Origin of the sequence: Corynebacterium tuberculostearicum (assembly GCF_030229345.1) — a bacterium.
In the GTDB taxonomy this organism is placed as follows: domain Bacteria; phylum Actinomycetota; class Actinomycetes; order Mycobacteriales; family Mycobacteriaceae; genus Corynebacterium; species Corynebacterium tuberculostearicum_G.
Genome location: NZ_JASPGP010000002.1, coordinates 1 through 57,671, shown reverse-complemented (window position 1 = coordinate 57,671; position 57,671 = coordinate 1). Strand labels below are relative to the sequence as shown.

The window sequence follows — 57,671 nt, the reverse complement described above, 5'->3', positions numbered from 1 at the left end:
GCACGAGCGCGGTGGCGCGGATATCTTCGTGCACCTTGATGGACGCGGCGCGGTAGTCCGGCAAAGAATGGCCGTCGACGGGGACATTGGTCCACGACACCACGGCGTCACCCAACACGGAGGCGGCCGCATTATCGGGGTGGCCCTCAAAGGCGGAAGAAAGCTGCACCACTTGCTCTTGGGTCAGCGGGCTTCCCGCCAGCGCATTGCCTGCGGCCACGCCCGCCACTGCGGCGGAGGCGGAAGAGCCCAGGCCGCGCGACTGCGGGATATTATTGTGCGAGACCACGCGCAGGCCGGACACCGTGGCGTCGGCCGCCGAGAGTGCGGAGCGAATCGCCTTGACCACCAAGTGGGAGCCATCGCGCGGCAGGTCTTCTGCGCCCTCGCCGAAGATTTCCACCGTCAGGCCCGAGGTGGTGACCTCTACCTCGACGGTGTCATACAGGCTCAACGCCATGCCCAAGGTGTCATAACCCGGGCCAAGGTTCGCCGTGGAGGCAGGAACGGTCACGATGGCTTTAGTGCCGACTTCAACTTCGATGCTCATAGCTATCCAGTCTATGGGGCCGGGCTAGCTGCCGAGGCGGATTACGGAATGAACGGCCTTGACCTCTTCAAGCTCGCCCAAGGCAGCCACAATGGTGTCCAAGGTGGCCTCCTTCGCGGCGTGGGTGACCACGATGAGGCGGGCGGTGTCCGCACCGTCTTCCTGGCGCACGGTGCGCAGGGAAACGTCATTATCGGCGAAGACGGCGGAGATGGCGGCCAGCACACCGGTGCGGTCTTGGACTTCCATATCGATGTGGTAGCGGGTTTCTACCTCACCGAAGTCTGCGATAGGCAGGTTGGCATAGGTATTCTCGCCCGGTGCGCGGCCGCCGTGGACGATATTGCGGGCTGCCCCGACGACGTCGCCAAGCACGGCAGACGCCGTAGGATTGCCGCCCGCACCATTGCCGTAGAACATCAGGGAACCTGCGGCCTCGGCCTCGACGAAGATGGCATTATAGGACTCGCTCACGGAAGCCAACGGGTGCTCCTTGGGCACCAACGTGGGGTGCACGCGGGCGTTGACCGCCTCGGAGCCGTCCTCGCGCTGAAGGCGCTCGCAAATGGCCAGCAGCTTGATGGAATAGCCGGCATCATTGGCCGCGGCGATATCCGCGGCGGTGACCTTGGTAATGCCCTCGCAGTGGACGTCCTCAAACTTCACGCGAGTGTGGAAGCCCAAAGACGCCATGATGGCGGCCTTGGAGGCGGCGTCATGGCCCTCAACATCCGCGGTGGGATCGGCCTCGGCATAGCCCAGGCGGGTAGCCTCCGCCAGCGCTTCATCATAGGAAGCGCCCGTGGACTCCATCGCGTCCAAGATGAAGTTGGTGGTGCCATTGACAATGCCGGAGATGCGCTCTATCTGATCGCCGGCCAGAGAACGACGCAGCATGCCTACCACCGGAATCGCGGCGGCTACGGCAGCCTCAAAGTAGAGATCTACACCGGCGCGGTCGGCGGCGTCCGCCAGCTCGTCTGCGTGCGCAGCAACCAGGGCCTTATTGGCGGTCACCACGGACTTTCCGGAATTGAGTGCGGCGAGCACCAGCTCGCGTGGGAAGTCGATACCGCCGATAACCTCAACCACGAGGTCGATATCGTCGCGGGCGACGAGCGCCTTGGCGTCATCGGTCAACAGATCCTGGGGCACGCCCGGGCGCAGCTTATTTTTGTTGTGGATGGCGATGCCGCGAATCTCGGCTGGGCCACCGATGCGGTGAGCAAAGGCATGAGCATTCTCCCCTAGCAGGCGAAAGACCTCAGCACCAACGGTGCCAAAGCCCAGCAGCGCGATACCGACGGTCTCGCCCTCGCCCTTGCCGGAATGCTCGTGTACCTGAAGCTCGCTAGTCGATGCAGCCATAATCCGTCTCCATTGTGCGGTTGGGGTAAAGGTGTCGTGCCCGCTGATTGCGGATACAGGACACTATACAGAACAAGCTGTCTACTTTCGCAGCAAATGGGTCAACAGATAGAAAAGTCCCCGTCACAGGCCCTGAATAAAATTAGGCGCTGTGACGGGGACCGAGTGCGTGGGCTAGTCCACTTCGAGGGAAAGAAGATCCTCGATGGTCTCGCGGCGCAGCATCGGCTTGGTCTGGCCTACGCGCGTGGCGACGACCGCCGGGCGCACCGCACCGTTGTAGCGCGAGGACATCATGTACTGGTAGCCACCGGTAGCAGCAAAGGCGATCAAGTCTCCCGGCTGGATATCATTGGGCAGCTCGCCGTCTTCAAGGAGAATATCGCCGGACTCGCAATGGAAGCCCACCACGCGGGAGGGCACCTCTTCCCCATCGCTAAAGCGGTTGACCACGCGCACGTCATAGGCCGAACCGTAAAGTGCCGGGCGGATATTGTCTGACATTCCACCGTCGACGGAGATATAGCGGCGCAGCGGCAGATCCGACTTGCCAGTTTCTACATCCTTGACGGTACCCACGCGGTAGACGGTCACCGCCGAGCCGGCAACCAACGAGCGACCGGGCTCAACCAAGAGGAAGGGCGCCTCAATGCCCAACTCCTCTGCGGTGTGCTTGACTGCGCCGAGCATATCGCCGGCCACGCGCTCGATATCCAGCGCTTCCTCATAGGGCATATAGGGAATACCAAAGCCACCGCCCAAATCGAGCTCTTCCAGAGTCACCCCCAGCTCGGTATAAATCTGGCGGTACAGGCCCATGACGCGCTCGGCGGCAAGTTTGAAGCCTTCCGCATTAAAGACCTGGGATCCCACGTGGCAATGCAGGCCGCTTAGGTGCAGGTTGTCCGCCTCCAAGCAACGCTTGGCCGCAGCAAAGGCCGCGCCCGTGGCGAGCGAAATGCCGAACTTTTGGTCCTCATGCGCCGTGGCGATGAATTCGTGCGTATGCGCATCAACACCCGGCTTGACGCGGATCATCACCGGCTGGACCTTGCCGGCCTCGCCCGCAATGCGATTGAGCTCTTCCAGCTCGAGCTCGTTGTCAATGACCACGTGGCCCACGCCGGCGTCTACACACAAACGCAGGTATTCATCGTCCTTATTGTTGCCGTGCGTGGTGATGCGCTCGGCCGGAAAGTCCGCGGCCAAGGCAATCTTGAGCTCATTGAGCGAGGCAGCATCCAAGCACAGGCCTTCCTCATTCACCCAGTTCACGATCTTCTTTGAGATAAATGCCTTGGAGGCATAGTGCACGTGCTCTGGGCCTCCGAAGGCGCGGGCCATATCCTGGCAGCGGGACCGGAAGTCATCTTCATCGAAGACATAGAGCGGGGTCTGGAATTCCTCCGCTAAATCCGGCAGCGGAACACCAGCAATGGTTACTACGCCGTCTTCCTCGCGCTTTGCATTGCGCGGCCAGACGTGGGCCGGCAGCTCATTGAAATCCGCCACTTACATCTTCTCCGGGGTGCTCACACCCACCATGGTCAAGGCATTAGCCAAGACCACGCGGGAGGCTTGTGCCAGCGCGAGGCGGGCACCATGGATAGGAGCTTCATCCTCGCCAGCCTTGGGCAGGACCTGGCAGGAGTCATAGAAACGGTGGAAGACCGCAGCGAGGTCCTCGGCATAGCGGGCGATGCGATGCGGCTCACGCAGCTGCGCGGCCTCTTCCACCACGGCCGGGAACTCACCCAGGGTGCGGATGAGGTCGCCCTCCCGATCATGGGTGAGCAAGGAGAGATCCGCGCCTTCCGAATCGACGCCCAGCTCGGCTGCCTTTCGGCCGATGGAGCACAGGCGGGCGTGGCCGTACTGCACGTAGTAGACGGGGTTATCGGAAGACTGGGATTCCCACAGGCCCAAATCAATATCGATGCTCTGGTCCACAGAGGAACGCACCAGGGAATAACGGGAGGCGTCCACACCGATGGCGGCCACGAGATCTTCCATGGTGATGACCGTGCCCGCACGCTTGGACATGCGCACTGGCTTGCCATCGCGCAGGAGGTTAACCAGCTGGCCAATGAGCACCTCGACGGCGTCGGCGTTGTAGCCCAGGGCGGCTGCGGCGGCCTTCAAGCGTGGTACATAGCCGTGGTGGTCAGCGCCCAGCATGTAGATATTCAAATCGTGTCCGCGGTCGAACTTATCGGCCACGTAGGCAATGTCACCTGCAATATAAGCTGCATTGCCATCGGACTTAACCACCACGCGATCCTTGGAATCGCCGTAATCGGTGGACTTGAGCCACCACGCATTCTCGGCCTCGTACATATGGCCTTCGGCCTTGAGCTTTTCCAGCGCGGCATCGACCGCACCGGATTCGAAGAGGGAGTTCTCGTGGAAGTAGACATCAAAGTCCACGCCAAACTCGTGCAGAGACTGCTTGATCTGCGCAAACATCATCTCCACGCCGTCTGCGCGGAAAGCTTCCTGGACCTCTTCGTCGCTGCCCTCTAGCGCGGATGGGTTCTTCTCCACAACAGCCTGGGCGATGTCCTGGATATAGGCTCCACCGTAGCCATCCTCCGGAGTAGGCTCGCCCTTCGCGGCAGCCACCAGGGAACGGGAGAAACGGTCAATCTGGCCGCCATGGTCATTGAAGTAATACTCGCGGGTGACCTCCGCGCCAGAGGCCTCCAGTACGCGGCCCAGGGAGTCACCCACGGCCGCCCAACGGGTGCCACCGAGGTGAATCGGGCCAGTCGGATTAGCGGAGACAAACTCCAGGTTAACCTTCTTACCCGCAAAGGAATCATTAGAACCGTACTCCTTGCCGGCGCGAAGGATCTGCGCGACGATCTCTCCCTGGGCGTCGGCAGCAAGGCGAATATTAATGAAACCAGGGCCAGCGATATCGGCCTCTGCAACGGCATCATTGTCCGCCAAGGCCTCTGCCAACCAGCCGCCCAGCTCGCGCGGGTTTGCACCGGCCTTCTTAGCCACCTGCAATGCCACGTTGGTGGCGTAATCGCCGTGCTCAGGATTGCGTGGGCGCTCTACGGTTACCGTTTCCGGCAAAACGGAGGAATCAAGCTCATGGCTTTCCATGACCTTAACGGCAGTTTCTTTAATCAATGTGGCCAAATCAGCTGGTGTCATGTCGCACGATTCTAGTGGACTGAAAAGTCAAGTGTGAAAAGGGCCGCGCCAGAAAACTCCCTTTTGCAGCGCAAACGGTTGATAGCCACTTTCTGCAACATTAATATTGCGAAATAATCGCTGGTCAACGAGGGGACGCATTACGCACGTACTGCTTAAAAGGAGTAGGGTTGTGCCTACCCCCCATGTCAAGAATCAACGAGGAGCACCGTATGCGCATTGCGCTATTTTCCACTTGCATTGGTGACGCCCTTTTCCCGGACGTACAAAAGGCAACGGCACTCGTTCTCTCCCGCTTGGGCCACGAGGTGGTCTTCCCGGAGGAACAGACCTGCTGCGGCCAGATGCACATCAATACCGGCTACCAGAAGGAAACTCTGGGCATGATCCGCTCCTATGCGGACGCCTTTGCCGATCCCTCCATTGATTATGTCGTCGCGGCCTCCGGCTCCTGCGTCGGCGCCGTTCGCGAGCAGCACGAGCGCATCGCTGACCGATTTGGCAACTCCGCCGATGTCGACGGCGCGCGCAAGACCACTCAGAAGACCTTGGATCTCCCGGAATTCCTAGTGGATGTCGCCGGTGTGACCAACGTCGGCGCATTCTTCCCGCACCGCGTGACGTACCACCCTTCCTGCCACGGCCTGCGCTTTTTGAAGCTGGGAGACCGCCCACTGCAGCTTCTCCAGGAAGTAGAAGGAATTGACCTAGTTACGCTTCCCAATAAGGAAGAATGCTGCGGCTTCGGCGGCACCTTCGCCATCAAGAACGCAGAGGTATCCCGCGCGATGGTCACCGATAAGACTCGCCACATCAAGGAGACCGAAGCAGAATTCGTCACCGGCGGTGACTCTTCCTGCCTGATGAACATCGGTGGCTCCCTGAGCCGCCAGCGTTCCGGCGTCCGCGCCGTTCACATGGCTGAGATCTTGGCTTCCACCAAGGAGCACCCATGGACTCCGACCTCCGCCGCTTACTCCAAGGAGACGATGCTCTAATGACCTCTTTCCTCGATACCACCCCACCGCGCGCGCCGGAAGGCTACGGCAACCTGCGCGGCAGCAAGGCCTTTGTTCCCCTGGCACATGTTGGCCTGAATAACGCCACCCAGCGCCACAACCTGCAGCACGCCACCACCTCTATTCGCGAGAAGCGCTCCAACGCTGTGGAGGAGCTGGATGATTGGCAGGAGCTGCGCGCTGCAGGTTCCGCCATCAAGGAAGACGTTGCCGCCCGCATGCCAGAGCTGCTCGAGCAGTTCGAGGAGGCAGTCAAGGCTCGCGGCGGCGTCGTCCACTGGGCACGCGACGCCAAGGAAGCTAACCAGATCATTGAGGGTCTGATTCGCGCCACTGGCGAGACCGACGTGGTCAAGGTTAAGTCCATGGCCACCCAGGAGATCGGCATGAACGAGCACCTGGAGGCAGCGGGCATCAACGCACGCGAGACCGACCTCGCAGAGCTCATCGTGCAGCTAGGTGAAGATAAGCCGTCCCACATTCTGGTTCCGGCTATCCACCGCAACCGCGCGGAGATTCGCGATATCTTCCTCAACAAGATGCCGAATACCGATGACACCCTGCAGGCTGAGCCGGCAGAGTTGGCCGAGGCATCCCGCCAGTTCCTGCGCGAGCAGTTCATGCAGGCCAAGGTGGCCATCTCCGGCGCCAACTTCGGCGTAGCAGAAACCGGCACCATCAACATCGTGGAGTCCGAGGGCAATGGCCGTATGTGCCTGACCCTGCCGGAGACCCTCATTACCGTGATGGGCATCGAAAAGCTGGTTCCTACCTTCCAGGACTTGGAGGTCTTCCTTCAGCTGCTGCCGCGTTCTTCCACCGCGGAGCGTATGAACCCATACACCTCCATGTGGTCCGGCGTTACTGAGGGCGATGGCCCGCAGAACTTCCACTTGGTGCTGCTGGATAACGGCCGTACTGCGGCCCTGTCCTCCCCGATTGGCCACCAGGCCCTCAAGTGCATCCGTTGCTCGGCTTGCCTGAATGTTTGCCCGGTCTACGAGCGCGCCGGCGGCCACGCCTACGGCTCTGTCTACCCTGGCCCGATCGGTATTTCCCTGACGCCGCAGCTGACCGGTATGAAGGACCACAACGATCCTTCCGCCAGCCTGCCTTATGCGTGCTCGCTGTGCGGCCGTTGCGACGAGGTGTGCCCGGTGAAGATTCCGCTTTCCGACGTCATTTTGGAAAACCGTCACCAGAAGGTCACCCACGCCACCCCACCAATCGAGCCGAAGCTCTTCAAGACCATTCAGCTGCTGTGGAGCAACCCGAAGCTGTGGAACAAGGCAACCCACATGGTCGCCCTGGGCCGCATCTTGGGTGGCACCAACAAGACCATCGAATCCCTGCCACTGTTTATGTCCGGTTGGTCCGAGGGCCGCGACACCGCGGTTCCGCCAAAGAAGTCCTTCCGCCAGTGGTTCGAGTCCGAAGAAGGCAAGGAACTTCTTGCCGAGGCCCGTGAGGAGTCCAAAAAGTGAACGCAAAGCAGGAAATCCTAAGCCGCATCCGCTCCGCCCAGAAGCAGGCTGGTCTCCCCGACCACGTTGATGCCCCGCGCGATTACCACCACGAGGGCACCCTGAACGCGGACGAGCTGCGCGATATGCTCATTGACCGACTCGAGGATTACAAGGCCGAGGTGCACGTCACCGAGGAAGGCGAGCTCAAGCAGACCATCGCCACGATCCTCAAGGACCGCGAGTGCAACGACATTCGTTACGCCGAAGGCATGGACGCCACCCTCTTCGAGGGCTTCGACGCCAAGCCGGACGATAAGTCCGTCGATCCGCGTACCCTGAACGAGACCGACGCTGTGGTCACTTATTCCCACGTCACCTCCGCGCAGACCGGCACCATCGTGCTCGAGTCTGACGAGCGTTGCGGTCGCCGCGCACTGACCCTGGTTCCGGACCGCCACCTGTGCATCGTCCACCAAAATGAGATCGTCTACGGCATCCCCGAGGTCATCTCCCGCATGAACCCGGAGAAGCCAGCGACCTGGATCTCTGGCCCATCCGCTACCTCCGATATCGAGCTCACTCGTGTCGAGGGCGTACACGGCCCGCGTGACCTCATCGTTGTCATCGTCAAGTAGTTCTGTGTAGCCCCTCTCCTGCCTCGGCCGGTGAGGGCACCCACCTACTGTGAATATGATGCTAAAAGCATCAAAAAAGCATAGGCTAGGTCTACCAATTACTTTTATTCTGGAGACCTAACCTATGCTTTCTTTTTCTTCTAAGCTTGCGGCCACGCTCGGTGCCGCTGCGGTCACCATTGGTGTCACTGCGCCGATTGCCACGGCTGCACCGGCCCCCGCGCCGCAGGACACCAAGCCCGCCATTTCCTGGGAAGACTGCCCCGAGCAGGTAGACGTCGCCAATGCCGAGTGCGGTCGCATCGACGTGCCTACGTATTACGACAACCCTAAAGCCGACACCATTAGCGTCGGCTTCGTGCGCGTTCCCGCCGCAAAGCCAAGCGCACGCCGTGGCGCATTGTTTACCAACCCTGGTGACCCAAGTGGCGATGCCTATGGATGGGCCGGCAATACCGCTGTTCCATGGCCACAGGCCGTGCGCGATGAGTGGGACACCATCGGCGTACAACCGCGTGGCTTGCCCGGCTCCACGCCAGTAAAGTGCGATGCCACTGCAACCACCGATCCGCTCCAAGAAAGCCTCCAGGTAGGAAAGATCACCCGCGATGCCTGCGAAAAGCACACCCCGGGCTATACCAACTCGCTGACCACCGCGAATACCCTGCAGGACTGGGAAATGGTGCGCCGCGCCTTGGGCGAAGAAAAGATTGACATCGCTGGCACCTCCTATGGCACCTACCTCGGCTCCGCTTACGCCACCAAGTATCCGGAGCACACCGGCAAGGTCCTGCTGGATTCGGGCATGAGCCCCAAGCTGGCGTGGAATGGCATCTTTGCTTCGCAGCAGCGCGGCTATGAAAAGGGACTGCACGACCTCTTCGGGTTCATTGCTAAAAATGACGCCAAGTACCACCTCGGCACCACCCCATTGCAGGTCTATGAAAAGTGGTCACAGAAGGTAGCCCGCGAGGCCGGCGTTCGCCCCACGGTCTTACCTCCGAATGCCAAGATTGGTGACCTGCCTCCAGGGCTCGAGTTTGCCGGTCAGCCTGGCGCGGACATCATGACCGCCACCGGCCCGCTGCGGGTGCAGGCGGAGTTCCTCAGCCAGAAGATTCAGCAACCCAATGCCGTGCAGGCATTCTCCCCGCTTCTGATGATGACGCGCGACCTCGTCCCGATTCCTGCACAGTGGGATGCCTTTGCTAAGCACTTAAATGGCAGCGAGCCCATGGATGCTGAGCAACCCGACCCGGAGACAGTGCGCAAACACCAAGAATCCGTGGCTCAGGCGATGAATATGCAAAACCTCATTGTCTGCAATGAAAACACCGTGCCCGGCAATCCGCTGCTGTACCCAAGCTACCTGTGGACCAACTTCGTCAGCGTGGATCCCTTCACCCACTTCAATTCCCTCTACGGCTCCGGCGCGGGTTGTGGCGGCCGCACGCCAGTGACAGGCCAGGCGCCTCTCGATGGCTCTAAGCTGGCCACCAAGCCCCTCCAGATTCAGGCTACGGGCGACCCACAAACGCCGTATCAGTACCACACCAGCCTCTCGAAGCCGATGCAGTCGCGAGTGGTCACCGTCCATGGTCCTGGCCATGCCCACTTCGCATCCAAGAATAAGGTCGTCGATGACATCGGCGTGCACTACCTGCGCACCGGTGAGGTCACTACCACCGACGCCCCCGGGTTGATTTAGTCCCCCACTAACCCATGCGCTAAAATCACATCGTTGGGAATTCTCCCAGCGATGTCTCCGTAGCTCAGCGGATTAGAGCATCGGTTTCCGGTACCGAAGGTCGCAGGTTCGATCCCTGTCGGGGACACATTCACCGCTGACCACCAAGATTTTCTGGTGGTCAGCGGTTTATTTTTCCTCCGGCCAGCTAGGTCTTTCCAGGCTGGACACGAGCCTTCTATTGCCACTCCGGCTTGTCGGTATCCACCCCTTGCGCCTTAGCTGCATGCTCAATCGCGTCTGCCAGCCACTGCGCCAACCCCTCCTGCTGCGCCTCATAGTGAGCACGGAAGCGTTCATCAGCCACATAGCCGCGCGAGATTAAGAAGTGTTTCGCTGGCGTGACGGGAAAGAAGGCACTGAGGGCTGCACGGTGCTTGTCGACGAGCCCCTGGGCCTCCTCCGACCCAGCAGCCACACCGCCTGCTACGGCCTCGGCCAGTTCTTTTTCCACCTCAGCGACGCCGGCTTGCGCATCGCTCCAGTTCTTCTCCGACCAACCGGCCGTGCGCTGCTGATAGATAGACCAGTCCTCGCTCGATCCATAGGCTTCTTCGGCTTCTTGTTGATGCGCGGCGAAGTTGGCATCGCCGACAATCTGTCCGATTTCTTCGGTGGTGAGCTTTCGGTTATTCATTGCATCCTCCATCAAGGTGTCAATTGCTGCCAGCATGTCGCTAAGACTGTCTCGCTGCGCGAGCAGGATTTCTCTTTGCCTCCGTAGATGCTCCACATCGGAGGAACCGCCATCTAGCAGCTGTTTAATATCGGTCAATTTCATACCGGTAGCGCGGTAGATCAGAATCTTCTGCACGCGGGCGCAGTCTTCCTCGGTATACAGCCGGTAATTGGACCAGCTGCGCCACGTAGGACACAGCAAGCCTTGTGCCTCCCAGTGGTGCAAGGTGCGCACCGTAATGCGGAAGAGCGCTGCTACCTCGCCAACGGTATAAAGAACTTCATCGATGTCGTCCATGGTGACATTGTCGCGCCTAACGTCGCGTCAGGGTCAACCCCAAAGAAAATCTGCAGAAACTGTTGCCAGAGTGTTGGGTTTATGCAACACTTGAATGCATGACAGCAAACGACGCCCCTGTTTCAACAACGATCCGCGCCGAACGGTTCCGCCGTCCCGGCCCCGCCCGTGGATTAATCGCGGCAATGTATGGCTGCGTAGCTGTATCCGCGATTTTCCTCATCCTCGCATTGGCGATTTCTTCTTACTGGGCACTGTTAGGAATGTCTATCGCAATGGTGCTTTCTTGCATTCCCTGGACCATTCTGCGGGTGTCCATTGATTCCAAAGACCGCAAGCCGCTGTCCTCTCTTGATGAGTACGAGGCCCGGGTTCTCGACCAGTGGCGCCGGAAGGCTTTCCAGCTGTCTAACGCGTTTCTTTTTGCCGGCGGTCTTGTCACCCTTCTCGTAGGCAATTGGTTCCTAGGCGGAGGAATTACCGGCACTATTGGCACCAAATATTTGCTTGGAGCTGGCTACTTCTTGCTCTTTAGCTACTTCATCTCTGCCACGTTGCCCGCTGTCGGATACGCACTGACCTTCAACCAGAACTCGGAGGACTAAACATGCCCACCTTGACCATTGACCACCTCAATAAGTCCTTCGGGGAGACTCAAGCCCTGCGGGATATGACCTTTAGCGTTGGTGACGGCGAAATCTTCGGTTTCGTCGGATCCAACGGCGCCGGAAAGTCCACCACCATGCGCATTGCTCTTGGTGTGCTGGCCAAAGACTCTGGCGAGGTCTACTTCGATGACGCCCCGATTAATGACGATAACCGCCGCCGCATTGGTTATATGCCAGAAGAGCGCGGGCTCTACGGCAAGGAGCCGCTGCTGAGCCAGCTGGTCTTCTTAGGCACCCTGCACGGCATGGATAAGCCCGCCGCCAAGCGCGCCGGCACTGAGCTCCTAGAACAGTTAGGTCTGGGCGAGCGCATGGACGATAAGCTCGATGACCTCTCCTTGGGCAATCAGCAACGAGTACAGCTCGCAGCCTCCCTTATCCATGATCCTGACATGCTGATTCTGGACGAGCCCTTCTCCGGGCTGGACCCGGTTGCGGTTAATGTCATGTCAGACATGCTGCGCGAGCGCGCCAGCCGTGGTGTGCCCGTTATTTTCTCCTCGCACCAGTTGGACTTGGTGCAGCGCTTGTGTGACCGCGTGGGCATTGTGACGAAGGGGCATATGGTGGCTGAAGGGGGCGTCGATAAGCTGCGTAGCCAAGGCCCTCCCCGCTTTGAGGTCGCTACCCCAGCGCGTGGCTGGTACCCGGAAGGCACGGAGTTGGTGGCAGAAACTGCCGACGCCGTCGTGCTCGAGGCCGATGAAACCATCGATGACCAGGCAATCCTGCAGGCAGCCCTCGCCGCAGGCCCGGTTCATTCCTTCGGCCGCAAGATCCCAGACCTGACCGAGCTTTTCCAGGACGTCGTCACCAGCAACCAGAACGAGGAGGCCTAGGCCATGCAGTATTCCGCAATGAAGACCATCGGAGTTGTAGCCAAGCGTGAGATGGCGGTCGCGCTGAAGTCGAAGATGGTGGTGGGCACCATGCTGCTACTCATCCTCGGTGCCATTATCGGCCCTATCGCTATCAATTTCTTCAGCGGCGATGACGAACCAGATTCCGTAGCCGTCGTGGGGATGGAAGCGTCTGCCTTTGATGATTCCGGCATCGATGCCACTGCGGCAAATGACCGCGCGGAAGCCCAGCAACTGGTGGAAAATGACGAGGCCGATGCCGCCCTGGTGCCGGCAGAGAGCGACGGCTGGGATCTCCTCAGCAAGGGCGACACGCCTGCCGCGGTAACTACCACGGTCAACCAAATCGTTGCTTCTCAAGCACAAGCAACGGCACTGGATACGCTCAATATTGACCCGCAGGAGCTGGAAGACGCAACGCCATCCACCACGGTCAATCAGGTGAACTTAGAAGAAGAGGACGGCACGGAACAAAAGATGGCCGGCGTAGCCACGGTCCTCATTGGCGCAATGGTGGTCGTCTTTTCCGTCATGACCTTCGCCGGCCTCATTGGCGGCCGCGTCACGGAGGAAAAGTCGTCCCGAGTGGTGGAAATTATCTTGTCTTCTGTGCGTCCGGTGGACTTTTTGGCCGGCAAGATTCTGGGCAATACCATCGTTGGATTCCTAGCCACGCTGCTCATTTTGGGCGGCGGTGCAATCTCGCTTGCTGCGACCGGCCTGGCTAGTGACATCGAGCTGGACTATGGCTTGGTAGCCGTGCTCCTTGTTGGCGAGATTCTAGGCCTGCTCTTCTTTGGCAGCCTCTACGCTGCAGCCGGCTCGATGGTGCAGCGCACCGAGGATCTCCAGTCCACGCAGGCCCCTATCCTGTTCCTCGTATTTGCCACCATGTATGTACCGATGTTCGGCTGGATGCACCTGGATGCCACGTGGATGCAGGTCATGACTTGGTTGCCGCCGGTGTCCATGCTGGTCGCTCCGCTGCAGGTGGCCGGAGGCAACCTCAGCTGGCTAGGCCTTGCCGCAAGCTACCTACTGATGGCCTTGACCACTGCACTTATTATCGTCATGGTTGGCCGCATTTACCGCCGCGCCATTTTGAACAATGGCCGCAAGATGACCTGGCGCCAAGCACTGAGCAAGTAAAAATAATCCGGCTCCCCGCCGATTGTGTGGGAGCCGGATTCTTTTATGTGCCGAAGCTACTGAGTAATGAACTCGTTGGTGATCGGCTGGGTGATGTCCAAGGTGCCGTGCTCGATGTAGTACATACCGAAGAACATGGCTGCCAGCATCACTACGGATAGCAGCATGGAAGGGATCCACTGAAGGAATACGGGAACCCAGCCATTGCCCTTATCGCGAGCTGCCGCTTCGCGCTGTTCCTGAGCCTCACGCTCGTTCATAATGATAAAACCTTTCGATCCACCGAGGATTAACTACGGATATCTTAACAGTTAAGTGCTTACAAGGCCGCATTCCTCGCACTTTTGATTGACACCGAAATTCGGCAATTAAATTCCTGGGTCCTCATCATTGAGCAGCGCCTCTACGAAGGACTCGCGGTCACCAAGCATGCGCTCAATGTCCTCTTCTGCGCCGACGATCCACAGCTCGGTGTCTTGGTCATAGGTGAGTGCGGAATCTGGGTATGCCTCTAGTGCCTCCTCCATGGCGGCAACCTGGTCCTCACTGGCGGCGTCGTCCAAGTGCGCCTCTGGATCGCCGATGCGCGGGCTAAGCTCCTCCAACGCGGTGATCCCGTAGGTCTTATATTGCTTCTTCGGGTGCTCAAAGAGCTCTTGTCCCATCATGGAGCTTAATCCTTTCCGTGTAGTAGCGAATCGGGCACGTACCCCTCATAGCCCGGGATGTTCTTGACCTGAAGAACTCCGGTGAAAAAGCGCCGCAGCGCCGGTACGTCCTCGGGTTGCAGATGGTCAAAAACCATACGGCGCACGGATTCCACGTGCTCAGGAGCGGCACGCCGCAGGTGTTCTAGGCCAACATGGGTCACGCACACGTTGATGCCGCGAGCATCCTCCTCGTCTGGTTCCTTGGTGAGCAGGCCGCGCTTTTCCATGCGAGTTACTTGGTGGGAGGCGCGGGAGCGGTCCCACTCCAGCTGCGTGCACAGTTCGTGCAGGCGCAGGCGTTGTTCCGGTGCCTCGGACAGGGCAACGAGGACGGCGAACTCGGAAGCAGATACCTCGCCGCCAGCCTTAAGCGTCTCATCCATTCCCCTATCGATCTTGCGCACGGCGCCAAGGAGCAGGCGCCATAGCTCCTGCTCTTCGTCGTCTAACCAGCGAGTTTGATAAGGCATGGCACTAGGTTACCCCTTTGAGCGCGGCAATGTCGCGCTCACTGCGCCCCGGCACGCGGGAGTAGCGCTCCGGCATGCAGGTAAAGACCAATACCTGATTATCCCGGCCGACATGGGAAAAGAGCGTGGCCATAAGTTGCAGGCGGTGTGCATCAGTAGAGCCCAACGCGTCATCCACAATGACGGGAACCGACTCCGCCCCCACTAATTGCGCAATGGCAAAGCGGGTGAGTATGGCCAATTGCTCGCGGGCACCACCGGAGAGGCTGGCTAGGCTCACCGTCTCATTGTCCTGGGTACGGGTGGTCACGCGGAGGTCGTCATCGAGATCGAAGGTGATGTCACCGCCGTACACAGTGCGGGCCAGCCGCGACAGTGCAGCCACGAAGGGCGCGGCGTAGCGCTGCCGGGCGGCATCGCGATGCTTGAGCAAAAGTTCGCGCAGATAGCGGGCGGCTTGCGCACGCTTGTCCACGCTTTCATATACCGCCCGCGCCATCTCCACCGCCGCGGTGGCCTGTTGGGCGCGCTCGGCGGCACCGGAATGGAAATTCACCTCGCTAGAAAGCCGGCCAAGATCCACCTCGCAGCGTTGGATGCGGTCGGTGAGGTAATCCAGGTGGGACTGCGCGCCTTCTACCAGGGACTGCGCGGTAGCGAGGTCTACGGCTTCCATTTGTTCGAGCTGCCCGCGCAGGTCTCCCACGACGGCTTCTAGGCGGCTGACCTCGGCACGCAGGTCCTCGTCGGCGGCGCGTTCGCGCGCGGACGCGAGCTCTCGGGCCACTCGCTGCGCATTTTCGCGGGCCGCAGCAAGTTCGGCATCGAGGCGCACAGCCTCGTGAGCCAGGCGGCTTTCGCGGTACGGCACGAGTTCGCGGTCGAGCGCATCGACCTTTTCGCTCGCGGCTTCCTCCGCGGCTTCGGCGGCGGCGAGGTCTACCTCTTCCACGTCCGCAAGGTCCGCAATCTTCTCAGCTAGCGCAGCATGCTGGGCGCGTAACTCGCTCAAATCATCCGGTCCCAGTTCCGCGGCAAGGGCACGGGTGGCGGCATCGAGGGCATCGTTCTGTGCACGGTGCGCCTCATGGGCTTCCTCGGCCGCGGCCACTGATTCTACGCCGAGGGTATCGAGCAGATCCCGCAGCCGCGTGCGCGCCTGTTTCACATCACGCTGGGTGTCCTCCGCGGAATAGGAACCGGCCGAGAAGCGGGCAGTGATATCGCCGATGGTGATTACACGGGAATCGACAAGCTCGACGGCGGTGTCCTCCCCCACCTCGATGTCCTCGCCATCGACTCGGATGCTGGAGCCAGCAGGTCCGGAAAAATGCACCTTGGCGGCGGCAGCCTCGTGCAGGCGCTCGGCCACCGACAACGCAGAATCCGCCTTATGCAGGCCGGTGATATCGGCCGCGGTGACCTCGCGGCCACGCTGAGCGATGGCCGCACGGGCTTGGTCTACTTTGGCGGCTAGGCCGTCAAGCGATTCCAGCCGGGCGTTGAGCTGCTCAAACTTCTGCTTATCCTGCAGGCGGCGTGCCTGCTTCAAAGTGCTGCGGGCCGCGGCATAGTCCTCTTTGGCCTCTGCCAGTTGCTTCTCCAGCGATTTTTTGGACGCGGCTTCTTCTTTCGCTTTGTCCTGGGCGGCGGTGAGCTTATTCTGGGCGGCCTCGGTGACCGCGGCAGCTTCCCCGGCCGCGGTGACGAGCCCGGCGCGCTCGGAAACGGCGGCTTGCGCACGGGCAAGGTCATCCGTAGCACGGGCAAGGGTGGCCTTATGGGAGTCCAAGGTGGCCTGCGCGGTGGCGGCTTCCTCGGCCTGCGCCTGTTTGTCGGTGAGATCGGCGCGGGCGGCGGGGAGCTCTGCTTCAGCGGCGACTTGGTCACGCTCGAGTTGCTCGTAACGCTCGACCACGGAATCGAGCTCGCGCAGTACGCGGGTGGCTTCTGTGTATTCCTCTTCGGCGCGAGCTAGGGCTGCAGCGGATTCCTTGTACTCGCCGGCCGGATTACCCTTCGCTGCAGTGAAGTAGCGCTGATATTCCTTATCCACTCGGGCCAACAACGCGGAGTCATCGCCGGAGACTTCTTCCTCAGCCAGGCCGGATTCGCGCTCAAGTGCGCGGGTTAGGCTGGGAATGCCGACGGCAGAAATGGCCTCGCCGGTGTCGTCTTGGCGCATAAAGAGGGCGTCGACAAGCGAGCGATCCAAATGCTCAGAGAGGATGCGCTCCAGCTCATCATCGGCTTGGCTGCCGGTAAATTGCGCCGGCCGGGGTGCGGTGATATTCAGCTCGCAGGACTTCTTGGATAGCCAGCGTTTGGCAATGCGGAAGCGGTACTCCCCTACGCTTAGCTCGGCCGTAACTTCCGGGGCAACGTCCTTGCCCACCGGCTGCAGGGAGCGAATGCGCTTGGAGCGGCCACTGTGCTTTTCGGTGAGCACCACGTCGAGCGCCTCCACGATAGTGGACTTGCCAGCCTCGTTCTCGCCGTGAATTACCACGACGCCGGTCTCAGGCAGCTCATCGAGGACCAGGTGCTCAATGCCGCGGACGTTGGTGAGTTCTAGGCGGTGTATGCGCATTAGGACTGTCCCTCCAGGCGGAATAGCAGGTTGGCGGCGTCGCGGGCGACGGGATCCTCGCGGTTATCTAGCAGTTCATGCAGGGCTTCGGCCGCATAGCCGGAGATATCGAGGCTGGCTAATTCCTCCTCGCTGGGTTCCAGGTAAAGGTCCATGGTGCGCTCGCGCGGGCGCAGGGAGGCAAACACGGCCTCATACTCGTCCAGGCCGCGCTGCAGACGGGCGTGGGCCTCGACGCCGAGCGTGCCGCGCAGGCTATACTTCACGGCCGTGCGTACCTTATCCGTGTACTCGCCCAGGCGCGCGAGGAAGCGTTCGACGTCCTCGGCAGAATCCACGGCGGCATCGAGGGCTTCAAAGGTCCAGCGGCCGATGCGGCGCTTGTCGACGTCCACCTCATCCCCCACGCGCACCACCAACGCATTGCCGGAATCGGCCTCGCCGCCACCGGTGCTGGTTTCCTTATAGTCCGTGGTCTCCGGGCTGCCGGAGAACCACACCCGGCCGGTGGTGCCGAGGCTCGCGGTGGAGTGGGTATCGCCCAGCGCCAGGTAGTCGATCACCCCGCGCTCCAAGCAGTCCTCGACGAAGGCAAGGTCGATGGTATCGGCGTCATCCTCGCCGGAGCGGGAATCCACCTGGCCGTGGCCGATGGCGATGCGGATGCCCTCAGCCGGCTCCAACGGTTCGAGCGCTTGGCGGACCAAGTCGTGGTTTGCTCGCTTGGACAGGTACGGCGCGCCGACCAGCTCCACGCCGGGTGCGACCTCGATGGGCTCTGAGTCTGCGATGACGTGGACATTCTCCGCGCTGGTCTTATAAAAGACCGAATCCGCCACCAGCGGATCGTGGTTTCCCGGCAGGACATAAACCGGCACCGGCAGGCGCTTAAACATCTCCGTGGCGCGGGCAAGGATGTCGCGCGAGAGGGCATTGTGCTCAAAGACGTCGCCGGCCACGACGATGAACTCCGCACCGGTTTCCTCCGCCAGCTCGCCTAGCCGCACGATGGCGGCCTCGCGGTCATCGTTAAACCGGCCTTGGGCCTCGCCCTTCAAGAACCACCGGGTCATGCCCAGCTGAAAATCGGAGGTATGGATAAACGTGGTAGCAGTCATTAGTGCGAGAGGTGGTAGTAGAGATCTTCAATATCGGATACCGCGCGCAAGAGATCCAGGTTGGTATGCGAAACCGAGCGCATGGCCTTGCGCAGCAGGTCCGGATCGGAGTCATCAATGGCCGGGGCAACCTTGGGCTGCGGCAGCTTCGGCAGCTCGCGCCCGTTCCAGAAGATGTCATTCTTTTCTTCCTCGGACAGGTCGCTCGGGGTGAAGCTTTCGCGGCTAACCGCCTTGGCCTGTTCTAAGACCATGCGCTCGAGCCGGGCAAAGTCCAGCCCGCGCATATTAAAGATGACGGCTGGGTCCGCATCGGCGCGTGTGGCGAGCTTATCGCCTACCGCCACGATGTGCTTGCACACGTACTCGCCATCGGGGCAGTCACAGGTCAGGCGCAGGTCTTCGGCCTCGGGGGCGAAGAGGGTGTCTAGGGCGGCGTCGGAAAGCAGGCCCTTGCGCGCATTGGCCACGGAATTGGGGGTGCGGGCGAACTCGGTGGCCAGCTGAGCAATATCGTCGTTATTGCGGTACGGCAGCTGGATGAGCACCGCAAAGGGCTCGTTCTGGGAGCCGGCCACGCGCCCGTGGATGGCTCCATTGCGCACCTCGAGGCCCACGACGTGTCCGCCCTCGGCATACTGGCGGCCGCGGGTAATCCGGCCGCGATCCGCGCCATGCGAGGTAAAGGCCGCAATCCGCGAGGCCGTAGTGGACAGGATGCGCCCGCTGCGGTCTACGTGATTGACCTCGGCCGGGGTGCTTACTCGTTTGCGGGTGCCAAAATTGGCATAGATGACGTTGTCGTCGCCTTTAACGGCCATGGATTACTCCCTCCCCCGGTAGCTCATGAGTGCGGCCAGCTGATCTGGGTCCAGCTCGGTGAGCCATCCCTCGCCTTCGCCCACCACGGCGCCGGCCAGCTGCGTCTTACCGTCCAAAATGTCCTGGATGGATTCCTCCAGCGTGCCTGCGGTGATCATCTTATACACCTGCACATTGCGGCGCTGGCCAATGCGGAAGGCACGGTCCGTCGCCTGGTTTTCCACCGCCGGGTTCCACCAGCGGTCCATGTGCACGACGATAGATGCGGCCGTGAGGTTCAGGCCGGTGCCGCCCGCCTTGAGCGACAGGATCATCGCCGGCGAGCCATCCTCGGACTGGAAGTCCTCCACCATCTGGTCGCGCTTGTTCTTGCTTACCCCGCCGTGCAGGAAGGGGATCTCGCGGCCGAGCTGGTCGCTTAGGTAAGGCTGCAAGATATCACCAAAGGCCTTGTACTGGGTAAACACCAGGAGACGCTCGCCGGATTCGGTGGCCTCATCCACGATGCGCATGAGCTCTTTGACCTTGCCGGAGCGGTGCTTTCCCTTGAGCACCACCGGTGAGTTATCGCCTAGGTAGTGCGCGGGGTGATTACAAATCTGCTTAATGCGGGTGAGTGAGGCCAGCACCAAACCGCGCTTATTGATGCCCGTCGCTTCCTGCAGGTCCTTTTTCACCTGGTTGACCAGCGCCTTATACAGGGCAGCCTGTTCGGTGGTCATGGATACGGTGAGGATCTGCTCGGACTTTTCCGGCAGGTCATCGATGATATTCGGATCCGTCTTGACGCGGCGGAGGATAAACGGCGCGGTGAGCTGGCGCAGGCGCTCGGACATTTCCTCGTCATTATTGCGCTCGATGGCCTTGGCAAAGTGATTGCGGAAAAACGAGGCGGTGCCCAGCACGCCGGGATTGCAGAAATCCAGGATGGAGCGCATCTCAGAGAGGCGATTTTCCACCGGGGTGCCGGTTAGCGCCACGCGGTGTTCCGAGGGCAGCGAGCGCACGGCCTTGGACGAGCGCGTCGCGGAGTTCTTGATGGCCTGGGCCTCATCGAGGACAACGCGCTGCCAGCCGACTTCGCCCATGTCATTAAAGTCGCGGCCCACGGTGCCGTAGGTGGTGATGACGAGGTCACACTCGCTGGCCTCCTTTAAAAAGTCCTCCCCGCGCGGGCGGCTGGGACCGTGCTGCACCATGACTTTGAAGTCTGGGACGAAGCGCTGGGCCTCGCGGGCCCAGTTGCCCACCACGGACGTTGGTGCCACCACGAGTGTGGGGCCGGTCTGCTCGCCGCGGTCCTTCTCCACCGCGAGGAGGGACAGTAGTTGGAGGGTTTTGCCGAGTCCCATGTCGTCGGCAAGCACTGCCCCAATGCCACTGCGCGACATCCAATACAGCCAGTCGACGCCGCGGCGCTGGTACTCGCGCAGCTCCGCATGGACGGATGCGGGAATCTCCACGCGCTCCGGGGCAACCTTGTCCACCCCGCCGAGCAGCGCCGTGTGCCAGGTGCTGCCGGTGAACTCGATGGGCTCTTGGGTCATGGACTCTAGCGCCAGCTCGCGCAGTTCGGCCACGGTGACCTGCTCGTGCTCCTCGCCGCCCTCGTTGAATTCTTGGCGGCGGCGCTCCACGTCCGCCATCAGGGCTTCCCACCCTGGTTGGTCGAGCTGCTTGGCCATCTCCGCGGAGGCGGCTAGCTGCTCGAGCTCCTTCTTTTTGCGCGCTATGGCCTTCTCCCGCAGCGCGTCCATGTAGCCGGAGACTTGGGAGACGACCTGCTTATCGGCCATGACCCACTTGCCGCGCAGCTGAATGAGGCCGGACTTGGAATTGACCAGGTCCTCCATCTCTTCCTCGGTCAGCTCCACATCGCCCACGGACATGCGCCAGTTATAGTCCACCAGCTTATTCATGCCGATGTGCTTCTTCGTGGCGGCCTCGGCCGGATCGCGGGCTTCGTGGGTTTCCAGCTTGGCCTTAGTCTCCATCTGCGCCCATGCTTTGGGCAGCATGACGGTCACGCCGCTGGCCTTGAGCTTATCCACCTCGTGGGTAATAAAATGGGTGAGCTGGTGGGTTTCAAGGTAGACGTCCCAGTCGCCGTCGCCAGGCTGCGGCAGCTGCGCGGTCTCCCCCAGCGTGGGTGCGATGCGCACGGCTTTGCGGTGAGCCTCGCGCAACTTTTCCACACTCGCCCTATCCAAACTCTGCGCCGACACCGGCCGCGGAGAATCCGTACCCGAACGCACCCGCACGCGCACTGGCCACTTGGCCGCATCCGGGTCGTCGTCAAGCGGCTCCTCCACGATATAGACCAGCTGGAGCTCAACCTCGTAGATGGAGTTCTTCCACTCATTGAGCCCGCGCAGCAGCTGCGAGCGCCCCCGTCGGATCGGCCGCGTATCGAGTAGGGCGCGGGCAAACTCGTGCCATGGCATCGGGCGCGGCGCCTCCGCCACGGGCCGCAGCTCGCGGAAGGCAATCCAGTGGGTGAGCTCATCGGCCATGTCATCTGAGAGTGCCCGGTTATTCACGTGCAAGATGCCCGGCGCGGCCGTCATCATCTCCGCGAGCCAGCCGCGCTCGCCCAAGCCCGAGGCCAGCTGCCACATGGGGAACCACTCATTGGCCTGGTAAGCCAGCCGGAAGGTCACGCGGCCAGCGCGCACGAACTTGCATAGGCCGCTGTAGGCATGGATCAGCCACTGGAGGTCCGGCGCGATGGTGGCGGGCGGCTTGTGGTTCAGGTGCTCCATTTGGGCAAGCGCCGCCACGGCCTCTTCGGGTCCGAACATCGCCATGGGCACCATCAAGGAGACATCCTTACCCTTGGGCGTGCGCAGCGATACCCGCGCTCGGTTGCGGAAGGATTTCTTCGCCAAGATGGACTCCACCGCTGGCGGGAAGGTGCCCTCAGGAACGGCATTGGGCATGACGATCTTGTGTCCTTCTACCTGTTCGATCCATAGACCTAGTCCCGTAACGGGGAGCCACAGTCCATGCACGAGGTAAGAAGCCATAGCCGCCAGCATAGCAGCCCATTTGATTTTGTTACACGCTCGTTATGTTCCACCCTTTTCCCAGTTGAACGACAGAAAATCGAGCCGGAGATCTATGCCACACCTGTATTTTCACTTGGGTTAACCTTGTGACCTCGTTAACGTGAGAATGTCATCACTCATCTACAAGGAGTACAACGTGCAAGATTCAACTTGGTACGTCATTGCGATGATCGTCTATCTTCTCGCAATGGCAGCCATTGGCTACTGGAGCTACAAGCAAACCGATCAATATGACGATTATGTTTTGGGCGGCCGTGGCCTGCACCCATTCGTAGCGGCCCTCTCCGCAGGCGCTTCCGATATGTCCGGCTGGCTACTCATGGGCCTGCCTGGCGCGCTCTTCCTCTCCGGCATGTCCGAGCTATGGATGGCCATCGGCCTGCTCGTCGGCTGCTGGGCAAACTGGAAGTGGGTCGCACCGCGCCTGCGCTCCTACTCGGAGATCGCGGCCAACTCCATTACCGTGCCGTCCTTCTTTGAAAACCGCCTGCACGATAAGTCCCGCCTGCTGCGCATCATCTCCGCAGCCATCATCATCTTCTTCTTTACCTTCTACGTCTCCTCCGGCATGGTTTCCGGCGGCCGCTACTTCGAGTCCACCTTCGGTGGCGACTACCTCACCGGCATGCTTGTTATCGCCGCGGTGACCATCTTCTACACCTTCGTCGGTGGCTTCTTGGCGGTGTCCTACACGGACGTCGTCCAGGGCGTGCTTATGTTCGTCGCCCTGATGATCGTGCCGATTATGGCAATCGTCTCTCTCAGCGATCCTGCTTCCATCTTCTCTTTCGCCAGCAATAATACCTACGGCACCGATGGCGTAGTGGAAAATGACAACTACTTCTCCATGTTCGCGGGCGTTTCCGCTGGCGTCATCATCGGCAACCTGGCCTGGGGCCTGGGCTACTTTGGCCAGCCACACATCGTGGTCCGCTTCATGGCGCTGCGTAAGCCTTCCGACGCCCGCCAGGGCCGCTTCTACGGCGTTACCTGGATGGGTCTGTCCGTTATCGGCGCTATCTTCGTCGCTCTCTCTGGCACCGTCTACTTCACCCAGACCGGCCACAGCATCACCGACCAGGAGAACTTCGAAACCATCTTCCTGGATATGGCGCAGGCCATGATGCACCCACTGCCCGCAGGCTTCGTCTTGACCGCGGTTCTGGCCGCCATTATGTCCACCATGTCGTCCCAGATGCTCGTCGTCTCTACTTCCCTCATCGAGGACCTCTTCCTCATCTTTGCTAAGAAGAAGCCCAGCGAGCAGGTCCTCATCAATCTCTCCCGCACCGCCATCGTCGCCATCGCGGTCATCGCCGCCCTGCTGGCTATCAACCCGTCCGATTCCATCCTCGGCCTGGTTGGATTCGCCTGGGCAGGCTTCGGTTCCGCCTTCGGCCCCATCGTTTTGCTGTCCCTGTACTGGAAGCGCTTCAATTCCACCGGCGCGATTGCCGGCATGGTAACCGGCGCCGTCGTGGCCATTGGCTGGGGCATGTCCCCGCTTTCTGACGTCCTCTATGAGATGGTCCCAGGCTTCTTCCTGGCCCTCCTCGTGGCCGTCGTAGTCACCAAGCTCACCAAGGAACCAAAGCCGGAGGTTGTTGCCGAGTTCGAAGAGGCCACCAAGCTGGCCAAGCTCGTGGAAAATAACTCCAACCTCGACTTTGAGGAAGCCGCAGAAAAGGTCACCGATAAGTAATCGGAACCAACGCGGACTCCTCGCAGTCCAATAGGACATGAAGTCCTATTACCTGGCCGCGCTATCATGCATCACCGTTCTCATCGGCGCATGGTATGCGTGGCCTTTTCCGCGTTTTGACGTCACCACGCTCCCCTCCCGCCCCGAAGCCGCCGGCTACAACCGCGAAGACTTCGGCATCTGGCAGCCCCATGGTGCCTGCACCACCCGCGAGGTCATTCTAGAAAGCCAATCCAGCGAACCCCTCCACGCCTGCCACGCCCGCAGCGGGACTCTTTACGACCCCTATAGTGGCACCACCATTCCCGCTACCTCGCCCATTGAGATCGACCACATCTTTCCCCTCTCCGCGGCCTATGACATGGGCGCTTCCGAGTGGGACCGCGAGACCAAGGTCCGCTTTGGCAACGATCCGCTCAACCTCGTAGCCACCAGCCGTGAGCTCAACCAAGAAAAGTCAGACGCCCTCCCTGCGGAATGGCTACCTCCCGCCAACCGCTGCGATTATTCCCGCCGCCTTGCTGACATCGCCCGAAAGTACTCCCTTCCCCTCCCTTCCAAGGACGTGCGGGCGATGCAAAGGCAATGTCGGTTAGCCGTACTCACCGGAAATTGATTAGGGTTGACGTGGCAACTTTCCGCGATTGAAGGGTTCTTTCAATGACTTCTTTCCTTGTATTCCTCCACGTGGCCGCAGCCATTCTATTGATCGGCCCAGTATGCGTATCCACCTCCAGCTTCCAGACCCAAATGGCCAAGGCAGCACAAGGCGACCACGCAGCGCTCGGCTCTGCTCGCGTCCTGCATAACATCACCAATACCTACGGCTACATCTCTGCCATCGTGCCTATCCTCGGCCTCGGCGTATTCCTTTCCGATATCAGCGCTTACAAGTCCGAAGTGAACTTCCACATCGCCATCTTGGTTGCCATCGTCGCATGGTGCCTGCTCTTCTTCGTCATTCTGCCAAAGCAGAAGAAGGCAATGGCCGCCCTCGAATCGACTCAATCCTTCGACTACGCGGCAGCTAAGAAGCCACTGTCCGCATTCGGCGGCGTATTCAACCTCCTGTGGATCATCTGCCTCATCCTGATGTACGTCAACTTCTAAGTGGCCTTCTAAAAAGCCATTTACTCCTCTGGGACAGTGTCTTCACTGTCCCTCTTTTCGTTTTCCAGCTCTTCCTTCAACTTTTGTGCATCTTCGTGCGCATTTTCTCGACGCCGCCGCGTCGCCTGCGCCACAGTCTGCGCCCACCTCCGATTCTTCGGCGCGAGCGGTCCGCTGGCTTCGTCATAGACCCAAGTCGAATCTTCAAAGAGCCAGACGACGTCCCCGCTAATCGGGTCCTTGATATAAAACGCCCGCCCATCAGTCTTGATGTTGTGGTGATGTTGACACAGGCAGGTCAAGTTTGCCGCCGAAGTAGGTCCTCCGTCAGCGAAATCATGCCGATGATCCATCTGGGAAGCCATCGCCGGCCGCGTACATCCGGGCCACCGGCAGGTCCCGTCCAGCCCTTCCACAAAGGCGCGAATATGCGGCGGCGTGACGTAGTTTCCGCTTTCATCTTGTGCCGCCTTCTCCATGTCGCGCACGGTCGTGGCCCGCGATTGCATGTCATCGGCCACCTCCGGCGAAACCCAACCCAAGCTTTGGACGAAGGCGGGAGCATCCGGCAGATCGCAGCGGTACATATTGAGCACCACCTTCGCCTTGGCTTCGGCCTCTCCGGTGAGCAACTCGACCGCAGCCTGAGCCAAGGAGATGTCCTTCTCCGTCGCCACACCGCGAATATTTCGGTCGATGATTTCGGCAGTCTCTAAGCCCACGTCGAGGCACACGGCGGCCCACTCCCCGCCCGTAGGCTCGAGGTGATAGGACTCCTTGCGCCGCGGATCGCGTGCGGCGATGGTGGGATCAAGGCGGACAATGAGCTCCCGCAGCTTTCGCCGCAGGTTGCGATGGGACGGTAATTTTTGGTTGGGGCGTTTGGGGGTGAGGTAGGTGGTTAATTCGGCGTCGATAAGCAGGCGTTTTTCGGTGTCAATCTCGCCTAACTTGGACAGCGTCTGGTCAATAGTAATTAAGCGGTCTAAATCTAAGTGGTAGTGCTCTTCCTGCCGGGCTTTAAGGCGCGGCAGCTCCTGCAATCGTTCAAAGGCGAAAATAATATTTCTAATTCGGGACTGCCGTGTTCCGGTGAGATCCGACAGTGATTGGCTAATTATTTCGATATCGTCATCCGGGTCTGGATGCAGGCGTTTCCAAAGGAGGTATTCGGCCTTGCGAATGTCTGTTGCTGCTTGTGATGTGGAATTTGCTGGATTGGTATTGGCAAAGTAGGGCGCATTCATGGACTTCCCCCGCAGAAGTTTCTCTAGAACATGTTTGCGCTTTCAGTATACAAAACGCCTCCGACACACTACCCCCGTTTATAGTAAAACCGCAGGTCAAAAGGCACGAAAAAATGGGCCTCCGAAGAGGCCCATTCAGTCGAAAATGCTAGTCTCGCCAGCGTCCTCCGCGCTTGCGTCCGCCGCCGTGGTCACGGCGTGGCGGGCGGCCGGTGTCCTTTTGAATCTTGATCAACTGGCCGGAAATGCGGGTATCCTTCAGGCGATCCAGCACTGCCGGGTCGAGGTTCTTTGGCAGGTCAACCAGGGTATGGCCGACCGCGATGGTGATGCGGCCGAAGTCCTTGGCAGACAGGCCACCCTCGTTGGCAATAGCGCCCACGATGGCTCCCGGTCGCACATTTTGCCGCTTGCCGACGTCCAGTCGGTACGTCTCAAAGTCTCCGTCCGGCCGCTTTGGGCCGCGACCCTTACCGCCGCCCTTGAAATCGCGCTTGCGATCGTCGCGGCGGTCGCGGTCGCGCTTCGGCTTGGGAAGCGGCTTATCTTCCATCAGGAAGTTCTTGCCGCCCTGCAGCATGACGGCGAGGGCTGCGGCAATGTCATCCATGGCCGCGTTATTGTCCTCGGAGTACTTGCGCACCAAGGTGCGGAAGAAATCCGCCTGCTTATTGTCCATGGAGTTGGTAATGGACTGCGCGAACTTTTCCTTGCGCTTTTCGTTGACCTCATCGACGGACGGCAGGTCCATCTCTTCCAGGCGGGCGTTGGTCACGCGCTCGATGGAGCGCAGCATGCGGCGCTCGCGCGGGGTGACGAACAGGATGGCTTCGCCGGAGCGGCCCGCGCGGCCGGTGCGGCCGATGCGGTGGACGTAGGACTCGGTATCGTTCGGGATATCGAAGTTGACCACGTGCGTGATGCGCTCGACGTCGAGGCCACGGGCGGCGACGTCGGTAGCCACGAGGATGTCTAGGCGGCCATCCTTGAGCTGGTCGACGGTGCGCTCGCGCTGCGCCTGCGCAATATCGCCGTTGATGGCGGCGGCGCTGAAGCCGCGGTCACGCAGGGTCTCGGCCACCTCTTCGGTCTCGTGCTTGGTGCGGCAGAAGACGATGATGGCGTCGTAATTGATGACCTCGAGGATGCGGGTGAAGGCATCCATCTTTGCGCGGTGCGGAATGAGGAGGAAGCGCTGCGTGATGTTGTCATTGGTGCGGCGCTCCGACTTCACCGTGACCTCGGCGGGGTTGTCGAGGTACTGCTTAGACAGGCGCCGGATAGCGTTCGGCATGGTGGCCGAGAAAAGCGCCACCTGCTTGCGATCCGGGGTGTCCTCCAGGATGCGCTCGACGTCTTCCTGGAAGCCCATGTTCAGCATCTCATCGGCCTCATCGAGGACGAGGAACTGCAGCTGGGACAGGTCCAGCGAGCCCTTCTCCAGGTGGTCGATGACGCGACCCGGGGTGCCCACGATGACCTGCGCACCGCGGCGCAGACCGGATAGCTGAATGCCATAGGCTTGGCCACCGTAGATAGGCAGCACCTCGACACCCTTGAGGGACTCGGCGAAGGACTGGAAGGAGTCCGCCACCTGCAGGGCCAGCTCGCGGGTGGGAGCGAGCACTAGGGCCTGCGGATGGCGGGCCTTGGTGTCAATCTGTGACAGAACCGGCAGCGCGAAGGCTGCGGTCTTGCCGGTACCGGTCTGGGCGAGGCCGACGACGTCGCGGCCTTCCATCAAGATCGGGATGGTTTCTTCCTGAATGGGGGACGGCTTGGTGAAGCCTACTTTCGCAACGGCCTCCAGAATTTTCTCTGGCAGGCCAAGATGCGCGAACCCCTGGGAGTTGTCGTTGGCTGAGTCTTGGGACTCAGCGCCGGTGTCCTCAGAAGTATTCGCAGCCCTGGTGTCCTTGGTGACACCTTGCGAGTTGTCCTGAGATTCCGACTTATTAAAATCTTCCGGCTCGTTGACGCCGCCGGTGGCGTTATCGGTAATGCTCATTGCTTCACCAACCCTACGCGATTGCCGCCCCAAACTCCATATCCTAAGCGCCCGCGACGAAGGTGCGGTAGCTCAGTGGCATGCCTGGCCGGTAGGCCAAGTGCACGGCGCTGGGGGCGTCGAGCACGTGCAGGTCCGCGGCGGCGCCCTCCACGATGGTGCCCTTAGCGGGGCGGCCCTGCGGGTCGAGGCCATTGCCAACGTTGTGGCGGCGCAGGGCGGTCGCTCCGCCGGTGGTGGCGGCGTGGATGGCCTCATCGACGGAGAGGTGTTGCTGCAGGACCGCGGTGGTCACGCAGTAGTTCATCGAGGAGGTATAGGACGTGCCGGGGTTGAGGTTGGAGGCGATGGCGAGGGTGGCGCCGGCGTCGAGAAGCGTGCGGCCCGGGGCGAGCGGCTCGCGAGTCGACAGGTCACAAGCCGGCAGCATGGTGGCCACGGTATCGGAATTGGCCAAGAGCTCTACGTCCTCGTCGCTCAAGTGGTTGACGTGGTCTACCGAGGCGGCGCCCAGTTCGACGGCGAGGGCAACGCCCGGGCCCTCGCCCAGCTGGTTGCCGTGCACGCGCAGGCCCAGGCCCAACTTCTTACCGGCCTCCAACACGCGGCGGGATTGCTCCTCGTTGAAGGCGCCGCGCTCACAGAAGACGTCGATCCACTGCACGTAGGGGGCAACGCCTTCGAGCATGGGGCCAACGACCTCGTTGAGGTACTCCTCCGCGTCCGCCCCCGGCGGGACCAGGTGCGCACCCAAGAAGGTCACATCATCGACGTGGCGGGAGGCTACCTTGGCGGCCTCCACCTCGGACTCGGTGTTAAGGCCGTAGCCGGTCTTGGTCTCGAAGGTGGTGGTGCCACCGCGGCGGCCAGCGGCCACGCGGTCCGCCACCAGCTTGTCCAGGCGGTCGGTGCCGGCCTGGCGGGTAGCGTCCATCGTCACGGCGATGCCGCCTGCCTCATAGGAACCGCCGGAAATGCGGGCCTCGAATTCGGCGGAACGGTCACCGTCGAAGACCATGTGGGTGTGCGAATCTACCCAGCCGGGCAGGACGGCGCGGCCGCCCAAGTCCACCTTCTCGTCGGCCGCCGGCGCCTCGGAGGCTGGGCCGACCCAGGCGATGGTGCCGGATTGGGCGATAATGGCGGCGTCGTTAAGCGTGCCACGCTCGCTGACCGTACGGAGTTCTGAAATGCCGGTAAAAAGTGTGCTCATCTAGTCCCTTGCCTTGAATTCCATCGGAATGCGGACGCCGCGATCGTCGGCGACCTCCTTCGCGCGAGTGTAGCCGGAATCGACGTGGCGGATAACGCCCATACCCGGGTCATTGGTGAGCACCGCGCGCAGCTTGGCCGCGGCGAGCTCGGTGCCGTCTGCAACGGTAACCTGGCCGGCGTGGATGGAGCGGCCCATGCCCACGCCACCGCCGTGGTGGAGGGAAACCCAGGTAGCGCCGGAAGATACGGCGGTCATGGCATTGAGCAGCGGCCAGTCGGCCACAGCATCGGTGCCATCGAGCATGGCCTCGGTCTCGCGGTACGGAGAAGCCACGGAGCCAGAATCCAGGTGGTCGCGGCCGATGACGATCGGCGCCTTGATCTTGCCCTCGCGGACCAGGTCATTAAAGAGCAGACCAGCCTTGTGGCGCTCGTTGTAGCCCAGCCAGCAAATGCGTGCCGGCAGACCCTCGAATTCGACGTATTCTTCGGCGGCGTCGAGCCAGTTGTGCAGGTGCTCGTTGTCCGGGAAGAGCTCCTTGAGCGCCTGGTCGGTGACCTTAATATCCTCCGGGTCGCCGGAAAGCGCGGCCCAGCGGAAGGGGCCCAAGCCCTCGCAGAAGAGCGGGCGGATATAGGCCGGAACGAAACCCGGGAACTCGAAGGCGCGCTGGTAGCCGGCCTTGCGGGCCTCATCGCGGATGGAGTTGCCGTAGTCAAAGACCTCGGCGCCCTCATCCTGGAACTCGACCATGGCCTGCACCTGGGCTGCCATGGACTCGCGAGCCTTCTTGGTAAAGGTGGTCGGATCTGCCTTGGCCTCGTTGTGCCAGTCTTCCATGGTGATTTCAGAAGGCAGGTAGGACAGCGGGTCGTGCGCGGAGGTCTGGTCCGTGACGATGTCTACGGTAAATTCCCCGGCGCGCTGGCGGCGCAGGATCTCCGGGAAGACCTCGGCGGCGTTGCCCACGAGGCCGACGGACAGGGCCTTCTTGTTTTCCTTGGCGTCCAAGACCAGCTTGAGGGCCTCGTCGAGGTCGGTGACAACCTCATCCAGGTAGCGCTTGTGCTGACGACGCTTCAGGCGGGTCTCGTCCACGTCCACGATGAGGCAGGCGCCGCCGTTGAGGGTGACGGACAGCGGCTGTGCGCCGCCCATACCACCGCAACCGCCGGTCAGAGTGAAGGTGCCGGCCAGGCTGCCACCAAAGCGCTTCTTAGCCACGGCCGCGAAGGTCTCGAAGGTGCCCTGCAGGATGCCCTGGGTGGCGATGTAGATCCAAGAGCCGGCCGTCATCTGGCCGTACATCATCAGGCCCTCGTCCTCGAGCTTGCGGAAGTGCTCCCAGTTAGCCCAGTCTCCCACGAGGTTGGAGTTAGCGATGAGCACGCGCGGTGCCCACTCATTGGTCTTCCAGATGCCCACCGGCTTGCCGGACTGCACCAGCAAGGTTTCATCGGATTCGAGGTCCTTCAAGGATTCTACGATGGCGTCAAAGGCTTCCCAGCTGCGTGCTGCGCGACCGGTGCCGCCATAGACCACGAGGTCCTCGGGGCGCTCGGCAACCTCGGGATCGAGGTTATTCATGAGCATGCGCAGGGGCGCTTCGGTCTGCCAGGACTTGGCGGACAGTTCGGTTCCGCGCGGCGCGCGTACTTCGCGTGGTTGAGACATGGGCTTCCTTTCGTCGTGCTTTTCTGACGCCCTCCCAAGCCCCCTAGGCCGGTGTCCCGGGGCTGTCCCCGAGGGCTCGTTTGGCGTCACACGTCACAACTTACTGTGAGTCACATCTATGTAACAGGCCACACAAACCCGAACTGTCTCGCATATGAGACACCCGCGGGATGATCTACGATGGCCTGCATGCGCCGGTTCATCCCCCTCCTTTCCGTGGCCCTCCTCGCCGCTTGTTCCACCCCCGCCGAGGAACCGCAGCCACCCCACTATGTAGCGTTGGGAGATTCCTATGCGGCCATGGGCTCGACCACACTGCCGCTGGATCCGCCCAATACCTGCGTACGCGCACAGGATTCCTACCCCGAGCTCGCAGCCAAGGAGATGGACGCGGAGCTCAGCAATGTCACCTGCCAGGGCGCTAGCACCCTCGACGTGCTTTCCTCGGCCGGCGAGCACCCCGCCCAGGTGGACGCCCTGCGGGAAGACACCGACCTGGTGAGCCTATCCATCGGCGGCAATGACGCCAGCTTCGTGCGCCTTACCCAGTGCGCCACGGACGATATCTGCCAGGCGGAATCCGGCGCGCAGATTGACTTAGAAATCCGCGATCTGCCCCGCCGGCTCGACAAGGTCTACGAGGAGATTCACCGCCGCTCCCCCGATGCGAAGGTCCTTGCCACCGGCTATCTGCCATTGATTAAGCCTGAAGAGACCTGCCCCTACATAGAAAAAATCCCGGCCAGTGACCGGGAATGGTTGGCCGCCTCCATCGAGCGCATCAACCAGGCGGTGCGCGAGGCCGCCGAGCGCAACGGGGCTACTTACGTGCTTGCCGACGCCGCCCTCGACCACACCGCCTGCTCCCCCTCGCCGTGGGTGGACTTTACGGGAAAGGACACCAATTCCTTTCCCATGCACCCCACCCACGCGGGCCAGCAGGCCATGGCCCAGGCGCTACGCGCTGCCCTCTAACCCGGCGCGCGCGGTGTCATCGGAACCGGGAACACGCATCTCAAACCGCTCTGTGACCACGGTGTAGTCAAAGTAACCCATGCGCGCGATGGGCTTAATCTTGAGGATGTCCAGCTTGCCGTCCTCGTCGATGACGGATTCATCGATGTGAATGGTCTTGACATCCGCCACCACGAGATCGATGGTGCCCACCTTGGAATTGCCTGGCACGCGCAAGGTGGTCTTGTACTGACACTCGAACTTCACTGGCGATTCCTTCACCATGGGAATGCGGTGGTTGTCTGCATATTCCTTGGTGACGGAAAGGCGGTCCCATTCGCTTTCGCCATAATCGAGTACCTGGGCCGACTTATTAACTTCCTCGCGCAAGTCATAGGTAGCCATATTCCATACGAACCAGCCGGTTTCCTCGGCATTGAGGACCGTGTCCTTGCGGCGACCATCCGGGTACTGGTTAGCCGAGAACATCACCATGGGTGGATCGAAGGTGAGGTTTTGCCACTGGCTATAGGGGGCGATATTTTCACGACCTTGGCCGTCGACGCTAGAGAGCCAACCAATAGGTCGTGGCACCGTGCTCGCCTTAAAGGGCGAAAATGGCAAGGGGTTAGGTTCGGTCTGTGGATGCCAGGAAATGGTCGACATATTAACCACGCAGCTTTCCAGTAGCGTCCTCGACGGCGTCGATAAGAGCGCCCTCCTTGACTAGGCGTACAGTCTCCTCGATTTCCGGCGACAGGTAGCGGTCGACGCCGGGGCCGTCCACAGTCTGGCGCAGCTTCTCAATCACCGCGCCGGTTCCCTTGGCCGGGGTGCCCTCGCGCATGTCGATGGCGCGGGCAGCGGTGAGGATTTCCACGGCCAGCACGCGCTGCAGGCCATCCACAGCCTTGCGCAGCTTGCGGGCGGCAGACCATCCCATAGACACATGGTCTTCCTGCATGGCCGAAGACGGAATGGAATCAGCCGAAGATGGGGTAGCCAGGCGCTTCATTTCGCTCACGATGCCGGCCTGGGCATACTGGGCGATCATGTGGCCGGAGTCGACACCGGGGTCGTCGGCAAGAAAGGCATTCAGCCCGCGGTTGCGCGCCGGGTCCAGAAAGCGGTCGGTGCGGCGCTCAGAAATGGAGGCCAAGTCCGCGGTGACAATAGCCAGGAAGTCGAGCGCATAGGCTACCGGTGCGCCGTGGAAATTGCCATTGGAGACCACGCGGCCGTCCTTGGTTACCACCGGGTTATCCACCGCTGCGGCGAGCTCGCGCTCGGCCACCTGGGTGGTGTGGGCCAGGGTATCGCGGAACCCGCCGGCAACCTGCGGGGCGCAGCGCACGGAGTACGCATCCTGCACCTGGTTCTTCTTGAACTCCTCGAGCGCAGCTTCCAAGATCTGTGATCCCTCGGCTACCTGGAGGATATTCGCCGCGGCATCGGCCTGGCCTGGGTGCGGGCGCAACTGCTGCAGGTCATCGGCAAAGACCACGAGAGTGCCGAGCAATCCTTCCACGGTCATGGCGGTGGCAATATCGGCGGTCTTGGCGGCCGCGCGCAGGTCAGTAATGGCCAGGCAGAGCTGGCCGAGCATGCCATCGGTGCCGTTGATAAGCGCGAGGCCTTCCTTCTCGCGCAGCTGCAGCGGCTCGATGCCGGCCGCGGTCAGGGCGTCGCCTGCGTCCTTGAGTTCGCCGTTGACGCGCACCTCGCCTTCTCCCAGCAGGGCGAGCGCGCAGTGAGCAAGCGGCGCCAAATCGCCGGAGCAGCCCAGCGAGCCGTACTCGCGTACCACTGGAACGATGCCAGCGTTCAGCGCCTTGGCGTAGGTTTCTACCACCACGGGGCGCACGCCGGTACGACCGGTACACAAGGTGGACAGGCGCAGCAGCATGAGCGCGCGGATGACCTCTTCTTCCACCTCTGGGCCGGTGCCCGCGGCATGCGAGCGCACTAAGGAAAGCTGCAGCTGGGCGCGCATCTCCTCCGGAATGTGGCGGCGGGCAAGCGCACCAAAGCCGGTAGAAATGCCATAGACCGGAGTGGGATCCTGTGCCAGTTCTTCCACGCGCTCGCGGGTCGCGGCTACCTCTTCGAGAGCCTCGGGCGCAATCTCCACCTTCGCCCCATAGCGGGCAACGGCAACGACGTCCTCGATGCGTAGCGCACCGACAGTGACGGTCACGGTGGATGGGTAGGCGTTAGGCATGGCAAAAACTCCTTGAAGTAGGGATTAATAATCAAAAATGTGTCGCGCGACAACCCAACGCGATAGATGTATGCTACATCATATTTTTGCCATGCGAGGGCTCGGTCGTTAATCTGCCGCCTTCTTGCCATAAATGCGACGCGAAAGTTCTGCAGCCAAGAGCGCCAGCCGGTCAACCACCACGGCTTCCCTGGCAAGGTTCTCCTCGTTGATGGAAAACGTGACCGCCAACGCCGCCGACGGCCGGGCGAGGTGATCCTTGACCGCCACCGCAACCGTGGCCTGCCCCTTAGATACCTCTTCCCTCTCCTCCGCCCAACCGCGCGCACGCAAGGTGCCCACCTGCTTTTTATACGGAGCGAAATAGGCAGATGCCCCCTTATCCGAAAATGCAGCGCGCACTTCACTCTCCGATTGAAAAGCCATCATGATCTTTCCGGAAGCAGTTTTATAGGCCGGCAATCGAACCCCCTTATCCGTCACCAGAGACACAGCGCCCGGCGCGCGAACCTCTTGCAGGTAGACAATTTCAGCACCAGACATGCGGGCGATGTGCCCGGAGCCAGCCACGAAAGTGGCAATGTCGCGCAGCTGGTTTGTCGCCAAGCGCACGAGGGGCTGCTGGGTCGAATAGGCCGAAGCCATGGAATATGCCGCGAGACCAAGTCCGTAGGTTTGATTTTCCTCAATATGCACTACGAATCCGGATTCCACCATTTCATTAAGCAAGTGATAGGTGGACGAGCGGGGAAGGTCCAGTTCAGAACGGATGCGACTGGCAGAGATTGGGACATCAATAGTGGAAAGCAGCCGCAAGATAGCGAGCACGTTTCTCGCCGCTGGAACATGAGATTTAGCCACGGTCACCCGCCTCCACTATGGAAATAACTATTACTGTACAGAAATAAATTACTCCTTAACGGTCTCATATACAAGACTTTCCGCCCGATTCGACTAGTGCTTTCCCATTCCGCTCACCGTAGTCTATCTCACACAGAGTGTTACAGATTACATTCTGGCACCGAATGTGTGTTGCCTAACTTATTGGATTGGAGAACCCTATGCCCGGCCGCTACCCAGACGGAGACTTTTACGGATTCGAGCAGGACCTACCCGCGGAAGAACTTGAGATTCTCCACAAGGTCCGCGATTGGACCCACGACAAGGTTCGCCCCATCGCCACCGACTATTGGAATCGCTGCGAATTCCCCCACGAGCTACTTCCCTCTATCCAAGAACTCGACATCATCAGCTTGGTTCGCCACCAGGGCCGCTCCCATCTGCTGGCTGGCCTAGTCACGGCGGAAATTCACCGTGCCGATGCCTCCGTCGGAACGTTTTTCAGTGGCCAGGATGGTCTGTTCACGGGATCCATTGAGCTGCTCGCCTCCGAGGAGCAAAAGGAGCGGTGGCTCCCAGACATCTACGCGGTAAAGAAGACCGGCGTCTTCGCAATCACCGAGCCGGATGCCGGTTCCGACGTCGCGCAAGATATGTCCACCACCGCTACGAAGGTTGACGGCGGGTGGATCCTCAACGGTGCGAAACGCTGGATTGGTAACGCCACTTGGTCCGATTACGTCGTCGTTTGGGCTCGTGACCCTGAAGACAACCACGTCAAGGGGTTCCTCGTCGATACCTCCTGGGAAGGCTACAAAGCCACCCTCATGCAAAACCGCATTGCGCTTCGCGCCGTGCAAAATGCCGATATCACGCTTAACGACGTCTTTGTTCCAGATGATTACAAGCTGGCCCACGCCAATACTTTTAAAGACACCAACAAGGTGTTGAAGTCCGCTCGCTCCACAGTGGGCTGGCAAGCAGTAGGACTGCAAATGGGCGTACTGGATACTGCTTTGGACTACACCGGCAAGCGCAATCAATTTGGAAAGCCGCTGGCTAGCTTCCAGATTAACCAGTCCAAACTTTCCACCATTTTGGGCAACCTCATCGCTTCCGAATCCATGATGGCGGCCCTTACTCGCTTGGAAGCCCGGGGAGAGACCCGCGGCGAGCACTCTGCACTAGCTAAGGCACACGTATCCAAGTTGATGCGCGAGTCCGCCGCACTTGGCCGCGAACTCCTCGGCGGAAACGGCATCATTTCTGACTACACCGCCGCCAAGCACTTCTGCGATGCCGAAGCAATCTACTCCTACGAAGGCACCTTCGATATCAACCAACTCGTTGCTGCCCGTTCCATCACCGGCATTTCCGCCTTTGTCTAAACCACTTCCCTGGAAAGGAGCTCCCCCATGGTCGATACCGGACACCCACACTCCCTCGAAGGCCTGCGCGTGCTGGATATGTCACGCGTGCTGGCAGGTCCCTTTTGCTCGATGATTCTGGCTGACTTAGGGGCCGAGGTCATCAAAATCGAAACCCCCTGGGGTGATGACTCCCGCAATTTTGGCCCAGATTTCAAAGGTGACTCCGCCTACTACCGGCTATTTAACCGGTCTAAGAAAGGCATCACCTTGAACCTCAAAGAAGAGGCAGACTTGAACACGTTGCGCGAGTTGGTGCAGCGTGCCGACGTACTGGTAGAAAACTTCCGGCCCGGCGTAATGGAAAAACTGGGCATTTCTCCAGAATCCCTTATGGAACTCAACCCGCAGCTCATCGTCACCAGCATCAGTGGCTTTGGTCAAACCGGATCGATGAGCAAGGCACCAGCCTACGATCTCGTCGCCCAGGCTATGAGCGGCATCATGTCCATTACCGGCTGGCCAGGCGGGCGCCCCACCCGTGTAGGCATCAGTCTGGGAGATCTGATCCCCGGACTCTATGGTGCTATCGGCACGCTCGGCGCCTTGCAGGAGCGCCATCGCACCGGCCATGGACAGCATGTTGACGTCGCCATGTTTGATTCCTTGGTGTCCATCCTGGAATCGGTGGCCATGCGAGACCTGTACGAAGAAGAGGTACCCACGGCCGTTGGCAGTGACCACGCCATGACTGTTCCCTTCAGTACTTACCGTGTGGATGACGGTGAGGTGGTCATCGCCATCTTGAATGAGAAGCTCTTCGGCTGCCTCACGCGTGCCTTGGGCTTGGAGTACATGGTTGACGATCCGCGGTACAACTCCAACGCTGCCCGCAAGGAGCGCCGCGAGGAAGTCCGCTCCATTATCGAGGACGCCCTGCGGGGCAAGACCGTCGAGCAAGCGCTCGCCCTCTTCCAAGAACACGGGGTTCCCACCGCGCCGGTCCATTCCGTTGACGAAGCCCTGCACGGAGACGTAGGCACTGAACGCGAAGTTCTCTTTACCGAATCCGATGGATTTACTACCTTAAGCTCTCCCCTGCGTCTGACTGGCTCCCGCCAGCCGGAGCCAGCACCGCGCCTAGGAGAGCACAACGCGCATATCCCCGAATGGCTCGCTGAGCCGGTGCGCGGATGATTCTGAAATGGAAACACCATGACTGACACCACAAATCCTCGCACTAAAACCTCCACCCCTCCAGTGAAAAACACCTGGCGATTCTTTGTATATAGCGGACTCGGCATCTTTGCCTTCTTCGTCCCCTTTCCCTTCGGCGGAGAAAACACCATCCTGTTAGATCACCTGGTGGGTTGGATTTCTGACACCCTAGGTAGCGGCTCCAAGTACGTAGTGCTGCTGCTCATCGTTGCCGGTGCCATCGCCCCATTTGCCACGGGCACATGGAAGTCCTCTGCCGCACGCATGGTCTTCGCGTTCTTGAATATCTTGGCGGTGGTCATCACGGCCATGCTGGTGTTTAATTTCGGCCCCGCCTTCGTCTTTGAAGAAGACCTCGGTCCATTTCTCCTCAATAAACTAGTCATCCCCGTAGGCCTCTTAATCCCTGTGGGTGCCATTTTCCTCGCACTACTGGTTGGATTCGGCCTCATGGAGTACATGGGCGTGTGGGTCCAGCCCATCATGCGGCCGCTGTACAAAACGCCCGGGCGCTCAGCTATTGATGCAGTGGCCTCCTTCGTCGGCAGCTACTCGCTAGGCCTGCTGGTAACCAACCGCGTGTATAAGGCCGGTGGATATACCGGGAAAGAAGCGGCCATCATCGCTGCTGGATTTTCTACCGCCTCCGCCACATTCATGGTGGTCATCGCCCGCGCCCTTGACCTTATGAGTGTGTGGGGAATGTATTTCGGAGCCACCCTTATCGTCACCTTCCTGGTGACGGTAATAATGGTGCGCATTCCACCCATCGCTACCATCCCGGAGGATTACTACCCCGGCGCGGAACCCAACCCGGAATCCGAGGTCAATGACAGCCGTGCGCACACTGCCTGGGAAGAAGCAAAGGCAGTTCTCCGTGATTCGCCACCGCTCTGGAAGGTACTGTGGCACAACTTCCGCGATGGTCTGTTCATGACCATGCAGGTTCTACCAGGCATCATGTCCGTGGGCTTCCTTGGTTTGGTAGTGGCCTTCTACACCCCGTTCTTTACGTATTTTGGCTACCTTTTCTACCCAGTGCTGTGGATCTTGGGAGTACCGGATCCAGGCCTTGGCTCCGAAGCCCTCGCCATTGGCCTATCTGAGCTCTTCCTACCAGCCACCTTGGTTGCCGGCGCGGAATCCGATGTCCTGAGGCTTATTATCGCCATGGTGTCAGTCTCCCAGATATTCTTCTTCTCCTCTATGGTGCCTTCCGTGCTGGCCACGGACATTCCACTGAGCATTAAGAACATCATCATAATCTGGTTCGAACGCGTCATTTTGTCCACCATCATCGCCGCACCGTTTGCCTACGGCATCGCTGCGCTGATGTAACTCGCCGCCTAACATCGATAACCATGAACACCGAAAAAGCTGAACTTTTCACCCCCGCCCCCGAATGGTCCGGTCGCTCCGATGGCCCAGGCCCAGAGCATGCCCGCTGGCATAGCGTTATCAATCAGTCCACCGACTCCCCCGCCCCGGTAACCCTCCTGGGCTTTGCCTCCGATGAGGGCGTGCTGCGCAATGGCGGCCGCCAGGGTGCAGCCGCAGGCCCGGCCGCGCTGCGAGCTGCCCTAGGTTCCTTGGCAGTCCACCATAAGCATGCGCTTGCCGACGCCGGCACGATCACCACCCAGGCCGACGACCTCGACGGCGCCCACGATGCTCTTTCCGATAAAGTGCAGGAACTCGTCGAGGCCGGCACCCTCCCCATCATCCTCGGCGGCGGGCACGAGACCGCTTTCGGCTCGCACCGCGGCCTCTACCGTGCGGTAGGCGCCACCAAAATCATCAACCTAGACGCCCACTTCGATCTGCGCCGCGCTGATCAAGCCACCTCCGGCACCCCGTTCAAGCAGATTTCGGAGCTCACCGATGACTTCGACTACACCGTGCTGGGCATATCCCGCCCCAATAACACCGCAGTGCTTTTCGACGAAGCCGAATCCCTCGGCGTGGCCATCACCCTAGACGAAGAGCTGGTCAACCTCTCCCCGGCCGAATGCGGCGAGCTTGCCGCCCGCGCTACCAAGGGCAAGGACAAGGTCCACCTGTCCATCGACCTCGACGTTTTGCCAGCGTCCACCGCGCCGGGCGTATCCGCCCCGGCGTCGCTGGGCGTCAGCTACGAGCGCATCCGCGCCATGGCCGTAGCTATTGCGCGAACGGGCAAGCTGGCCCTGGTGGACGTCGTCGAGCTCAACCCCACCTTTGACATAGATAACCGCACCGCCAAAGCAGCGGCGCGGTTAATCGATGACATCGTCACGGCCCACCTCGGGGCCTAGCTCCTACCTCAAAACAGCAGGTGGGCAATCGGCGTGGCGATGAGGATGGTCAGCGCCACGCGCTCAAACCAGATGATGACCAGGTGGGTGAGCTTCACCGGAATCTTGGTAGCCAGGATGCACGGCACCAGCGCGGAGAAAAAGATGATGGCGGAGACTGCCACCACGCCGATGACGAACTTGAGCACCATGTTGTCGCTGTCTGCCACCGCGGTGGCGGGCAGGAACATCTCCGCAATACCCATGGCAGCGCCCTTGCCGGCTTGGACCGGTTCCGGCAGCTGCACTACCCACGCGAATGGGTAAAACAGGTAGCCAATCCACTCGAAAATGGGCGTAAAGCGCGCGAGCAGTAGGCCGATAAGGCCCACCGACATGATGGAAGGCACGATGGCCGCCGCCATGCGCACGCCATCGCGCAGGTTCTCCCAGATGGACTCCCACAAGGACGGCGCGCGCTGCAGTGCCAGCATTGCTTCGCGCCACGCGTTCTTGATGCGCGAGCCCTCCACCGGCTTTTCCGGGTCTGGGTGTGCTTCTGCACAGTACTCATCCGGAATGGTGCGCAGCGGCGGAATGCGCACGGTAATGGCCGTCACCACAAAGGTCACGATGAGCGTGACAATGAAGTAGGTGCCCCAGATTTTCATCAGGTCCAGCTGCTTGGCCACAATGACCATGAAGGCCGCAGAGACCGTCGAAAAGCCGGTGGCAATAATGGCCGCCTCGCGCCCGGTATAGCCGCCCTTTTGGTAGACGCGGTCGGTCACCAAAATGCCCAGCGAGTACGAGCCCACGAACGAGGCCACCGCGTCAATGGCGGAGCGCCCCGGCGTCTTCCACAGCGGCCGCATGATGGGCTGCATGAGCACGCCAACAAATTCCAGCAGGCCAAAGCCAATGAGAAACGCCAGGAACGCACCACCGATAGGCACGATGAGGCCTACCGGAATCGCGATGGAGTTCCACAGGAACGGCACCAGGTCTTCATCGCCCAATACCCACGGCAGCGCATCGATGACCATGAGGAAGGAGACCACCGCGCCCACAATGTTGAGCACTGCAAAGACTGCCTGCAGCGCGCTTTCCTTAAACGCCCCGGTGGTAAAGCTGCGCACCGTGCCATAGACCGCAAGCGCAAAGATAATCCACGGCACCGCCGCTGGAATCCCCTCGCGCACCATGGTGACCATGTGGTCCAAAGGAATGGAGCGCTTATCCTGGTACGTCACCGGCAGGAAGAATACGAACGCGCCGATGGCGCTATATAAAAAGAGTTTCCACCGTCCCCCAGGCTGCGGGATCTCCCCGTCATGGCTCTGGTGAGAGGTATAGACAGATTCGGTAGAAGTCACAGTAAAACCGTCCCCTCAAGCTTGCATACAAAAATCAAGCCCGCGTGACAGCCTTACGCGAACATTGGGGATATGTTATCTAAGTAACAGCTCACTGTCTAGATGTTTCCGAGATCCAAGGCACAATGGAGTTATGTCTAACCCCATACGCGTCGTTGGCGCCGTCTTCCACGACGGCGAGCGGTTCCTCGCCTGCCGCAAGAAACCAGGCAAACCACTGGAAGGCCATTGGGAATTTCCGGGTGGAAAGATCGAGCCTGGCGAAACCCCTGAGCAAGCTCTAGCTCGTGAAATTCGCGAGGAGCTCAACCTCATCGCCGAGGTCGGCCAGAAAGTGACGACAACAACCTATGAGTACGAATTTGCGACCATTGAGCTAACCACTTTCTATTGCACGCTTGTCGACGGCGACCTACGCCTGACCGATCACGACGCTACAAAATGGGTTACCTCCACAGAGGCCGCGCACCTGGCGTGGGCTCCCGCAGATATCCCAGCAGTAGAAGCTATTGCTTCTAGTCACAGCTAAGGAAAGAAAGAGTCTTCCTTTCGTATTTGCCTTCTGCCAGCATGCGGCGGATATCCTCCGCCAAACGCACTACCAATTGCGGATCGGATTCCGCCAATGCTGCGATTTCCTGCGTTGCCTTTCCTCCGTTGGTCGTTTGTCCTTCATAAGAGGGGCGCGCCGAGTAGAGATCAAAGTATTTTCGGCTCACGCCATTGACATTCCTAAATTTAGGACCTGGCTGGAATTCGTCTCCATACATGACTCCCCTGGCCAGAAGGTTGGAAACCCGAGATATTTCCTCCTTAGGTCCTGTAGCCGGCCATCCTAAACGGATTCCAATTTCGGCGACCAAAAGAATCTCATCACGTAGCCATTTTGGACTTCTCAATCCGATCTCCAATCGACAGGGATATTGGTCTAGGCTGCAGGGATTGATCTTCTTAATTGAGATCAAAGAACTCTAGTGAATGCCATGCCTCAAAATCACTGAAGGGCAACACCGCCTGGAGAAAAATTACTTCGCCAATCCTTGAATCAGCCAATTTGCATTCCGAAGCCTTTAGAATTTGGTCATTATGAGTGCTAACCCTGACTCTTCCCTACCTTTCGGCGTTTACGAGACCCCTATTACGGCCCGAATCCGTGAACGCATGAACGAAACGTTAAGCCAACATCCTGCTGCAGGATTCGGTATTGGAAGAAGCTCCGATGAAGAAGCTCATGGCCGCTATACCTCGGCGGTTTCACAACACATTGGTTCACTTCTAGAGCGACGGCTATACGGTTTAAAGTCACCCGAAGACCGGGTTGCCCTAATCAACAACATCGCGCTTCTACTGGGTGAAGATGAAGAGATTGATTCCGAAGAACTCCTCTACGCCGTATACAACTCCGGGTTGGCAGAGCCTCCTCTGCTTCCGGATGTTTCACTCACCAAGAGTGCACTATTCACCAATGCCCAGGGAGAATCTAGTTTAACCAGCGAAATCGAGAGAGAAATTAAAACTGCTGATTCGGTTGATTTGCTCTGTGCGTTCATCAAGAACTCCGGCATCAGCGTTCTTGATAGACAACTCGAGTACCTTCGCGATAACGAGATCCCTTTCCGGCTACTCACTTCTACCTACTGCGGTGCGTCCGACGCAGCTGCGCTCGAGCGATTGGTTGAAAAGTATCAGGCCGAAGTAAAGATTTGCTATGAGCACAAATCCACTCGCCTTCATGCCAAAGCTTGGCTATTCCGCCGAAAGTCCGGATTCGATACTGCCTTTATCGGCAGTTCCAACCTTTCCCGATCTGCTCTCGTCGATGGTTGGGAGTGGAATGTCCGCGGGTCCAATACCGCGACTCCTGAAGTAATCGATAAGTTCATCAAGACTTTCGATAGCTACTGGCACGACAGTCATTTCAAGACCTTCGACCCAAATCGCGACATGGAGAGACTCGAGCGGTCTCTTCGCGTTGCCAAGGGTGGCGAAAACTCCGGAGCACTTCGCCAACTGGAGTTATCTGGCCTTGAGGTAACTCCTTACCCCTACCAAGAAGAAATGCTCGAAGCGCTACGCTCAGAGCGTGAGGTAAAAGATCGGCATAGGAACCTCCTGGTTGCTGCTACAGGAACAGGAAAGACAGTAGTTGCCGCATTGGATTACCGGAACCTATGCGAACAATGGAAGCGACGCCCTCGGCTGCTTTTCGTTGCACACCGGAAAGAAATTCTTCAACAAGCCCGCCGGACATTCCAGGAAGTGCTTAAAGACGCGGACTTTGGCGAGCTGCTAGTCGACGGCGCTCAGCCTCGCCGCTGGGACTATGTGTTCGCCAGCGTGCAATCTCTCAGCGCTTCCCGTTTACAAAACCTAAATAGCAAGCATTTTGATGCCGTAGTAATCGACGAGTTTCATCACGCACAAGCCCCCACTTATAAAGCACTTTTGGACCACCTCCAGCCACAAGAGCTCCTGGGTTTAACGGCAACACCAGAACGTGGTGATGGCGAAAACGTCCAGAAATACTTTGACTATCGCGTAGCACATGAACTGCGTTTGTGGGATGCCTTGCGTCTACAGCTCTTAGTCCCTATGCATTACTACGGGATTGCCGATGGAACGGACCTTTCCTCATTGACTTGGAGCCGAGGAAAAAAGGACTACAACACCGAAGAGCTCTCCGAGTTTTACATCAAAGCGGGAGAAAAGCGCACCCGCTTCATTGTTAACGAGCTAAACCGGCGCATCTTCGACCTCTCAGATATGAAGGCTATCGGGTTTTGCGTCACGATTGCTCACGCAGAATATATGGCGCAGCAGTTCCAGCAATTCGGAATCCCAGCACGAGCGGTAACAAGCAATCTCACAGCCACCGAGCGCGCTCAGGCCATTAAAGATCTGGAGACTGGCGACGTCAGAGTCCTGTTCTCTGTAGATATATTTAATGAGGGTGTTGATATTCCTGCTGTAAACACCCTTCTTTTGCTCCGCCCGACACAAAGCCCTGTGGTCTTTCTACAACAACTGGGTCGTGGTCTTCGTCTTTCGCCGGGCAAGGACTCCTGTGTCATTCTCGATTTCATTGGACAGCAGCACGTCGATTTTGATTTTGAGAGAAAGTTCCATGCCTTAACCCGGAAGCGGGGCAAGCGCTTAGCTGAAGAAATTGAGCAGGGCTTCCCCACCACCCCACCGGGTTCGCATATCCAGTTCGACCAAACGACGACCGAGCAGGTTCTTCGAAACGTCAAGAAGGTCTCACGGAATTCCTTACGCAAAGTGCGTGCATTGCTCTCTGAGATTCGAACCACGAATCTCAAAGAGTTCCTTGAGGATTCGAACCTGCAATTAGAGGATATCTACCGGCCATCCAAATATTCATGGACCCGGCTACTTCGAGAAGAAGGGCTACTACAGCAAAACACGGATGAGACCGAATCGTTTTTGCTTAACCGAATTCGGGTCTTCCTTCACGTCAACGATCCACACCGAATCGATGCCTATCTGCGTATCCTTTCCTCCTCAAATCTTCGCTACTCCGACATGGGGCCATCCGACCAGGCCTTCACCCGAATGCTCGTACTCGGATTCTGGGCGAACTCAAATTCTCCGCACCCTGGTTCCTATGACGCCGCCCTGACGATTTTGCGCCAGCATCCACAAGTTGCTTGGGAGTTGGAGCAGGTTATGCAACTGAGCAGTGACTCCTCGCGCATCGTTCCACAGCATAGCGATAGTTCAGTTTTGGAAACGCATGCGGATTACTCGTTGGCCGAGCTTATTGGTGCTTTAGAGTCGGGAAGCCTTCAGCAGCTTGTAAACCTGCCACGCGAAGGTGTGAAATATTTTCCCGATATCAACACTGATCTTTTCTTGGTGACGTTTCAAAAGGACGAGCAAGTCAGTGCCTCCACGAATTACCGAGACTATCCAATATCACCCGACCTTTTGCACTGGGAATCTCAATCAACAACAACTTTGAAATCGAAGGCGGCTAGGCGATACATCGGCCATCGGGAACGTGAAGGAAAAATACTTATTGCCTCGCGCTTTACTAAGAAGAACGAAGTCGGGACAGCGAGCGCATATACCTACCTCGGGGCAGTGGATTATGTTTCCCACCATGGGGAAAAGCCAATTCAATTTGAGTGGAAGCTCCAGAGGTCAATGCCCAAGGCTCTTTATGCTGCAGGAAGAACGGTGGCTTAAATCTCCGCTCGAGGAATTGAATTCCTCGTTTTCCTGATACTAAGCAACACTCTCCCTATAGTGATTAGAAACACAATCAATCGAGAGGGTGCTATGAGCCAGACCAGCGAATCGAATTCCGCCCGGCCTGCAGGGGGCAAGCACGACACAGAATCAACCGACCAGACAAAAGTGAAATGGACCCTGGTTGGTCCGGGGCTAGTTGCGGCAGCAACAGGCGTCGGCGCAGCAGACCTAGTTGCCACCATGATTGCCGGTCAACGCTTTGGCTACGCACTCCTTTGGGCGGTCATTATCGGAACAATTATGAAAATTGTGCTGGTGGAAGGCGTCGGTCGGTATAGCCTTGCTACCGGAAACACGATGTTCCATGGCTGGCGCGAGTTGGGACGGTGGACTTCCTGGTATTTCGCCCCTTATATCGTGATTTGGGGTCTTGTCTACGGTGCCGCATCGATGTCCGGCGCTGGTCTCGCCCTTAGCGCTCTTTTCCCAGGTACCAGCCTAGAAATGTGGGCAATTATTGCCGGAATATCCTGCTTCACTCTAACCTGGCTTGGGCGATATCAGCTTTTCGAGAAGCTATCAGCCATCTTGGTCGGAATCATGTTTGTCACTGTGGTGGGTATCGCAGCCATTACGGCCCCGAACCTTCCCGAAGTCATCGGCGGTTTGGTACCGCAGATTCCGGATGGCTCCTTCGTCTATGTGTTGTCCATCGCCGGCGGAGTGGGCGGCACAATCACGCTTGCCGCTTATGGCTACTGGCTGCGAGAAAAGGAATGGTACACACCGAAATGGATGCAGGTCATGCGCATGGACAATGCGGTGGCTTACGCAGTCACCGGTATTTTTGTCTTGGCCACACTGGCGCTGGGCGCTGAACTCCTCTACAGCGCCAACGTCGCGGTCTCTGATAATGACCAGGGCCTCGTCGATATGGCGGACGTTCTCGAGGACCGCTACGGAACGTTCATGTCTAAGTTGTTCATCGTCGGGTTCTTCTCCGCCGCGTTCTCTTCCTGCCTTGGTGTGTGGAACGGTGTATCCCTGATGTTTGCTGACTACATCGGTCACCTCAAAAAGATTCCGCAAGGCGATCCCCGAACCAGCACTGGTGGAAAGTACTACCGCGCTTACCTCATCTGGCTGACCTTCCCACCAATGCTGCTTTTGCTCCTTGGAAAGCCAACCGGACTCATCATCGCCTACGGCGTCCTGGGCGCATTGTTTATGCCGTTCTTAGGCCTTACGCTTTTGGTCCTGCTGAATACCAAACACACCCCAAAGCAATGGAGAAACGGTTGGATCGTCAACACCTTGATGGCGGTAATCTCCGTTGCCTTCGTATACCTATGTGTTTCCCAATTGGGTGAAATTCTCTAGCCGAGAATAAGTGCCTACTCCCCCTGCGGCACTCGCTTCGGTTTATTCCCCACCCCGGCGTGCGGGTCGCGGCCGAATGCCCAGGCAATGATGCCGATGAAGGCGATGGCACCGCAGACGGTGAAGGCGAGGGGGAAGCCGGAGGCGTCGGCAAGCAGGCCGATGAGCATGGGGCCCAAGATTTGGCCGAAGTCTCCTGCCATCTGGAAGGTGGATAGCACCTTGCCGCCGGAGCGGTCATTGCCCACGATGTCGCCCACCGCGGCCTGCTGGGAGGGGTTGATTAGCCCGGAAGAGGCGCCGGCAAAAGCAGAGACGAGCAGGAGGAACCACACGCTGGTGGCCATGCCCATGAGCACCATAAAGATGGCGGAGCCAAGAAGGCCGATGAGGATAAGTGGTTTGCGGCCGTGGATATCGGACCACTTGCCGGAGAACTGCAACACGATGGCGTTGCCGGCCGCAAAGACTGCGAGCGCCAGGCCGGAGGCGGCCGCGCCATTGTGGAAGATGGAGGCGGCAAAAAGCGGCAGGACGGATACGCGCACGCCCATGTTGATCCAGCTATGGGCAAAGTTGGAGGTCAGCACCGCGCGATAGGCGGTATCGCCCCAGGCCTCCTGCAGGCGCATGGGTGGCAGCTTATCCTGGCTGGCTTGTTTGTGGTTAACGCGGGGCATTTGCCACCAGACGACGAACGCGGCCAGCGCCACGCCCACTCCGTAGATGAAAAATGGCCAGCGGAACCCCAGGAAGGACAAGCTGGCACCAAGAACGGGGCCGGCGACGTTACCGAGCAAGAAGGCCGTGGCATAGGTGGCAGAGCACTTGCCGCGAATCGTCGGCGGGGACATACGCACGATAAGACCCATGGCCGAGACGGTGAACATGGTCGAGCCAATGCCGGCCAGGGCGCGCAGGGCCACGATGTGCCAGTAGCTTTGCGCAATGGAGACTAGGCCCGTGGTCACCGCGACTGTCATGAGTCCGATGAGATAGACGCGGCGCGAGCCGACGCGATCCTCAAGCGATCCGGACATGGGCGCGAAGATAAGGCGCGAGGCGGCGAAGATGGAGACCACAAGGCCCGCGGCAGCCATGGAGACATCGAAGCTCACCACGAACTGCGGAAGCAGCGGGGCGATGAGGCCGTAGCCCAAAGCGATAATAAAGGCGGCCGTAACCATGACCCAGATTTCGCGCGGAATCTTGGGCGCTTCCTCGTGTTCTACTTCCCCACTGCGTGTATTCATCATATCGGCTGCAACTCTAATCCTTGGCGTCAGGGAAAGCCATTTGCGACTTATGTTCGAACATTTGTTTGTTTTTGGTGGGGTTGTGTCCGCGTTGGGTTCTAGTGTGATGGCCATGCACAACGTACAAAAGAAGTTTCCCCAGCCCACCGCGATGAACCTGCCTCAGTCCGCTTCCGAGATTGCGGCGGACTTGCTCTACCACGAATATGACACCATCAATTCCATCGCCGCCATCATGCACCACCCGCGCTCCCTGGCGCGCCCTACTCCCACCTGGCGCCCACCGATAAAGCAACTGCCGACGCCCGCCGGTGGACCGGGCGGAGAGTATTGCATGAGCATTACCCGCCACCGCGTGGGCGCGCGCGTGAAGGCCCGCGTGCGCGGCTTTGGGCAAGACCGCATTCCGGCCTATCTGATTACCATCCGCATTACCGAGAACTTTGGTCAGCCGGTAGAGCCTGCTGTGGCCGAGGGCTGGATACGCACGCTCGTGCCGGCAGAGATGGTGGGTGCAGTCCACGAGGTCTCCCGTGGCCCGAATGCCACTTATGTGTGGCTCGTGGATAGCTCCTATCAGCCGGTCCACTCCCCCGAGTCACTCTTCGCCGGCTTCAGCCAAGCCGCCTAGGCGGTCGCTCGCTGTTGTGTTGACTGCGCAGATGCGTCTGACTCTGTATGCGGGTCAGGCGCATGCAGCACCTTCTTCATCACCTCGTGGTTGAAGGTCACCGTGTAGTGCCGGGCGATTGCCTTAGGCATAAAGCGCAGGACCAAGCATGCGATGAGGACGGTAAAGACCTTATCCAGAATGTCCGAGGTAAGGCCCTGCAAGATGATGGCCAGGCGCTCGTCTTGGAAGATCATCTCGTAGAACTTGGTGAGGTTTTGTGGCCCCTTGCGCGGGCGACCGCTGAAGGAAAAGATGAGCACGTACACGCTCATCACGCCGGAGCCGATGCCCATTCCGAGGCCGGAGAAAATGATCCACGACAGCTTGTTGAATACCCCGCGGCGAGCCAGCAGGCCTACTGCGGCGCCGATAAAGATACCTACGGGCGCAAAGGCGAGATCATAGGCAAAGTACACTCCACCCAATACGGTGGTGGTAAGCCCCGTGGCCATGCCGAGCACGGGACCCGCGATGATGGCGACGATGGCGGTGCCGACAGCATCGAAGAACATCGGCACCTGCGTGCGCACCGTCAACGAGCCCAACAGCAGGTTGATGGAGGCGCCAAAGATCGGATACAGGAGGATGCAGTTAGGCACCAGCCCATGCTGCGAGGTATATAGCAGCACCGCGGCCACTAGGAGGAGGCCCCAGACGCTGGAGGTCAGGTAGGACTCGAAAGTCACATTTACCGTGGAGTACACCCCAAAGACCGTGCAAAACCACGCGGCGAGTGAGAGTGCCACGGCGACTACAACAAGGACGTAGCGCTACGTGGTATCGCGGGTCATCGCCATGGTCTTCTCCTCCTCACAAGGCTAGGTTTAGGGCGGATTTCCAGCTGCAGGCTGGGAATGTCCTAAAGCCTAATTGGCGGCGCGCGAAAGTAGCAACACAAAAGGGCCCCTAAAACGGGAAAGGCCCAGCCCGGCCGCGGAAGGCGGCGGGGCTGGGCTATGGGGAGGTCGGGATTACTTTTCGTCGGCCTCGGGGGCGTCGGATTCGTCGTCCAGGTCGGCATCGTCGCCGTCGAAGAAGTCCTCGTCTTCGTCCTCGTCGTCTGCACCGAAGATGTCGTAGACGTCAGGTTCTTCGTAGTCTTCGTCATCGAAGGAGACGAGCTGTGCTTCCCAGTCCAGGGCCTGCTCAGAGACGAGGCCTAGGACATCGAAGAGGCGATCAAAGTCGGTGTAGGTGCCAAGCTCAAGGGCCTCGGCGGGAACCTCCACGATGGGAACGTCATCGAACTCGGCGTTATCAAAGAGGGCGAGGCGGTCAGCCTCGTCGAGGTCCTCATCCTCTTCGTCCACTTCCCAGGCGAGGGCGACTGCCTCATCCTCCATGTCATCGAGATCGTCTTCGTCGAAATCGAAGGCAAGGAAGCGCACGATGGCGGACGGGACACCGTCGATGGTTTCCACGAGCACGCGCAGCTCCGAGTCATTGGCCACTTCGGCCACGACGAGGTGCGGGTTGAGCTCATCTTGGGCAAATTCCAGTTCCGCGATGCGCTCATCGGTGCCCTCCAGCAGGTCCCGCAGAACGGTGACCACCTGGTCGGTAGCGATGTGGCGGGACACCGCCTCCACGGCATCGTCTACAGAGAAGGCGACGGAGACGAGGACTGCCTCAAATTCCTCATCGTCTTCATCGACATCCGCCGCGGCAATGTAGACGTTCGCGGCGGGAAGAAGCGGATCGATTTCAATAAATTGGATTTCCAGATCAGAGGTGATTGGAACGAACATGACGTCATCGTTGACGCGGGACTCGATGCCCTCGGCATCCAATGCAGAAGCAATATCTTCGAAAAAGCTCATGGTGGTTTAAAATCCATCCTTCGGAAGCAGAGGTTCCCACGGTAGGCAAGCCGCCGCCCGCGGTCACTGTGGAGTCTACCGTTATTCCCACCCGGATGGTTGGAAGCCCAAAGATCTCACCAGCTCCGGGCGCCCACTTCCCCACTCCAACATGTGGTATCCCTCCCAGGCTTGCCGCTTGAGCTCGTGCGGGGCGTGCTCAATATAGGCCTCGGCATCGAAGATCATGGTGGCGCGCTGAGTGGACCCGTAGCGCGGCCAACTCATCTCCGGGCGGCCGCCATGGATGAAGGCAGACCAGTGTTGCTGCATGGTGGCGGTAAGTTCCTCCATCTCCGCGCGCGAGCCCCAGTTGGTAAGGAAGGACGCACGCGAAGAGTAGGGGTCACCGAAGACATTGCCGAGCTCCATCGAATGCATGGCGCCCAGGCCCAGCCACTTGAGCACTGCAGAGGCGAAGTCGAAGCGATACATCCACGTTGGCGCCGCCTGCGCATGCGCGGTAGCGATGCGGGTGGAGGGTGCCCAAAAGAGGGCGTCGGCAAGCAGGTGCGCAAAGTCCTCCCGGGCTACCGCGCCGTCATAGGCGGCAACGACCTCGGGGGCGTGCTGGGGATCGAAGGAAGCCAGAAGGCGCAAGGCGGCGCGCTCGCGGGAGCTTTGGCGCTGGAAGAGGAATTTGCCAAAGCTAGCCTCGTCCGAGTTCGTGCCGATGAGCAGCGGAATCTGGTGCTGGTGCCCGTTTTCGAAGGCGGCGATGGGGTGTTCCGGAATGAGCTCATCATCCACCGTGGGTGCGTAGCAGGAATTGAGGTGAATGAGCTCGCCGGCCCGCCACATCATGGATTGGCCCGAGCGCACCAAATCGGCATAGTTTTCCTGGCGCAGGTCCTCCACCGAGGTACGCCGGGGCAAGGCCATGCGGTGGACCAGCTCGCGCGCCCACAAGGTGGACTGGGCGCGGGAATGGATCATGGCAATCGGCGGGGACTGGGCAATGGCGCGGTGGAAGAGGCCCTCCGCGGCCGGGCTCGCCATGAGGGTGAGCACCGCCGCGCCACCGGCCGATTCGCCCATGAGGGTGACGGAATCAGGATCGCCGCCAAAGGCCGCGATATTGTCGCGCACCCACTGCAGCGCCAGGATCTGATCGGCCACCGCCGGGTTAGCGCTGCAGTCCCCGCCCAGGCTGCGCAGATCCAAGTAGCCCAGGGAATTGAGGCGGAAGTTAATGGATACGTAGACCACGTCCATGCGGGTGGCCAGCTCAAAGCCGCGGAGCATGAGCATATGGGACGAGCCCATAATGAAGCTGCCACCGTGCAGGTAGACCACCACGGGAAGCTTCTCTTCAGTGCGCGGGCGCACGATGTCCAAGTGCAGGCAGTCCTCGGAGCCGATAATGCGGTCGGTCCAGGAATACGTAGGCTGCGGGGCCGGCGGGCCGAATTGGCTGCAATCGCGCACCCCCTCCCAGGCCGGTGCGGGCTGCGGGGCGCGGAAGCGGTTGTCCCCGGCGGTGGTATCACCAAACGGGATACCCCGCCAGGTAAGCACCGGCCCGGCGCTAATGGGGCGATCGGTGCGCAGGTCTTCCTCTATAACGCCGCGCACCCACCCGGAGGTAGTGCGCACGGTGAGCTCATCTGCCAGGGCGTTTTGGGCCTCTTCGTGCGCGCGGCGGGCGCGTTCGTGCGCTTGTTTCGCTTTAAGGCGCGCCGCCGCGGAAGACTCCTCCAGAGGGAAACCCTCGGAGTCGCGGTTGTTCTCGTGCGGCGTAACCATACCCACTAGCTTAGGTCGCTTGCACGCCCTCGGCGATCTCATTACGGCGCGGCGGCGCATTAATAGAGCCTTTACTATGCTGGGCGCAGATAAGTTTTAGCGAAAGAGAAGGACACATGGGCTTATTTACTAAAGACAAAAAGGACAACTCCACCGAGGTCGACACCGTCGATACCTATGACATCGATCCGGAAGATACCAACCGCTTTACCTCTGCCCTGCTCAATTCCCTGGACCGCGCAGTGGCCGTACAGTCCGGTGTCATCATCAAGTACGTCGAGAACTTAAAGAAGCGCAATAAGGACGCGAGCCCGCAGCAGCTGCAGGAGCTCATTGACAAACACTTCCTCAATATCACCTCCGGCACGGGTGCGGCCGCGGGCGCTTCCGCTGCCATCCCAGGTGTTGGCTTGGTAACCGGCGCAGCTACCATCGCCGGCGAATCCGTGGTCTTTTTGGAGGCGACCGCGTGGTACATCTTGGCTTCGGCCTACCTGCATGGCGATGACATCAAGTCCCCCGAGCGCCGCCGCGCCCTTGTACTTTTGGTGCTGACCGGTTCGAAGGGCTCCGCTTTGGTGGATACCTTTGTGGGTGATCTCAATAGCGTGGCGGGCATGCGCTCGGCCGCTAGCCTGTCCCGTTTCTCCGGCCCGACGCTGTCTGGAATCAACGGCCGCCTGACCAAGCTTTTTACCAAGCAGATCACCAAGCGCCTGGAGTGGGCGTGGATCAGCAAGCTCATGCCCATGGGCATCGGCGCCGTGCTCGGCACTACCGCCAACCGCAAGCTGGCCAAGCAGGTCATCGAGCACGCCAGCGAGCAGCTTTCTCCCCTCACCCAAGCCTAGGGGTAGCCGGGAACCGATAAGTGGGGCAATTGATACCCCTAACATAGTGAGTTTAGGGGTATGACCCGTATCATGTAGGCAGACTCTTTGGCGAGTGACGCATGCGCTCGTGCAAAGGCCGCACTAAAGTCGAATAAACGACCATTTTAAAGCAGAGAAATGAGGCGAATACCTGCCGTGAGCACATCGAATATCTTCGGCCCCAATGCGTGGCTGATAGACGAGCAGTTCCAGCAGTACTCCAAGGACCCTAGCTCCGTAGATAAGGAGTGGCGCGACTACTTCGAAGCAAACGGCGCGCCCAAGTCTGAGGCACCTGCCAAGGAAGCCCCGAAGAAGCCGTCTAAGCCTGCCGCGAAGAAGACTGAGGGTACGACTACCGCCCGCAAGCAGGAGGCCCGCGAGACCAACGTGGATAAGTCCGTGGCCAAGGCGCAGGAAAAGTCCGCTAAGGCCAAGCAGTCCGTGAAGAAGTCCGAGTCCCCGCTCGACCGCATCGAAGACTACAAGGGCGGCGAGGAGCACCAGCTCAAGGGCATGTTCAAGGCCATTGCGAAGAACATGGAGGAATCCCTGGAGATTCCTACCGCTACCACCGTGCGCGATATGCCGGTCAAGCTCATGTGGGAAAACCGCTCCATGATCAATGACCACCTCAAGCGCACTCGCGGTGGCAAGATCTCCTTTACCCACATCATCGGCTACGCCATGGTTAAGGCCGTACAGCTGCACCCTGACATGAACGTGCGCTACGAGGAAAAGGATGGCAAGCCTTATGTCATCCAGCCGGAGCACATTAACCTGGGTCTGGCCATTGACCTGCCGCAGAAGGATGGCTCCCGCGCGTTGGTCGTCGCCGCCATCAAGGAGTGCGAGACCAAGTCCTTCTCCGAGTTTGTTGAGGCCTACGAGGACATCGTTACCCGTTCTCGCAAGAACAAGCTCACCATGGATGACTTCTCTGGTGTGACCATTAACCTCACCAACCCAGGCGGCATCGGCACCCGCCACTCCATCGCCCGCCTGACTAAGGGCGCCGGCTCCATCATCGGCGTGGGCTCTATGGATTACCCGGCCGAGTTCGCTGGCGCTTCCGCGGACCGCTTGGCAGACCTGGGCGTCGGCCGCCTGGTTACCCTGACCTCCACCTATGACCACCGCGTCATCCAGGGTGCAGAGTCCGGCGAGTTCTTGCGCACCATTGGCCAGCTGCTTGTCGACGGCGCCTTTTGGGACGACCTCTTCTCCTCCATGGGCGTGCCTTATGAGCCGTTCCGTTGGGCACAGGACGTGCCGAACTCCGGCGTGGACAAGAACACCCGCGTCATGCAGCTCATCGAGTCCTACCGCTCCCGCGGCCACCTGCTGGCCGATACCAACCCGCTGGGCTGGGTACAGCCGGGCCTGCCTAACCCGGACCACCGCGACCTCGACATCGCGACCCACGGCCTGACCATCTGGGACTTGGACCGCACCTTCAACGTCGGTGGCTTTGGCGGCAAGGAGCAGATGACCCTGCGCGAGGTGCTGTCTCGCCTGCGCGCCGCCTACACCCTGAAGGTCGGCTCCGAATACACCCACATCCTGGACCGCGATGAGCGCGGCTGGCTGCAGGACCGCTTGGAGGCGGGTATGCCGAAGCCGACCAACGCGGAGCAGAAGTACATCCTGCAGAAGGTCAATGCCGCCGAAGCATTCGAGAACTTCCTGCAGACCAAGTACGTGGGCCAGAAGCGCTTCTCCCTCGAGGGCGCCGAGACCCTCATCCCGCTGCTGGATTCCATCATCGATACCGCCGCCGGCCAGGATCTGGACGAGGTCGTCATCGGCATGCCGCACCGCGGCCGCCTGAACGTCCTGTTCAATATCGTGGGCAAGCCACTGGCCGATATCTTCGGCGAGTTCGACGGCAACTACAAGGGCGGCCAGCTCGGCGGCTCCGGTGACGTGAAGTACCACTTGGGCTCCGAGGGCCACCACCTGCAGATGTTTGGCGATGGCGAAATCAAGGTCACCCTCGCCGCCAACCCATCCCACCTCGAGGCCGTCGATCCGGTCATGGAGGGCATCGCCCGCGCTAAGCAGGACATCTTGGACAAGGGCCCAGAGGGCCACACCGTTGTTCCAGTCATGCTCCATGGTGATGCTTCCTTCACCGGCCTGGGCATTGTTCAGGAGACCATCAACCTGTCCCAGCTGCGCGGTTACACCAACGGCGGCACCGTCCACATCGTGGTCAACAACCAGGTGGGCTTCACCACCACCCCGGACTCCGGTCGCTCTACCCACTACGCCACCGACCTGGCCAAGGGCTTCGACTGCCCGGTCTTCCACGTCAACGGCGATGACCCAGAGGCAGTTGTCTGGGTTGGTCAGATGGCAGCAGAGTACCGCCGCCAGTTTGGCAAGGACGTCTTCATTGACCTGATGGTCTACCGCCTGCGCGGTCACAACGAGGCCGATGACCCATCCATGACTCAGCCGGAGCTCTACTCCGTCATCGACGAGCACAAGGCAGTGCGCGAGCACTACACCAACGACCTCATCGGCCGTGGTGACCTTTCCGCTGAGGATGCCGAGGCAGCCGCACGCGACTTCCACGACCAGATGGAATCCGTCTTTGCTGAGCACAAGGAAGCCGGCAAGGCTCGCCCGAAGGAGCAGACCGGCATCACCTCCTCCCAGGAGCTCACCCGCGGCCTGGATACCTCCATCACCGCCGAGGAACTCGCCGAGCTGGGCGCCGCTTATGGCAACCCACCAGAGGACTTCGAGTACCACAAGCGCGTGGGCAAGGTAGCCAAGGAGCGCGAGAAGTCCTCCCGTGAGGGCGGCATCGACTGGGGCTGGGGCGAGCTCATCGCCTTCGGTTCCCTGGCCGGCGAGGGCAAGGTTGTCCGCCTGGCTGGTGAGGATTCCCGCCGCGGTACCTTCACCCAGCGCCACGCCGTCACCTTCGACCCGCGCAACGGCAACGAGTACAACCCGATGCACGCTATCGCCACCTCCAAGGGCAACGGCGGCAAGTTCATGGTTTATAACTCCGCGCTGACCGAGTTCGCCGGCATGGGCTTCGAATATGGCTACACCGTGGGCAACCCAGACGCCCTCGTGGCATGGGAGGCACAGTTCGGTGACTTCGCCAACGGCGCCCAGACCATCATCGACGAGTACATCTCCTCCGGTGAGGCCAAGTGGGGCCAGCTGTCCAGCCTGGTGCTCCTCCTACCACACGGCTACGAGGGCCAGGGCCCGGACCACTCCTCCGCCCGCATCGAGCGCTACCTGCAGCTGTGCGCTGAGGGTTCCATGACCGTGGCTCAGCCTTCCACCCCGGCTAACCACTTCCACCTGCTGCGCCGCCAGGCACTCGGTGAGATGAAGCGCCCGCTGGTCGTCTTCACCCCGAAGTCCATGCTGCGCAACAAGGCGGCCACCTCCGCCGTGGAAGACTTCACCGAGGTCAAGCGCTTCCAGTCCGTTATCAACGACCCGAACTTCGTTGACGTCAACGGCAAGAAGGTCGGCGATACCGACAAGGTCAAGACCATCATGCTGGTCTCCGGCAAGCTGTACTGGGATCTGGAGAAGAAGCGCGAGGCCGATGGCCGCGATGACATCGCCATCGTCCGCGTGGAAATGCTCCACCCGATTCCGTTCAACCGCCTGCGCGAGGCATTCGAGGCTTACCCGAATGCCACCCAGGTTCGCTTCGTTCAGGACGAGCCGGCCAACCAGGGCCCATGGCCGTTCTACAACGAGCACCTGCGCACCCTGATTCCGGATATGCCGGAGTTGGTTCGCGTTTCCCGCCGTGCTCAGTCCTCGACTGCCACCGGTAACGCCAAGGTGCACCAGATTGAGCAGAAGAATCTGCTGGAAGAGGCCTTCGATATCTAGTCGCCTCTACCCCGTTTAAACCCCAGTGAGGACCTCCTCACTGGGGTTTATTCATGCCGACACCAGCATGGCGGATTCTAGTGGTCGTGGAAACACTTCTTATGTTTCGGTTGAGTTTATCAGTGCGGCCATTTTCTCGGCTGGTGTTTGAAAGCCCAGGGTTTTGCGGGGGCGGCGGTTGAGTTGCATGGCGACGAATTCTAG

46 protein-coding genes and 1 tRNA gene (1 of these 47 running past the window's edge) are annotated in these 57,671 nt (G+C 60.0%); 22 read left to right on the top strand and 25 right to left on the bottom strand.

The window, feature by feature from the left end; all coding sequences use genetic code 11:
* From thrB to argS, 4 genes are all read right to left on the bottom strand, one after another.
* On the bottom strand, positions 1–550 hold the 5' portion of the coding sequence (gene thrB, locus QP884_RS01840; RefSeq protein WP_284820414.1) for a homoserine kinase. Its footprint begins 380 nt before the window's first position; 550 of the gene's 930 nt are visible here — the first part of the coding sequence; it begins with the start codon at positions 548–550; the stop codon falls past the left edge of the window.
* A gap of 24 nt (positions 551–574) precedes the next feature.
* Positions 575–1,918 carry a homoserine dehydrogenase gene (locus tag QP884_RS01835; RefSeq protein ID WP_284820413.1) on the bottom strand — a complete coding sequence of 448 codons (1,344 nt, stop codon included), beginning with the start codon at positions 1,916–1,918 and terminating at the stop codon, positions 575–577.
* Positions 1,919–2,092: 174 nt separating this feature from the next.
* Complete coding sequence (gene lysA / locus QP884_RS01830; RefSeq protein WP_284820412.1) at positions 2,093–3,430, bottom strand: diaminopimelate decarboxylase; 1,338 nt, start codon at positions 3,428–3,430, stop codon at positions 2,093–2,095.
* A complete protein-coding gene (gene argS, locus QP884_RS01825; protein ID WP_284820411.1) occupies positions 3,431–5,083 on the bottom strand; it encodes an arginine--tRNA ligase in 1,653 nt (550 codons plus the stop codon).
* A gap of 212 nt (positions 5,084–5,295) precedes the next feature.
* Between argS and QP884_RS01820 the strand changes: the two genes are divergently transcribed.
* From QP884_RS01820 to QP884_RS01800, 5 genes are all read left to right on the top strand, one after another.
* The gene (locus QP884_RS01820) at positions 5,296–6,081 is read left to right on the top strand and encodes a (Fe-S)-binding protein (RefSeq protein ID WP_284820564.1); all 786 of its coding nucleotides are present in this window, start codon (positions 5,296–5,298) and stop codon (positions 6,079–6,081) included.
* The gene (locus QP884_RS01815) at positions 6,081–7,586 is read left to right on the top strand and encodes a lactate utilization protein B (protein ID WP_239191528.1); all 1,506 of its coding nucleotides are present in this window, start codon (positions 6,081–6,083) and stop codon (positions 7,584–7,586) included. The genes QP884_RS01820 and QP884_RS01815 overlap by 1 nt, the downstream gene beginning before the upstream one ends.
* Positions 7,583–8,203: a LutC/YkgG family protein gene (locus QP884_RS01810; protein WP_239228080.1), complete on the top strand. Its 621-nt coding sequence runs from the start codon at positions 7,583–7,585 to the stop codon at positions 8,201–8,203. The genes QP884_RS01815 and QP884_RS01810 overlap by 4 nt, the downstream gene beginning before the upstream one ends.
* A 124-nt stretch (positions 8,204–8,327) precedes the next feature.
* On the top strand, positions 8,328–9,911 hold the full coding sequence (locus QP884_RS01805; protein ID WP_284820410.1) for an alpha/beta fold hydrolase: 1,584 nt from the start codon (positions 8,328–8,330) through the stop codon (positions 9,909–9,911).
* Positions 9,912–9,964: 53 nt separating this feature from the next.
* Positions 9,965–10,038, top strand: a tRNA-Arg gene (locus tag QP884_RS01800).
* Between the two features lie 90 nt (positions 10,039–10,128).
* On the opposite strand, the gene QP884_RS01795 is transcribed toward QP884_RS01800, so the two are convergent.
* Positions 10,129–10,926: a MerR family transcriptional regulator gene (locus QP884_RS01795; RefSeq protein ID WP_284820409.1), complete on the bottom strand. Its 798-nt coding sequence runs from the start codon at positions 10,924–10,926 to the stop codon at positions 10,129–10,131.
* 98 nt (positions 10,927–11,024) lie between these two features.
* Here QP884_RS01795 and QP884_RS01790 point away from each other — a divergent pair, with 98 nt between their 5' ends.
* Genes QP884_RS01790 through QP884_RS01780 form a run of 3 tightly spaced genes read left to right on the top strand, consistent with a single transcriptional unit; the run spans position 11,025 to position 13,603 of the window.
* Positions 11,025–11,531: a hypothetical protein gene (locus QP884_RS01790; protein ID WP_284820408.1), complete on the top strand. Its 507-nt coding sequence runs from the start codon at positions 11,025–11,027 to the stop codon at positions 11,529–11,531.
* Positions 11,532–11,533: 2 nt separating this feature from the next.
* Positions 11,534–12,433, top strand: coding sequence for an ABC transporter ATP-binding protein (locus tag QP884_RS01785; protein ID WP_284820407.1), 900 nt, complete (start codon positions 11,534–11,536; stop codon positions 12,431–12,433).
* A 3-nt stretch (positions 12,434–12,436) separates the two neighbouring features.
* The gene (locus tag QP884_RS01780; RefSeq protein WP_284820406.1) at positions 12,437–13,603 is read left to right on the top strand and encodes an ABC transporter permease; all 1,167 of its coding nucleotides are present in this window, start codon (positions 12,437–12,439) and stop codon (positions 13,601–13,603) included.
* Between the two features lie 56 nt (positions 13,604–13,659).
* On the opposite strand, the gene QP884_RS01775 is transcribed toward QP884_RS01780, so the two are convergent.
* From QP884_RS01775 to QP884_RS01745, 7 genes are all read right to left on the bottom strand, one after another.
* On the bottom strand, positions 13,660–13,863 hold the full coding sequence (locus QP884_RS01775) for a hypothetical protein (RefSeq protein ID WP_284766303.1): 204 nt from the start codon (positions 13,861–13,863) through the stop codon (positions 13,660–13,662).
* Between the two features lie 108 nt (positions 13,864–13,971).
* Positions 13,972–14,271, bottom strand: coding sequence for a molecular chaperone GrpE (locus QP884_RS01770; protein ID WP_284791364.1), 300 nt, complete (start codon positions 14,269–14,271; stop codon positions 13,972–13,974).
* A 5-nt stretch (positions 14,272–14,276) separates the two neighbouring features.
* The gene (locus QP884_RS01765) at positions 14,277–14,783 is read right to left on the bottom strand and encodes a MarR family winged helix-turn-helix transcriptional regulator (RefSeq protein ID WP_284766304.1); all 507 of its coding nucleotides are present in this window, start codon (positions 14,781–14,783) and stop codon (positions 14,277–14,279) included.
* A 4-nt stretch (positions 14,784–14,787) separates the two neighbouring features.
* The gene (locus QP884_RS01760; protein ID WP_284820404.1) at positions 14,788–17,373 is read right to left on the bottom strand and encodes an AAA family ATPase; all 2,586 of its coding nucleotides are present in this window, start codon (positions 17,371–17,373) and stop codon (positions 14,788–14,790) included.
* The gene (locus QP884_RS01755; RefSeq protein ID WP_284820403.1) at positions 17,373–18,491 is read right to left on the bottom strand and encodes a metallophosphoesterase family protein; all 1,119 of its coding nucleotides are present in this window, start codon (positions 18,489–18,491) and stop codon (positions 17,373–17,375) included. The genes QP884_RS01760 and QP884_RS01755 overlap by 1 nt, the downstream gene beginning before the upstream one ends.
* Entirely contained in the window at positions 18,491–19,312 is an 822-nt protein-coding gene (locus QP884_RS01750) for an SWIM zinc finger family protein (protein WP_200435167.1), read from the bottom strand. The genes QP884_RS01755 and QP884_RS01750 overlap by 1 nt, the downstream gene beginning before the upstream one ends.
* Positions 19,313–19,315: 3 nt before the next feature.
* The gene (locus QP884_RS01745; RefSeq protein ID WP_284820401.1) at positions 19,316–22,351 is read right to left on the bottom strand and encodes a DEAD/DEAH box helicase; all 3,036 of its coding nucleotides are present in this window, start codon (positions 22,349–22,351) and stop codon (positions 19,316–19,318) included.
* A gap of 166 nt (positions 22,352–22,517) precedes the next feature.
* On the opposite strand from QP884_RS01745, the gene putP reads away from it, so the two are divergent.
* Genes putP through QP884_RS01730 form a run of 3 tightly spaced genes read left to right on the top strand, consistent with a single transcriptional unit; the run spans position 22,518 to position 25,193 of the window.
* Complete coding sequence (gene putP, locus QP884_RS01740; RefSeq protein WP_284820399.1) at positions 22,518–24,083, top strand: sodium/proline symporter PutP; 1,566 nt, start codon at positions 22,518–22,520, stop codon at positions 24,081–24,083.
* A gap of 37 nt (positions 24,084–24,120) precedes the next feature.
* A complete protein-coding gene (locus tag QP884_RS01735; protein ID WP_284820397.1) occupies positions 24,121–24,699 on the top strand; it encodes an HNH endonuclease family protein in 579 nt (192 codons plus the stop codon).
* 44 nt (positions 24,700–24,743) lie between these two features.
* Positions 24,744–25,193, top strand: coding sequence for a DUF2269 domain-containing protein (locus QP884_RS01730; protein WP_284820396.1), 450 nt, complete (start codon positions 24,744–24,746; stop codon positions 25,191–25,193).
* A 20-nt stretch (positions 25,194–25,213) separates the two neighbouring features.
* On the opposite strand, the gene QP884_RS01725 is transcribed toward QP884_RS01730, so the two are convergent.
* The 4 genes from QP884_RS01725 to QP884_RS01710 form a co-directional block, all read right to left on the bottom strand.
* The gene (locus QP884_RS01725; protein WP_284820395.1) at positions 25,214–26,440 is read right to left on the bottom strand and encodes an HNH endonuclease signature motif containing protein; all 1,227 of its coding nucleotides are present in this window, start codon (positions 26,438–26,440) and stop codon (positions 25,214–25,216) included.
* A gap of 148 nt (positions 26,441–26,588) precedes the next feature.
* Positions 26,589–28,448: a DEAD/DEAH box helicase gene (locus QP884_RS01720; RefSeq protein ID WP_250409338.1), complete on the bottom strand. Its 1,860-nt coding sequence runs from the start codon at positions 28,446–28,448 to the stop codon at positions 26,589–26,591.
* A 43-nt stretch (positions 28,449–28,491) separates the two neighbouring features.
* A complete protein-coding gene (gene hutI, locus QP884_RS01715) occupies positions 28,492–29,661 on the bottom strand; it encodes an imidazolonepropionase (protein ID WP_284820392.1) in 1,170 nt (389 codons plus the stop codon).
* Entirely contained in the window at positions 29,662–31,338 is a 1,677-nt protein-coding gene (locus QP884_RS01710; protein ID WP_284820391.1) for a urocanate hydratase, read from the bottom strand. It abuts the gene before it with no gap.
* A 189-nt stretch (positions 31,339–31,527) separates the two neighbouring features.
* On the opposite strand from QP884_RS01710, the gene QP884_RS01705 reads away from it, so the two are divergent.
* A complete protein-coding gene (locus QP884_RS01705) occupies positions 31,528–32,313 on the top strand; it encodes an SGNH/GDSL hydrolase family protein (protein WP_284820389.1) in 786 nt (261 codons plus the stop codon).
* On the opposite strand, the gene QP884_RS01700 is transcribed toward QP884_RS01705, so the two are convergent.
* The 3 genes from QP884_RS01700 to QP884_RS01690 form a co-directional block, all read right to left on the bottom strand.
* Entirely contained in the window at positions 32,296–32,886 is a 591-nt protein-coding gene (locus QP884_RS01700; protein WP_284820387.1) for a flavin reductase family protein, read from the bottom strand. The two genes, QP884_RS01705 and QP884_RS01700, sit on opposite strands and share 18 nt — an antisense overlap.
* 73 nt (positions 32,887–32,959) lie before the next feature.
* The gene (hutH, locus tag QP884_RS01695; RefSeq protein ID WP_284820386.1) at positions 32,960–34,513 is read right to left on the bottom strand and encodes a histidine ammonia-lyase; all 1,554 of its coding nucleotides are present in this window, start codon (positions 34,511–34,513) and stop codon (positions 32,960–32,962) included.
* A gap of 108 nt (positions 34,514–34,621) precedes the next feature.
* Positions 34,622–35,374 carry an IclR family transcriptional regulator gene (locus QP884_RS01690; protein WP_284820385.1) on the bottom strand — a complete coding sequence of 251 codons (753 nt, stop codon included), beginning with the start codon at positions 35,372–35,374 and terminating at the stop codon, positions 34,622–34,624.
* Positions 35,375–35,574: 200 nt separating this feature from the next.
* Here QP884_RS01690 and QP884_RS01685 point away from each other — a divergent pair, with 200 nt between their 5' ends.
* The 4 genes from QP884_RS01685 to hutG are packed head-to-tail and all read left to right on the top strand — an operon-like array spanning position 35,575 to position 40,232.
* Complete coding sequence (locus QP884_RS01685; protein WP_284820383.1) at positions 35,575–36,741, top strand: acyl-CoA dehydrogenase family protein; 1,167 nt, start codon at positions 35,575–35,577, stop codon at positions 36,739–36,741.
* 27 nt (positions 36,742–36,768) lie between these two features.
* Positions 36,769–37,917: a CaiB/BaiF CoA transferase family protein gene (locus QP884_RS01680; RefSeq protein WP_284820381.1), complete on the top strand. Its 1,149-nt coding sequence runs from the start codon at positions 36,769–36,771 to the stop codon at positions 37,915–37,917.
* 18 nt (positions 37,918–37,935) lie between these two features.
* Complete coding sequence (locus QP884_RS01675) at positions 37,936–39,276, top strand: YjiH family protein (RefSeq protein WP_284820378.1); 1,341 nt, start codon at positions 37,936–37,938, stop codon at positions 39,274–39,276.
* Between the two features lie 23 nt (positions 39,277–39,299).
* Entirely contained in the window at positions 39,300–40,232 is a 933-nt protein-coding gene (gene hutG / locus QP884_RS01670; protein WP_284820377.1) for a formimidoylglutamase, read from the top strand.
* A gap of 8 nt (positions 40,233–40,240) precedes the next feature.
* Here hutG and QP884_RS01665 read toward each other — a convergent pair whose 3' ends face one another.
* Positions 40,241–41,587 carry a YjiH family protein gene (locus tag QP884_RS01665; RefSeq protein WP_284820376.1) on the bottom strand — a complete coding sequence of 449 codons (1,347 nt, stop codon included), beginning with the start codon at positions 41,585–41,587 and terminating at the stop codon, positions 40,241–40,243.
* A gap of 133 nt (positions 41,588–41,720) precedes the next feature.
* Here QP884_RS01665 and QP884_RS01660 point away from each other — a divergent pair, with 133 nt between their 5' ends.
* The gene (locus tag QP884_RS01660; protein ID WP_005323485.1) at positions 41,721–42,116 is read left to right on the top strand and encodes a (deoxy)nucleoside triphosphate pyrophosphohydrolase; all 396 of its coding nucleotides are present in this window, start codon (positions 41,721–41,723) and stop codon (positions 42,114–42,116) included.
* On the opposite strand, the gene QP884_RS01655 is transcribed toward QP884_RS01660, so the two are convergent.
* A complete protein-coding gene (locus QP884_RS01655) occupies positions 42,103–42,306 on the bottom strand; it encodes a hypothetical protein (RefSeq protein WP_005323488.1) in 204 nt (67 codons plus the stop codon). The two genes, QP884_RS01660 and QP884_RS01655, sit on opposite strands and share 14 nt — an antisense overlap.
* A 367-nt stretch (positions 42,307–42,673) precedes the next feature.
* Here QP884_RS01655 and QP884_RS01650 point away from each other — a divergent pair, with 367 nt between their 5' ends.
* Together QP884_RS01650 and QP884_RS01645 are read left to right on the top strand one after the other, a co-directional pair.
* Positions 42,674–45,796, top strand: a complete 3,123-nt coding sequence (locus QP884_RS01650) for a DEAD/DEAH box helicase (protein ID WP_284820375.1) — start codon at positions 42,674–42,676, stop codon at positions 45,794–45,796.
* Positions 45,797–45,889: 93 nt separating this feature from the next.
* Positions 45,890–47,182, top strand: coding sequence for an Nramp family divalent metal transporter (locus QP884_RS01645; protein WP_284820374.1), 1,293 nt, complete (start codon positions 45,890–45,892; stop codon positions 47,180–47,182).
* A 14-nt stretch (positions 47,183–47,196) separates the two neighbouring features.
* Here QP884_RS01645 and QP884_RS01640 read toward each other — a convergent pair whose 3' ends face one another.
* Complete coding sequence (locus tag QP884_RS01640) at positions 47,197–48,438, bottom strand: MFS transporter (protein WP_284820373.1); 1,242 nt, start codon at positions 48,436–48,438, stop codon at positions 47,197–47,199.
* Positions 48,439–48,550: 112 nt separating this feature from the next.
* Here QP884_RS01640 and QP884_RS01635 point away from each other — a divergent pair, with 112 nt between their 5' ends.
* The gene (locus QP884_RS01635) at positions 48,551–49,069 is read left to right on the top strand and encodes a hypothetical protein (protein WP_284820372.1); all 519 of its coding nucleotides are present in this window, start codon (positions 48,551–48,553) and stop codon (positions 49,067–49,069) included.
* Here QP884_RS01635 and QP884_RS01630 read toward each other — a convergent pair.
* The 3 genes from QP884_RS01630 to QP884_RS01620 all read right to left on the bottom strand — a co-directional run bounded on the left by QP884_RS01630 (position 49,066) and on the right by QP884_RS01620 (position 52,716).
* Positions 49,066–49,857 carry a hypothetical protein gene (locus QP884_RS01630; RefSeq protein WP_284820370.1) on the bottom strand — a complete coding sequence of 264 codons (792 nt, stop codon included), beginning with the start codon at positions 49,855–49,857 and terminating at the stop codon, positions 49,066–49,068. The two genes, QP884_RS01635 and QP884_RS01630, sit on opposite strands and share 4 nt — an antisense overlap.
* Before the next feature lie 225 nt (positions 49,858–50,082).
* Positions 50,083–50,931: a DNA primase gene (locus QP884_RS01625; RefSeq protein WP_284820368.1), complete on the bottom strand. Its 849-nt coding sequence runs from the start codon at positions 50,929–50,931 to the stop codon at positions 50,083–50,085.
* Between the two features lie 81 nt (positions 50,932–51,012).
* Positions 51,013–52,716: a carboxylesterase/lipase family protein gene (locus QP884_RS01620; RefSeq protein ID WP_284820367.1), complete on the bottom strand. Its 1,704-nt coding sequence runs from the start codon at positions 52,714–52,716 to the stop codon at positions 51,013–51,015.
* Positions 52,717–52,832: 116 nt separating this feature from the next.
* On the opposite strand from QP884_RS01620, the gene QP884_RS01615 reads away from it, so the two are divergent.
* Together QP884_RS01615 and QP884_RS01610 are read left to right on the top strand one after the other, a co-directional pair.
* On the top strand, positions 52,833–53,567 hold the full coding sequence (locus tag QP884_RS01615; RefSeq protein WP_250410284.1) for a hypothetical protein: 735 nt from the start codon (positions 52,833–52,835) through the stop codon (positions 53,565–53,567).
* Positions 53,568–53,744: 177 nt separating this feature from the next.
* A complete protein-coding gene (locus tag QP884_RS01610; protein ID WP_408932828.1) occupies positions 53,745–57,467 on the top strand; it encodes a multifunctional oxoglutarate decarboxylase/oxoglutarate dehydrogenase thiamine pyrophosphate-binding subunit/dihydrolipoyllysine-residue succinyltransferase subunit in 3,723 nt (1,240 codons plus the stop codon).
* Positions 57,468–57,671 lie beyond the last annotated feature (204 nt).

What these genes read in the sequence shown, in the direction of transcription:
- QP884_RS01635 (WP_284820372.1), top strand. Translation starts at nt 48,551, where the DNA reads ATGCACAACGTACAAAAGAAGTTTCCCCAGCCCACCGCGATGAACCTG.
- QP884_RS01710 (WP_284820391.1), bottom strand. Translation starts at nt 31,338, where the DNA reads ATGTCTCAACCACGCGAAGTACGCGCGCCGCGCGGAACCGAACTGTCC.
- argS (WP_284820411.1), bottom strand. Translation starts at nt 5,083, where the DNA reads ATGACACCAGCTGATTTGGCCACATTGATTAAAGAAACTGCCGTTAAG.
- QP884_RS01625 (WP_284820368.1), bottom strand. Translation starts at nt 50,931, where the DNA reads ATGAGCTTTTTCGAAGATATTGCTTCTGCATTGGATGCCGAGGGCATC.
- QP884_RS01770 (WP_284791364.1), bottom strand. Translation starts at nt 14,271, where the DNA reads ATGATGGGACAAGAGCTCTTTGAGCACCCGAAGAAGCAATATAAGACC.
- hutH (WP_284820386.1), bottom strand. Translation starts at nt 34,513, where the DNA reads ATGCCTAACGCCTACCCATCCACCGTGACCGTCACTGTCGGTGCGCTA.
- QP884_RS01785 (WP_284820407.1), top strand. Translation starts at nt 11,534, where the DNA reads ATGCCCACCTTGACCATTGACCACCTCAATAAGTCCTTCGGGGAGACT.
- QP884_RS01680 (WP_284820381.1), top strand. Translation starts at nt 36,769, where the DNA reads ATGGTCGATACCGGACACCCACACTCCCTCGAAGGCCTGCGCGTGCTG.
- QP884_RS01685 (WP_284820383.1), top strand. Translation starts at nt 35,575, where the DNA reads ATGCCCGGCCGCTACCCAGACGGAGACTTTTACGGATTCGAGCAGGAC.
- QP884_RS01705 (WP_284820389.1), top strand. Translation starts at nt 31,528, where the DNA reads ATGCGCCGGTTCATCCCCCTCCTTTCCGTGGCCCTCCTCGCCGCTTGT.
- QP884_RS01640 (WP_284820373.1), bottom strand. Translation starts at nt 48,438, where the DNA reads ATGATGAATACACGCAGTGGGGAAGTAGAACACGAGGAAGCGCCCAAG.
- QP884_RS01725 (WP_284820395.1), bottom strand. Translation starts at nt 26,440, where the DNA reads ATGAATGCGCCCTACTTTGCCAATACCAATCCAGCAAATTCCACATCA.
- QP884_RS01765 (WP_284766304.1), bottom strand. Translation starts at nt 14,783, where the DNA reads ATGCCTTATCAAACTCGCTGGTTAGACGACGAAGAGCAGGAGCTATGG.
- QP884_RS01660 (WP_005323485.1), top strand. Translation starts at nt 41,721, where the DNA reads ATGTCTAACCCCATACGCGTCGTTGGCGCCGTCTTCCACGACGGCGAG.
- QP884_RS01775 (WP_284766303.1), bottom strand. Translation starts at nt 13,863, where the DNA reads ATGAACGAGCGTGAGGCTCAGGAACAGCGCGAAGCGGCAGCTCGCGAT.
- QP884_RS01620 (WP_284820367.1), bottom strand. Translation starts at nt 52,716, where the DNA reads ATGGTTACGCCGCACGAGAACAACCGCGACTCCGAGGGTTTCCCTCTG.
- QP884_RS01735 (WP_284820397.1), top strand. Translation starts at nt 24,121, where the DNA reads ATGAAGTCCTATTACCTGGCCGCGCTATCATGCATCACCGTTCTCATC.
- QP884_RS01720 (WP_250409338.1), bottom strand. Translation starts at nt 28,448, where the DNA reads ATGAGCATTACCGATAACGCCACCGGCGGCGTCAACGAGCCGGAAGAT.
- hutI (WP_284820392.1), bottom strand. Translation starts at nt 29,661, where the DNA reads ATGAGCACACTTTTTACCGGCATTTCAGAACTCCGTACGGTCAGCGAG.
- QP884_RS01805 (WP_284820410.1), top strand. Translation starts at nt 8,328, where the DNA reads ATGCTTTCTTTTTCTTCTAAGCTTGCGGCCACGCTCGGTGCCGCTGCG.
- QP884_RS01675 (WP_284820378.1), top strand. Translation starts at nt 37,936, where the DNA reads ATGACTGACACCACAAATCCTCGCACTAAAACCTCCACCCCTCCAGTG.
- QP884_RS01615 (WP_250410284.1), top strand. Translation starts at nt 52,833, where the DNA reads ATGGGCTTATTTACTAAAGACAAAAAGGACAACTCCACCGAGGTCGAC.
- QP884_RS01790 (WP_284820408.1), top strand. Translation starts at nt 11,025, where the DNA reads ATGACAGCAAACGACGCCCCTGTTTCAACAACGATCCGCGCCGAACGG.
- QP884_RS01760 (WP_284820404.1), bottom strand. Translation starts at nt 17,373, where the DNA reads ATGCGCATACACCGCCTAGAACTCACCAACGTCCGCGGCATTGAGCAC.
- hutG (WP_284820377.1), top strand. Translation starts at nt 39,300, where the DNA reads ATGAACACCGAAAAAGCTGAACTTTTCACCCCCGCCCCCGAATGGTCC.
- QP884_RS01815 (WP_239191528.1), top strand. Translation starts at nt 6,081, where the DNA reads ATGACCTCTTTCCTCGATACCACCCCACCGCGCGCGCCGGAAGGCTAC.
- QP884_RS01820 (WP_284820564.1), top strand. Translation starts at nt 5,296, where the DNA reads ATGCGCATTGCGCTATTTTCCACTTGCATTGGTGACGCCCTTTTCCCG.
- QP884_RS01835 (WP_284820413.1), bottom strand. Translation starts at nt 1,918, where the DNA reads ATGGCTGCATCGACTAGCGAGCTTCAGGTACACGAGCATTCCGGCAAG.
- QP884_RS01780 (WP_284820406.1), top strand. Translation starts at nt 12,437, where the DNA reads ATGCAGTATTCCGCAATGAAGACCATCGGAGTTGTAGCCAAGCGTGAG.
- QP884_RS01645 (WP_284820374.1), top strand. Translation starts at nt 45,890, where the DNA reads ATGAGCCAGACCAGCGAATCGAATTCCGCCCGGCCTGCAGGGGGCAAG.
- QP884_RS01795 (WP_284820409.1), bottom strand. Translation starts at nt 10,926, where the DNA reads ATGGACGACATCGATGAAGTTCTTTATACCGTTGGCGAGGTAGCAGCG.
- QP884_RS01755 (WP_284820403.1), bottom strand. Translation starts at nt 18,491, where the DNA reads ATGACTGCTACCACGTTTATCCATACCTCCGATTTTCAGCTGGGCATG.
- QP884_RS01745 (WP_284820401.1), bottom strand. Translation starts at nt 22,351, where the DNA reads ATGCTGGCGGCTATGGCTTCTTACCTCGTGCATGGACTGTGGCTCCCC.
- QP884_RS01650 (WP_284820375.1), top strand. Translation starts at nt 42,674, where the DNA reads ATGAGTGCTAACCCTGACTCTTCCCTACCTTTCGGCGTTTACGAGACC.
- QP884_RS01730 (WP_284820396.1), top strand. Translation starts at nt 24,744, where the DNA reads ATGACTTCTTTCCTTGTATTCCTCCACGTGGCCGCAGCCATTCTATTG.
- QP884_RS01750 (WP_200435167.1), bottom strand. Translation starts at nt 19,312, where the DNA reads ATGGCCGTTAAAGGCGACGACAACGTCATCTATGCCAATTTTGGCACC.